A 57,671-nucleotide genomic window follows, 5' to 3' on the forward strand; every position below is an offset into this window, starting at 1 on the left:
AACCGGTCAGCCCGGCACCGATCAAGGCCACGCCAGTGGAGGGTGCAAGCCACAGCAGCGTGAGGCCCACGGTCTCGATGGTCATGCAGGCAATGGCCGCGCGAAAGCCGCCGAAGCGGCTGATCGCCGAGATAAACACCAGCCGCGACAGGATAAAGCACACGCCAAAGACCGTGAGGCAGTACGCCGCGCCGGCCCAACCGCGGTTGAGGTAATACAGGGTAATAAACGTGGTCAGCGTGCCGTAGCCGATCGACGCCAGGCACAGGCTCGCACCAAACGGCGCGATGCGCCCGAACACGGCCCAGAACGGCAGGCGCTCGCCACGCACCACCGGCACCGAAGGCTTGTTGCGGATCAGCACCAGGCCCAACGCCGCGAGTACCGTCAGGGCGATGCCCAGGCTGCTGTAGCCATAGTCGGCGACCATCACCACCCCCAGCGGTGCGCCGATGGCGATGGCGCCGTAGGACGCAATACCATTCCAGGAAATCGAACGCGCGGTGTGTTCGGCGCCCACCGCGCCCATGCACCAACTGATGGTGCCCACGCCGATCAGGCCCTGGGCCACACCCAGCAGCAGCCGGGCAGCAATCAGGATGGCCAGGCTCAAGTTGGGCAGGCTTTCTGCCAGCGTGGCGAAAAACGTCAGCACACCACTGAGCAGAATGCCCGCCAGGCCCAGTACGATCGCGCGCTTGGTGCCGACGTTGTCGGACATGCGCCCGGCCATGGGGCGGCTGAGCAGGGTGGCCAGGTACTGCGAGCCAATGGTCACGCCGGCCACTACTGCGCTGAACCCCAGTTGCTCGTGCACATAGCCAGGAATGACCGCGATCGGCAGGCCGATGCAGATGAACGCGATGAAGGTGTAGAAGACAATCGAGACGATCTGCAGGGTGATCGACAGGGAACTGGGGGCGGCGTCAGACATGATCACTCATTCGCGGGCGGGCGGTGAGGGCATGATGGCAAGGGGCAGGGGGAAAAGGAAGCAGGCTAACTACTTTGTTTGAAGAGGAGTGGGGCTTAGATTTTGGTGAGTCAGCTTATTTGTAGTGTGCAGGCCTATTTGTGGTGAGCAAGCTTATTTGAGGTGGCAGGCTTATTTGAGGTGAGCAAACTTATTTGAGGTCAGCAAGCTTATTGTGGCGAGCAGGCTTGCCCTGCGTTGGGCTGCGAAGCAGCCCCTATAAAAAACACCGCGTTCTGCCAGACAGAGCGCGGTGTTTGAATTTAGGGGCTGCTTCGCAGCCCAACGCAGGGCAAGCCTGCTCACCACAATAAGTCTGTCAGCGACAATAGGCCTGTCAGTCACAGCAGGCTTGCAAGTCACAGCAAGCCTGCTCACCACAACGACGCGATTTAGAACACCACGCCTTGGCTGCGCAGGTAGTCGTCGTAGGTGCCGCTGAAGTCGATCACGCCGGTGGCGCTCAACTCGATGATGCGGGTGGCCAGGGACGATACGAACTCGCGGTCGTGGCTGACGAAGATCAGCGTGCCCGGGTAGTTCTCCAGCGCCAGGTTCAGCGCTTCGATGGATTCCATGTCCAAGTGGTTGGTCGGTTCGTCCATGATCAGCACGTTCGGCTTTTGCAGGATCAGCTTGCCGAACAGCATGCGGCCTTGCTCACCACCGGAAATCACCTTGACCGACTTCTGGATCTCGTCGTTGGAGAACAGCATGCGACCCAAGGTGCCACGGATCATCTGCTCGCCTTGCGTCCACTGGCCCATCCAGTCGAACAGGGTGACGTCGTCTTCGAAGTCATGCGCGTGGTCCTGGGCGTAGTAGCCCAGTTCCGCGGCGTCGGTCCACTTGATGCTACCGGCATCCGGGGTCAGTTCGTTGACCAGGGTGCGCAGCAGGGTGGTTTTGCCGATACCGTTCGGGCCGATGATCGCCACGCGCTCGCCGGCTTCAACCTGGAAGCTGAAGTCCTTGAACAGCGGCTTGCCGTCGAAACCCTTGGCCATGCGCTCGACGATGACCGCCTGGCGGTGCAGTTTTTTGTTCTGCTCGAAACGGATGAACGGGCTCACGCGGCTCGAAGGCTTGACCTCGGCCAGCTGGATCTTGTCGATCGCCTTGGCACGCGAGGTGGCCTGCTTGGCTTTCGAGGCGTTGGCCGAGAAGCGGCTGACGAACGATTGCAGTTCGGAGATCTGCGCTTTCTTCTTGGCGTTGTCCGACAGCAGCTGCTCGCGGGACTGGGTCGCCACGGTCATGTACTCGTCGTAGTTGCCCGGGAACAGGCGCAACTCGCCGTAGTCCAGGTCAGCCATGTGGGTGCACACGCTGTTCAGGAAGTGACGGTCGTGAGAAATGATGATCATCAGGCTGGAGCGCTGGGTCAGGATGTTTTCCAGCCAGCGGATGGTGTTGATGTCCAGGTGGTTGGTCGGTTCGTCGAGCAACAGCACTTCAGGATCGGAAAACAGCGCCTGGGCCAGCAGCACGCGCAGTTTCCAGCCGGGCGACACTTCGCTCATCGGTCCGAAATGCTGTTCCAGGGGAATGCCCAGGCCCAGCAGCAGTTCGCCGGCGCGGGATTCGGCGGTGTAGCCGTCCATCTCGGCGAACTCGGTTTCCAGCTCGGCGACGGCCATGCCGTCTTCTTCGCTCATTTCCGGCAGCGAGTAGATGCGGTCGCGCTCGGCCTTGACCTTCCACAGTTCCTCGTGGCCCATGATCACGGTGTCGAGTACGGTGAATTCTTCGTAGGCGAACTGGTCCTGGCGCAGTTTACCCAGGCGAACATTCGGCTCCAGCATGACCTGGCCGCCCGACGGATCGAGGTCGCCACCGAGGATTTTCATGAAGGTCGACTTGCCGCAACCGTTGGCACCGATCAGACCATACCGGTTGCCGGCGCCGAACTTGACCGAAACGTTCTCGAAGAGCGGCTTGGCGCCGAACTGCATGGTGATGTTAGCTGTGGAGATCAATTACTTTACCTATCAATGGGTTGCGAGCGTGGCGGCAGGAGCCTTCAGGCATGCATCAACAGCGACATCAAGGCGCGAAACCCGGTCGCTGAGCAAAAAATGGGGGATGTGTGTTGGAATTTGGCGCGCATTGTCGCATATGTCAGGCGACAGTTGTATGGCAGGCGAAAGATGCTTTCACCAAGGTCTCCGGCATCGCCAGCCAGACCAGCGCCAAGGCCACCGCAGCCACGCCCGCGAGGGTCAGGAACGCCGCGTTGTAGCCAGCCTGTTGGACTACCAGGCCGGCCAGGCTGCTGCTCAATGCCGCGCCCAGGCCAAAAACAGTCGACAGCGCGCCCAGGCTGACGTTGAAGCGTCCGGTACCCTGGGTCAGGTCCTTGACGATCACCGGGAACAGCGCGCCGAAGACCCCCGCGCCGATGCCATCGAGCATTTGCACTGCCACCAGCCAATAGGGGTCGTTGGACAGCGTATAGAGCATTGCGCGCAAGGGCAGAATCAGGAAACCGGCGAGCAGCAGCGGCTTGCGTCCCCACACATCGGCCTTGAGGCCCACCAGCCAGGCCATCGGCACCATCACCAATTGCGCCGCGACGATGCAGGCCGACGTCAGTGGCGTGGCCATCTGCAGGTTGATTTGCGCCAGCTTCTGGCTGACCAACGGCAGCATGGCGGCATTCGCCAGGTGAAACAGCGCACAGCAAATGGCAAACACCAGCAGGGGGCGGTTGGCCAACAACACGCTAATGCCGGACGGCTGTTCGTGGTCATTGGAGTGGGCCGGGTCGAAACCACGGGCGACCTCATGGTCGATCGCCTTCGCCGAGACGCAACTGACCGCAACGATACTGGCTGCCGCCATAAACCCCATCAGGTAAAACACCACCACCGGACCAAACAGATACGCCAGGCCCCCGGCCAGTAACGCGGCCACGGCATTGCCGGCATGATTGAAGGTCTCGTTGCGCCCGGTGCGGCGAGTAAAGGCGCGCGGCCCGGTGATTCCCAGAGAGATGGCAGAGATGGCGGGGGCGAAGACCGAGGCAGCAATGGCGCTGGCCGCCTGGGTAACGGCCACCAGGCTGAAAGAACTGACAAATGGCAGCAGCAGGCAACTGACCGTCACCAAAATCGCCGCCACTGCAATGACCGCACGCTTACTGCGCGTGCGATCAATCAGTGCGCCCGCCGGACCTTGAGTGATCAGCGCGGCAATCCCCGCCAGCGTCATGACCACGCCGATGCTGGCCGGGTCCCACTTGTGTACCGCCAGCAGATAAATCGCCAGGTACGGACCGAGGCCGTCGCGCACATCTGCCAGAAAGAAATTCAGGCCGTCCAGGGATAGGGTATTACGCAGATCGGAGGGCTTGGCCATGGCGCGGTCTTCGCAGAGGGTGTTCAACGGCTGAACACTGCATGGCGTAGTGACCTGCAAGGTTTGCGTTAAGTTTCGTACGTCTTCCGGGGTTTTAATCCGCAGGCTCTTGGCTTATTTTCAGTCCCTCGCTGTAACAATTATCTGGAGACGCAATGGACATGCCCTCAGCTCAGCAGGCGATCACCTCTAACAAGGATGCCTGGGACCAATCCGCCGGCCTGCACAGGACCACCGACACCTGGAACGCGCTGCTCAGCCGGGTCGGCGCTGCGGATTTTTCCTGCCTGGACCCCACCATCACCGGCTTGCTGCACGACATCGGCGTCGCGGGCAAGGACGTGGTGCAACTGTGCTGCAACAACGGTCGCGAAAGCCTCTCACTGTTCGGCCTCGGCGCGCGTTCGGTGGTGGGAGTCGACCAATCCCGGGCGTTTTTGCAGCAGGCCCATGAGCTGGCTGCGGTTTCTCCGCACAGCCCGGAATTTATCGAAAGCGATATTCACCAGTTGCCGCACCACCTGCACGGGCGATTTGATATTGCCCTGGTGACCATCGGTGTGCTGGGTTGGATGCCGGATGTGGCACTGTTCATGCGCCATGTCGCCGACACCTTGAAGCCCGGCGGCACGCTGGTGATGTATGAAACCCATCCGTTCCTGGAGGTGTTCGACCCCCGCGCGCAAAATCCGCTGCTGCCCGCCCATTCGTACTTCCAGCGTGAGCCGTTTGTGCTGCAGGAGTCGATTGTCTATGAAGGGCAGGGCGAAGTGGCCGGGCCGACCTCCTATTGGTATGTGCATACGCTGGGGGATGTGGTCAGTGCCGCGATTGACGCGCAGCTGCAGATCAGCCACCTGCAGGAATACGGCCACTCCAATCGCGAAGAACTCTACGACCAGTACGAGCACCAGCCTGCGCAATTACCCCTGTGTTTTACCCTCGCCGCGACCAAGCGTGCTCCCTGATTCGGGGCTTTCCGAGCGGCCAAAAAAAGCCCGCGAGGAGAGGCGGGCTAAGGGATTCACTGGAGTAGGTAGGCTTCACCCTATAGACCCGCAAGTGAAGGCTTTGTGAAAATGCTGTCGAAAGTTCGGATGAGCCGGGGTCAAGTACGGCGTACGAAAGTGCGCATGGTTTGACCTGGGCCAGTACTGAACGAGAGGGGCCTGGGCATACTTTCATCTGCGGCAATAAACACAAACTCATCCCCTTCGAGGCGATAACTGGCGGGCAATTGTTTGCCGGCATCCTCTCCCATGGAGTCCACCCAGGTAATGCTCTTGGGAACCGTGGTGCTGTCCAGGGAAAACCGTCCAGCCAGCAACACCTCGCCACTGACGGTCTTCACTTCGAAGTGCTCGCCGGTAATCGTGGTGATTGCGCCTGGAGCGGTGTGGGCGTCGGGGGGATTGAGCACGCCGTTGTCTTCGAGTGAGGTCTGCTCCCAGGCACCTTGCAGGGCTAGAAAATCCGGGTCTGAAATGGATGACATACAAATTCCTTTTTGCTGAAGGACCAATCGCTGATCGTTAGGGACAATGTGGCAGGTTTGCGTACCAGAAGCTTAACCGCGTGTAGGAATTGTCTTATTTTTCAGGTTTAAATGTAATTTTTCCTTTCCCGACAGGCAATTAGCGTTACTTTGCCTGGCCGCCGGGTAACGTCTCGTAACGGACCGTCTATGCTCCGGGTGTCTGCCAGTCATGACACCCGGGTAACTGAAATGAAACGTCACGCCGTCAGGTGTGAAGGTTCAATCAATTGGGTGGTCCCTCTGCCGGCAGAGGGCCATGTGTATCGTGTGCCCGGACGTTGCCCCCTGTTTATTCAGTCGTTATCCAGGTTTGATTTTTTGGGCACTGGATTTCAACTCATCAGGGTGTATGAATCTTGAATAACACTCCCCAGCTTCATCAACATTTACCGTCGGACGAGATTGATCTATTTGAACTGTTTCACGCGATCTGGAAGCAAAAGAAACGGGTCATCAGTTGCACGATTCTGGCGGGCCTTCTGGGAGTAGGCTACGCGTTTCTGGCACCCAGGGTTTACCAGGTGAGCAGTGTGCTTCGGCCTGCAGCGATCAATGAATTGGATGCCCTGAATCGCTCTGACGTCTACCGGCTGCCACCCGCCGAGGCATTGGCCAAGGTGGGCATGCAATTGGACTCTTACGAGGCCCGCCTGGGTTTTTTCCGGGCTAACCCGGCACTGTTCGAAGCGTTCCAGCGTCCAGGGCGAAGCCTGGAGCAGAGCTTTGAAGCGTTCAACCGCAATGCCATCAATCTGAGTTTGCCGGATCCAAAAAAATCCGCCCCCCTCGACAGTTCCATCCGGCTGGAAATGCAGTACCCCACGGGCATTGACGGCGTGGCGATTCTCAACGGATTCGTCGACTACGCGATTGCGCAGGAGCGCAGCCAAGTGGGCGCGGATTTCAAGGTGATCGTCAACAATCGTCTTAATGAGCTCAAGGGCAAAATTGACGCGGCGCGGGGCAATTACGAAACCGCCAAGGCGGCGAAAATCGCCAGGCTTTTGGAGGACGATAAGGTCAAGCGCGCGCGACTGCAGGACGAACTCAGCGCCTTGCACTTGCAACTGAAGATGGAGCGTACCAGCCACCTGGCGGAACTCGACGAGGCGATCTCGATTGCCAGGGCTGTCGGCATCCGGACTCCCACTGCGCCCTCGGCCATGGGCGCTGATGCTTCCGGTAGATCCAGCCAGGTCATGCGCACCGTGGTGACCAACCAGAAGCTGCCGCTGTATTTCATGGGCACGGAAGTCCTGGAAGCTGAGCGCAAGGCACTGCAACGGCGTACCAACGATGATTTCACCAACAGTCGTGTCGCCGAGATCAGCAAGGAACTGCGCATGCTTGATGTGAATCGTGAGGTCGAGGTGCTCAACGATCGCAAGAATGAAGACATATTCCTGCAGAACGTGGAGCCCTTGTGGGCAGAAGAGGCCCGGCTGCGCAGCCTCAACATCGACATGAGTACGTTGAAACTGGTGACGGTGGACCGCCAGGCCCAGGAACCGCTGAACCCGATAAAACCCAAGGGCGCGTTGATTATCGCCCTTAGCGTGGTGGCCGGGCTGCTGCTGGGTATATTGCTGGCATTGATTACCCACTTCGCGCAGGTGCGACGTGAAAACGGGCCTTTTTCGGTGACCGCCGATCGCCGTCTCCCGCTGCGCTAGCGCGGGCCAGAAACCTCGCGGGCGGGCTGTAAAGCCTGCCCGCCGAGGTCGTCGGCCATCACATTCACAAGACAGCTTTTCACAATTCTTAGTTAACTTTTGGTTACAACTTGTGGCTAAATAACTGCCAATGGCCACGAACCAGGTTGTCAACCAGGCTTGGTGCCGATTGTGTGAATTGTGATTTCAGGTGCTGCTATCCATCCTCGGCCGTTGTGGGCGCGCAGGAGCAGCCTGTTCTCTTCTGACTTGTGACGAAATCCCTTGAAACTCATCATTGTTGTTCTCTACGTTGCCTCCATCGCGTATGTACACCTGCGCGGTCGAGTGCGGCACAAGCTGGGCCGTCAGCTCAGCGATCACTCGACCTTCCTTGCACCGATCAACTGCTTTCTCTACCTCTTCTCCAAGCTGCCCAGCCGACCGTACCTGTCGCCGAGTGATTTTCCCGACCTGAGCCCGTTGCAGGAGCACTGGGAGGAAATCCGCCAGGAAGGCCAGAACCTGATGCGGGCCGGCGAAATCAAGCGTTCCGACCAATACAACGACGTCGGCTTCAACTCGTTTTTCAAGTCTGGCTGGAAGCGTTTCTACCTGAAGTGGTATGGCGACAGCCACCCGTCGGCGATGAAGCTGTGCCCGCGCACCACCGAACTGGTGCAGAGCATCGGCTCGATCAAGGCGGCCATGTTCGCCGAGCTGCCACCAGGCTCGAAACTGGTGCGTCACCGTGATCCGTATGCCGGGTCGTACCGCTACCACCTGGGCCTGGAGACGCCGAACGATCCTGGCTGCTACATCAATGTGGATGGCGAGAATTACTACTGGCGCGATGGCGAGCCGGTGATGTTTGACGAGACCTACATTCACTACGCCGAAAACACCACGCAGCAGAACCGCATCATCCTGTTCTGCGACATCGAGCGGCCAATGAAATACCGCTGGGCCGCCGCCTTCAATCGCTGGTTCAGCCGTAACGTGATGGCCGCCGCCGGCTCGCCCAACGACGATGGGGACAAGACCGGCGGGCTGAACCGTGCGTTTACGCGCCTGTACAAGATCCGCCTGCGCGGCAAGGAACTGAAAAAGCGCAACCGTACGCGCTACTACCTGGAAAAGTGGGCGATCTTCGCTGCACTGGCGTTGATCTTCGTGCTGATCTGACACCGGGCAAGGGCACGACTCACTCCGGTGGTGTCGCGCCCAGCTTGTCCCACATCTTGCGGGTGATCTTCTGCCGATTGGCATAGCCCGCCCACGGGTCACTCTTCAGGCTGTTCAAGCGTTCCTGCAGATTGGCCACCGTCCATTGCTGCGCACCGCGCAACCCCTTCAACTCCTCGCGACTCACCGGTACCGATACCGGCAGGCCCGGGCGTGCCCGCACGGAATAGGCCGCCACCGTACTGGCGCCTCGCGCGTTGCGCAGGTAATCGATAAAGATTTTGCCGACACGATTCTTTGGCCCGGAGGTGGCGGTGAAACGCTCTGGCAGTTGTGCGGTCATGAACTGCGCGACAGCCTTGGCGAAGGCTTTCACCGTGTCCCAGCCATCGCGTCGCGCCAGCGGGACGATCAGGTGCAAGCCCTTGCCGCCGCTGGTCTTGACGTAGGCCTCCAGGCCCAGTTCGTCAAGCACCGACAGGGTCAGCTGCGCCGCTTCCAGCATGGTTTTCCACGGCAGTGCGGGGTCCGGGTCGAGGTCCAGCACAAACAGGTCTGGCGTCTCGATCTTGTCCGTGGTGGCGCCCCAGGTATGCAGCTCGATGGTGCCCATTTGCACGGCCCCGAGCAGCGCGCGAGGGCTGTCGATTTCCATCAGGCGGGCGTGGCCTGGGTCCAGTGACGGGTCCAGCTGCTTGATGTTGGGAATGGCCAGGCGCTCCGAGTGCTTCTGGAAGAACTGCTCGCCGTCGACGCCTTCGGGTGCCCTCAGCAATGAGACGGGCCGGTGGCGCAGGAAGGGCAGGACCCACTCGCTGATGCTCTGGTAAAACGCGGCCAGTTGCTGCTTTTGCGTGCCGCTTTGGGTGTCGATGATCCGCTCGGGGTGCGTAATGTTCACCCCGTCGCTGGTTTTTTTCGCACTGGAGGCCTTGGGGGCTTTCAGCGATTTCGCCGTGCGCGGCTGCTCATGGATGATCTGTGCGGCGGGCTTGTCGCTGCGCATCCCGACAAACGCGGCCTGGCGTACCACGCCTTCGCGGGTCCACTCGGCGAATTGCACCTCGCCGACCAATGTCGGCTCCACCCAGTGCACGCCACGCGCCTGAGCACTGGTCAGGGGTTTTGCCAATGGGGAGGCCTTGCGTTCCAGGGGCGTGAGCTGGGCGTAGATGGTTTTCAACGCAGCCTGGTCAAAGCCGGTGCCGACCCGCCCGGCATAGACCAGGCCGCTGTCATCATTGACGGCCAGCAGCAGGGCGCCAAAGCCGCTGCGCGAACCCTGGGGCCGGGTGTAGCCGACGATCACGAACTCCTGGCGTAGCCGGCACTTGAGCTTGATCCAGTCGGCATTGCGGCTGGAGCTATAAGGGCTGCCCGCACGTTTACCGATCACGCCCTCCAGAGCCAGGTCGCAGGCACTCTCGAAAATATCGCGCTGGTTGGCGGCGAACGCTTCGGAGAAACGCAGCAGTTTGCTGCGGCTGCCGGACAACGCAGTCTTGAGGGCGGCCCGGCGCTGCTCCACCGGCGCCTCGCGTTGGTCCGCGCCGTTGAGGAATGGCGCGTCGAACAGGTAGTAGACGATATCCAGGCTGCGGCCGACATCAAAGGCGTTCTGCAACGCCTGGAAGTCTGGCAGGCCGTCGCCATTCAGGCTTACCATTTCGCCGTCGAGCCAGCTGTCCTTGAGCTTGAGTGCTTGCAAGGCCTTGGCCTGGCGCGGCAGGCGCTCGGTCCAGTCGTGGCCGTTGCGTGTAAACAAGCGCACCTCGCCATCGCGGATGCGCGCCAGCATGCGGTAGCCATCGAACTTGATTTCATACAGCCAGTCGCCTTCGGGGGCGCGGTCGACCAATGTCGCCAGCTGCGGGGAAAATTGCTCGGGGAGGGCGGTTGCAGCCTTCTTCGGCTTGGCTTTGGCCTTGGCCTTGGGTTTTGCGGTTGGCTTCGGAGTGCCTAGGGATGCGTCGCTGAGGACGCTGTCAGGCTCGGCCGCAACGATGTCGTACTCGGCGGCAGGGCGTGCCTGCGGGTCTTTTTCCTTGATCAGCAGCCATTGTTCTTTGGCGCCGCTGCCTTTGAGGCGCGTACGCACCAGCGTCCAGTCGCCCGAGAGTTTTTCACCGACCAGGGTGAATTTGAGCTTGCCGGCGGCGTAGGCCTTGCGCGGCTCGTCATGCGGTTGCCACACGCCGCGATCCCATACGATGACATCGCCGGCCCCGTACTGGCCGGCGGGGATGCTGCCCTCGAAGCTGCCGTAGCCGAGCGGGTGATCTTCAACGTGCACCGCCAGGCGTTTCTGGCTCGGGTCCAGGCTCGGGCCCTTGGGGACCGCCCAACTCAGCAGCACACCGTCCAGTTCCAGGCGAAAGTCATAGTGCAGGTTGCGCGCGGCATGTTTCTGGATCACGAAGCTCAGCGCCGAGGCCTTGCGTTTGCCGGTCGGCGTGCTGCCTGACGGTTCAGCGGTGATTTCAAAATCGCGCTTGCAGTTGTATTCGCTCAAAGGCTTTGCCATGGCGTGCTCCAGCGTATGGCAGGCTCAAGAAGCCTTTTTGGTGGATTTTTTCGCGGCCGGCTTTTTCGCCGCCGGTTTGCCGGCCAGGCTGCGCTTGAGCAATTCCGTCAGGTCGATCACGTCGGCAGACTTGCGCTCCTCGCTGCCTTCCTGGGATTCCACATCTTCGATCTTGCCGGCCTTGGCCTTCTTCGCCACCAGTGCCATGATTTTTTCCTGGAAACTGTCGCGGTATTCCTCGGGCTGCCAGTCGGCGCTCATGTCTTCCACCAGGCGCTTGGCCATGTCCAGCTCGCCTTTGGCCAGGCTCGGCTTGGTCACGTCGCTGCCGAGTTCGAGTTCATCCAGGCTGCGCACTTCGGCGGGCCAACGCAGCATCACCAGGACCAGCGCCGACTCCAGGGGCATCAGCGCGGCAAGGTGCTGCTTGGTGTGCAGCACCACATTGGCCAGGGCGACCTTGCGGGTTTTCTTCAGGGTTTCGCGCAGCAGGGCGTAGACCTTGCCGCCGCGTTTGTCCGGGGCCAGGAAGTAGGGCGTATCGATGTTCTGCAGGGGGATCTGGTCACTGTCGACGAAGGCGATGATTTCGATGGTCTGGGTCGACTTGGGGTGGGCCGAGCGGATCTCGTCCTCACTGAGCACCACATAGCGGCCTTTCTCGAAGGCCACCCCTTTGACGATATTCTCCTTGGTGACTTCCTTGCCCGTGGTCTTGTTGATGCGCTTGTAGCCGACCGGGTCCATGCTGCGCTTGTCCAGCCAGTCGAAATCCACACCTTGGGAGGAGGTGGCCGAGACCAGTGACACCGGGATGTGTACCAAGCCGAAGCTGATGGCACCTTTCCAGATAGAGCGTGGCATACGTACGATTCCTTAAGCAGGGGCTGTGTTCTGGTGACTCGAAGGTCGCGGGAAAAGTTTCCCCCGCCAGATACGCGGACAGATCGTGTTACACCTGATGAGAAAGTATTTAGTGTCGAAAGCCGAACCCAAGGCGTAGCGTGTTATCGAAAGCACGTAACCCTCGCCCCAGAGAGGCTTTGTCATGAACAGCTGTGTGCGTCACCTTGCAGTGCTGGCGTTGGGCCTGGCACTGCTGCCGTTGGCCCAGGCGCAAAGCCTGCCCGGCTCAAGCGACTCCAATAACAGCCCGATTCACCGGGCCAACCCCAACAGCATGCAGGGCACCCAGCCCACTGCGCCGTTGACCCGGGGTATCCAGACCGGCCCGACCCAGCGCACCCCGACCCTGGAAAACGGTGGCATCGGCAATCGCTATTCCCAACGCAACGCCGCGCCGAGCCGTCCGGCCACCGAAACCAAAGCCCCCACCTATGATGCCAACGGCAATCGCCGGTAAGGACTCTGCTTATGTTTGTACGTAAAACCCTGTTAGCCGCGCTGTGCGCAACCACTTTGCTGCCACTGGCCGCCGTGTATGCGGCCGATGCCCAGCAGTTCCCCAGTGAACAAGGCAGCATCACCGCCACCCCTATCGCCAAGGGCCTCGACCATCCGTGGGCGGTGGCGTTTCTGCCGGATAAGCAAGGCTTCCTGGTCACCGAACGGCCAGGCCACCTGCGCTTTGTCAGCCCGGACGGCAAGTTGTCGGCACCCTTGACGGGGGTTCCGCAGGTGTGGGCCAAGGGGCAGGGCGGCTTGCTCGATGTGGTGCTGTCGCCGGACTTCAAACAGGACCGACTGGTCTACCTTTCGTACGCTGAAGGCGGCGGCAAGGACGGTAAAGCCGGCACCGCCGTCGGCCGTGGCCGCCTGGCGCCAGACCTCAGCGGCTTGACCGATTTCAAAGTGATCCTGCGCCAGGAGCCGAAGCTCTCCACCGGCAACCATTTCGGTTCGCGCCTGGCGTTTGACCGCGATGGCTACCTGTTCGTGACCCTGGGTGAAAACAACGATCGACCGACCGCCCAGGACCTCGACAAACTGCAGGGCAAGGTCGTGCGCATCTACCCGGACGGCCGCGTGCCGGACGACAACCCCTTTGTCGGCCAAGCCGGGGTACGCCCTGAAATCTGGTCCTACGGCCAGCGCAACCCTCAGGGCCTGGCGCTCAACCCGTGGAGCGGCACGATCTGGGAAAACGAGCACGGGCCGCGCGGCGGGGATGAAATCAATATCATCGAGCGCGGCAAGAACTACGGCTGGCCGCTGGCAACCCACGGCATCAATTACTCGCTGACACCGATCCCCGAGGCCCAGGGCAAGACTGTGGAAGGCACCGTGCCGCCGCATCACGTCTGGGAAAAATCACCGGGCATCAGCGGCATGGCGTTCTATGATGCCGATCGCTTCAAACCATGGCAGCACAACGTGTTTATTGGCGCACTGGTCAGCCAGGAGTTGATCCGGCTGCAGTTCGATGGCGACAAGGTGATCCACGAAGAGCGTTTGCTCGGCGACTTGAAGGCGCGGATTCGCGACGTGCGGCAGGGGCCGGATGGCTACCTGTATGTGCTCACGGATGAAGATAACGGCGTGTTATATCGGGTGGGTCTGAACCAGGACTGACGGGCACTGCAAATACCAATGTGAAAACGGGCTTGCTCGCGAAAGCGCTGCGTCAGTCGCTAAAGATGTTGGTTGAACCATCGCCTTCGCGAGCAAGCCCGCTCCCACAGGTGGGCAGCGTCGGGCCTACAACCCAAGCTCCGATAACCCCGGATGCTCATCCGGGCGCCGGCCCAGCGGCCAGTGGAACTTGCGCTCGCTTGCCTTGATCGGCAGGTCATTGATGCAGGCAAAACGGTTGGCCATCAGGCCGTTTTCGTCGAACTCCCAGTTCTCGTTGCCGTAGGAGCGGAACCAGTTGCCCGAGTTGTCGTGCCATTCATAGGCATAGCGCACGGCGATGCGGTTATCAGTAAAAGCCCACAGTTCCTTGATCAGCCGATACTCCAGCTCCTTGGCCCATTTGCGCGTGAGAAAAGCCTGGGCTTCCTCGCGGTTGTGCACGAACTCGGCGCGGTTACGCCATTGGGTGTCCGGCGTGTAGGCCAGCGACACGCGTTGCGGGTCCCGGGAGTTCCAGCCGTCTTCAGCCAGGCGCACCTTTTCGATGGCCGAGGCATGGGTGAACGGTGGCAACGGTGGGCGTGATTCTGCGGCAGAAGACATGGGGGCAGCTCCTTGGACGGATTGATCGAAAGTGGCGGACCTGGGGGATTAAAGCCCGAGTAACGTTCGCGCCATGCAGCGCGCGTTATCGGCAGCCGTTGAATCGCCCATGACCAATGCCACGGTAATGGCGCCATCGATCAGGATCAGCAAGTGCGCGGCCTGCCGTTCGGGGTCGGGGGTGCCATGTGCTTCACACAGTTCAAGTACGTACTCGAACAGTTTCTGTTTGTGCGCTTTGGCCAGCAGGCGGACCGGGTCTTGCGGGTCGCCGGTTTCGCCACTGGTATTGATAAAGGCGCAACCGCGAAAGTCCGCCGAGCCGAACCAGGTTTCAAGCGCGCTGAACACGGCCAGCAGGCGTTCGCCGCTGCCCTCGGTACGTTCCACTTCAGTGCGCAACCAGTGCATCCAGCGCTCATCGCGGCGGTGCAGGGCGGCAATGACAAGTTCATCTTTATTGGCGAAGTAACGGTAAATACTTTTGCGCGAGACCCCGGCGGTTTTCACCAGCAAGTCCATGCCCGTGGCGGCGATGCCATGGCGATAGATCAACTTCTCGGTGACGTCGAGGATAATATCGCGGGTATCATTGCGCAGTGAGTCGTTCATGTGACGGACAGTAGAACGATCGTTCTTCTTGGTCAATTAAATTTTTTCCATCGGCGACGACGAGACCTGAGCACCCCCATGGTGTAAGCTCGGGGCCTCTTCGGATTCGACCCATTGCGAGCCTTATGCCGTCGTTCTTCAAACGCTCCCTGTTGCCCAAACTGCGCGGTTTTCCTCTCTCTCCCGACGCTATCGACGTGCTGTCCGGCGCGGACGCCTTCCGCCGCTGCCTGCTGGAACAGATCCCCCGGGCCACCCGGCGTATCTACATCGTCGCGCTGTATTTGCAGCAGGACGAAGCGGGGCAGGAAATCTACGACGCCCTGCACGCCGCCAAGGCGGCGCGGCCGGAATTGGACATCGTGGTGGTGGTTGACTGGCTGCGCGCGCAGCGCGGGCTGATCGGCGCCGGCAAACAACCGGGCAACAGCGCCTGGTACCAGGCCATGACCCAAAGCCACAGCAGCGAAGTACCGGTGTACGGCGTGCCGGTGCAAACCCGCGAACTGTTCGGTGTGTTGCACCTCAAGGGCTTTGTGATCGACGACAGCGTGCTGTACAGCGGCGCCAGCCTCAACAACGTGTACCTGCACAAGTTCGACAAATACCGCTTCGACCGCTACCACCTGATCCACAGCCAACCGCTGGCCGACTCCATGCAACATCTGGTGGAGCATGGCTTGGTGGCGTCCAAGGCCGTGCATCGCCTGGACCTGCCGAACCCGCCGACGACGCGCAGCCTGCGCAACGACATCGGCGACCTGCGCAGCCGTCTCAAACACGCGGCCTACGACACCACGGCGGGGCAATTGCCCAATGGCCACCTGTCTGTCAGCCCGCTGTTGGGGGTGGGCAAGAACAACCCACTGAACCGGGTGATTCTCGAGCTGATCGCCAGCGCCCAGCATCAACTGACCATCTGCACGCCGTACTTCAACCTGCCTTTGCCGGTCACCCGGGAAATCAACCGTGCGTTGGCGCGCGGGGTCAAGGTCGACATTATCGTGGGCGACAAGACCGCCAACGATTTCTACATTCCGCCGAGCGAGCCATTCAAGGTGATCTCGGCCCTGCCTTACCTGTATGAAATCAGCCTGCGCCGTTTCGCCAAGCGCCATCAGCCGATGATCGACAGCGGCCAATTGAACCTGCACCTGTGGCGAGACGGCGATAACACCTACCACCTCAAGGGCATGTGGATCGACCAGCGCTACACCTTGCTCACCGGCAACAACCTCAACCCACGGGCCTTCCGTCTCGACCTGGAAAACGCCTTGCTGCTCGACGACCCGCAAGGCCAGTGGCTCGGCCCACGGCGGACCGAACTGGCGCAGATTTTCCAGCACACCACGCGGATCGAGCGTTATCAGGATCTGCAGACACTGGTGGATTATCCGGAAGCGGTGGGCAAGTTTTTGCGTCGCGTCAGCCGCGTGCGGATCGAGCGGTTGTTGTACCGAATCCTGTAGGCCTGCGCTGAAATCATCAGCAATGCACAGGTAAAGGGCATCGGATAGCGCTTACAGTCAGCTAGCGCGTAGCTTCCCTACAGTGGCTCTCACCGTTCACGGATGGGCGGACCTGGTCCTTATGGCCGTATCCGAGAGAGCCCTGTCCTATGCTGATGTCGCTGAGCAATCCTCTTCCCATTCCTCACGCTGCGCTGCCTCCGAGCGCAGTGACTGCTGCACCTGAGCCCGCCTGGGCTCAACCCTCCAGCCCTCGCCGGCGGCGCGCCGCTGTCGCGCAGCCGCCCATACCCGATGACAAGTGGACGCGATTACCCGCCCAGGATCGCGGCCGTGCCGCCGCTGTCGACGCCCAGTTGGCTGAGCGCATCGCTGCCGCTGAAATCAGCGGCCACACCTTGGTCGAGGTGCCGCCGGACAGCCGCCCGGGCCCTGCGCTGCGCGTGTACCAGCAGTTGCTCAATCGCCCACTGTTGCAGCAATGGATGGTCGAGCAGCGCCTTGAACCGGCAACCCTGACGTTCCACCGTGACCATGTCGAGGGCTATGCCGACCATGAGGGCGTGCGCAGCGCAGTCCGCTTCAGCCTGACCGACAACTCCGGTTGGAACGAGGTTTCGCGCACCTTGCGGCCGCTTCGCGAACTGCTCGACCCTACCGACCAGGGGCTGCCTTTTATCGGGAAAGACGACGCGCTATGGCTGCCGCACCCATTGGTCAGCCACGTCAACGCAGGTGCCCTTGAGCAGACGTGGCAGGTGATCGGCGAACTGGAGGAGCGCGATGACCTGGCCGATCGCCTTGAAGCCGAGCTTGAGCATCTGCCGCCGGCAGCGCGCACGGACTGGTCGAGCCATGCCAGCGAAGTCGCACCGGCCTCGGCCTTGCCGCGGAACAGCGAGGCTGCCATGCAGCGCTTGCAGCAGTTCGTCGCGCGCGCAGACATGACCCGCCTGTTTGAGCGCGAAGGTGTCGCCTGGCCGGACGCGCTGTTTCGAGTGTCTGAGGGCCGCCTGGAATGCCTGAGCCCGGTCGGCGGCTGGTTGGACTTGACCCACCACATCGACGCAGAGCGCGCATTGGGCGAGGAACTCAAGGCGCTGACCGCACTCAGCGTGCCGTTGGGCAATAGCGTGTATTCGACGCCCCGTCAGGATATTCGCCAACTGCTGGATATGAAGGGGCTGGGCTCGCCGCGCAACGTGGAAGAAACCCACAATGTGATTGCCTGGCTACGCACTTCTTTGCCGACGCCGCCACCCCTGGGGGACTACGGCGCCTTGCTCACGCAGCCATGGACGCCCGGCGCCCTGACCGAGCAGGACCGGCAAAATGTGAGTGCGATGGCCCGTACCCGCCTGGGCGGCGCGCAGTTTCGTGCACTGTCGAATGTCACGCTGCAAGCGCTGCAGGCGGATCCGCAGGCCCACCTGGACAGGCTGCTCGACAGCCCGGACGCCTTGGCATTCGCCGAACAGCTGGCCAGCGCGCTGCAGTGGCCGGTCGGTCCAGGCGGTGCCGTGGCGTTGCCCAAGGTGTTGCGCCAACAGTTGGTGATTGCCGCGATCAAGCTGCAGGTCGACCCCGCGATGCCCGGCAAGCCTGGCGAGGTCGGCGGTTATTCGATCTACCAGCCCTCGAACATGGGCCGCAGTTTCAGCGCCGTGCGCCGTGATATCGAGCTTCATCTGCAGCACAAAGGTCTGGACCCCAAGCTGGCGGTCGTGGCGACCCAGCTCTGCCTGGCCCAGGCAGCGCCGGAAATGCTGGTGCACGATGTGCCGGAATCGGTGCACCTCGGCACCCCGGCCTGGATGGAATTGCGCCTGGGCTGCGCACTGGCCGATCACCACGCGCCGGGGACGTCGAGAAGGATGAACGAGCAACAGGTCAGTGCCCTGACCACGCTGGCGCCCACCAGCGACGAGCAGGCCACGCTGATGCAACTCAATGCGCTGAAGATCCTCGCGGACTGGGGGTGTTGAACGGCAGCGTCAGGCAGCGCAGTGACGGTGAATACTCGCAGGCGGATATCGAGGACGCCGCGCGGGCATTTTTCCAACAGCGGGAAGAGGCCGCCGGCGCCTTCACGCGTGCGAGCGCGCCGCTGCCGACGCGCAGGGCCCTGGCCGTCAAGGAGCTGCTGCGTGTGTTTCCTGGCACCACCCCGGCCGAGCTGGAAAACCTCAGTGTGCAACTGGCCAGCGCCGAGGACCGGCGCAACCTGCCGATCTCGGAGCCGCGCACCCGCTCGTTGGTCGAAACCTACATGACGGGCGACCTCACGCCGGGCAAATGGGTGCTCGGCGAAGACATGCCCGCATCGCCGCCTGCGGCCAAGACACCTTACCAGCCCGCCAGCACACCGCAGATTCCCGAAGCGGCGCGCACCCGGCTCGACACGCTTATTCGTCGCCTGCCTGAACTCGACGGGGCGCTGAAGACTTCAGTCGGCCAGCATCAGTATCAGCTTCAGCAGGCCTATGCCATCAAGCTCAAGCTGATGCTGGCCGAATTGCCGCTGGATGATCGAAGGTTGCTGGAACTGGGCAAGGTCGAGCTGTTCACCTTGCGTGCCGAAACCGGTGTGACCGAACACAGCGAAACCGCAGCGCTGAGACTCGCGCGCAGGGCGCGACAAGGCACCTTGATGCGTGTGGAGCATGGACCCGAGGTGGTGTATTTCGAGCTGTTCGCCCAGGGCAAGATCATCAAGCGCACGGATTTGCCCAAGACCATCGAGCTGGATGGCGTCATTCGTCGTGAGCGCTATCCATCTCCGCGTGGCTTTGTGTATTTGCCGGTGGTGCGCGGTACGCAGATGTCTCTCGATCTCGAGGCCTATGCCGGCGGCGCTCCGACAGGACCCAATGTGAAGCCCTCGACGGTCATCGTGGAGCGGTTGGGACCTCAGTTTCCTGCGCGCGAATTGCCCGCCAACCATACGGCGCAATCCTACGTGCCGGACACTTATGCCTCACGAAAGACGCAAAGCATTGCCGACAGGATTGCCCAGGACAATTTTTACCAATCCACCGAGTCGATGTTGCAACGCGCAAGCGAACCGCTGCCACTGGAGCGACGCCGCGAAGAGCGGGCCCGCGAGCATGCATTTCTGTTGGGGTTCGTACCCTTCGTGGGCGCGTATCAGGAGTTCAAGCAAGGCAATATCGGTGCCGGCCTGGCTAACCTGGCGCTGGATGTTGTCGGCGTGGCCATTGGCGCGGGCGGGCAAGCGCGTGGGCTGATCCGCTCGGCCAAGGCCCTGGTGCCGAGTCGGCTGGCCACGCGGTTCAAGCCTGCTGCTGTAACGTTGGCGCCGTTAAAGTCTGCAGCAAGCTTCAGCGATCGTGCGTTCGACTTCGTCCGGCAGTCCGCTTTGTTCAGCAGTGCGGCGCTGAATCCGTTGGATGGTTACCCGCAGTTGATCAATGCCGCGATCAAGGGAGTGGTGAAGTTGCCGGTATTGCTGGCCGGGGGCGCGTTGAAGTGGGGCAAGGTGATGCCGCATATGGTCACGGCCGAGGAGAAGTTGCGCGCCTATTTACTCATCGCTGCCGGGCAGGCGAGCAGTACTGAAGCATCTGGCGGCATGCCGACAGCGGGAAGGGCTGGGCGCTATGAGGCGGTGGACGTGCACGCGGCACCCTACAATGGCCGCTGGTAGGTGATTGACCCGCGCAGTGGCAAACCTTTCGGCACACCACTGAACGGGTTCCAGCCGGCCCGTTGAGCCGCCGACCTCCCGCGCCCGGCGCGGGAGGTCAGGTGCGCCTGATCAGTTCAGGCCCAGCTTGCCGCGCAGGGTCGACAGGTCTTCGGCCAGGGTGTTGACCGGGCCAACCAGCGCCTTGCGATCGTTTTCCTTGACCTTGTCATAGGTTTCAAAGCCGCCGTCCTTGGTCTTGTACTTGGCCAGGATCTTGTCCACGGTGGCGAAGTTCTTGTCGACCTTGGCCAGGAACGCCTTGTCCTGCTTCTCGATCTGGCCACGGAACAGGTCGACGATTTTCTTCGCGCCGTCGATGTTGCCCTGGAAGTCGTAGAGGTCGGTGTGGCTGTAGCGGTCTTCTTCGCCGGAGATCTTGGTCGCGGCGACTTCTTCCAGCAGCGCTGCGGCGCCGCCGACGACTTTTTCCGGTGGGAAGGTCAGGCCATCGACGCGGGTCTTGAGATCATTGACGTCGGTGTTGAGCTTGGCGGTCAGCGTCTCCAGGCCCTTGGTGGTGTTCTGCGAGAACAGCACGTACTCGATGCGGTGGAAACCGGTGAAGTCTTCGGCCGTCACGCCTTTCTCGTGGTCGTCGACACGGGAGTCGATCGAGGCATCCAGGTCACTGAACAGCTCGGCGATCGGCTCGATGGACTCATAATGCACACGGGTCGGTGCATAGAGCTTCTTGGCGGTGGCCAGGTCGCCCTTGTTGATGGCGTCGGTGAACGCCTGGGTCTGGGTCACCAGCTCGCCGATTTCTTCGGTGACGTAGATCTTGTAGTCCGAAACCGGGCCTACCAGGTCCAACGGCGCCGTGGCGGCGAAGGCTGCCAGCGGCGAGAGGGTCATAAACAACGACAACGCGAGGGTCGACTTCTTCATGGGACGGTTTCCGCTCTGGGTTTGTTTTAGGTGTTGGCAGTGGTTTGAGGATGCGTTGCAGCGAGCAGCGTGCGCCCAATGAAATCCTTGGGCCCGGTGACGCCTGGCAAGGTGAAGAAATACCCGCCGCCGACCGGCTTGAGGTACTCCTCCAGGGGCTCGCCGTTGAGCCGGGTTTGCACACTGATAAAACCTTTCTCCAGGTCAGCCTGGTAGCAGATGAACAGCAGCCCCATGTCCAGCTGACCGTTTTTATTGACGCCGTTGGAGTAGTTGAACGGCCGACGCAGGATCAGGTTGGCCTGAGTCTGCGGGGTGCGCGGGTTGGCCAGGCGGATGTGGGCATCGAGCTTGGTCAACTTGCCTTCGGGGTCCTTGCTGTAGTCCGGCACCTGGGTTTCCTGATGGCCGTCCATGGGCGCGCCCGTGGTCTTGACGCGGCCGATGATGCTTTCCTGCTCCTGCAGCGGCGTGCGGTCCCAGCGTTCGACGAAGTTGCGGATGATGCGCACGGCCTGGTAGCTGCCATTCACGGCCCAGGCGGGTTCGTCGCTGCCGGGCTGCACCCAGACGATCTGGTTCATCGCCGTGTCGTCGTTGGAGTTCGGGTTGGCCGAGCCGTCACGGAAACCGAGGAAATTGCGCGCGCTCTGCGCGGGCTCTCCGGGTTTGCTCGGTGCCTGGGGCGGCACGCTGCCTTCCTGCTTCCAGCGCACCAGCAGCAGGTCGGGCAGGTTCTTCACGATATCGCGCAGGGCGTGGATATTGGTGTCCGGGGTGTTCGAGCTGAACTGCAGGCTCAGGTCGCCATGGCACTGCGCCGGTTCCAGCGCATCGTTGGGGAAACCGACCATGCGGCTCAGGCGCTTGGGTTTGGCGGCGGTGAGGCCAAAGCGCTCATCGAACAGCGATTCGCCAACGGACACGGTGATGGTCAGGTTGTCCGGGGTGACCACCGGGCCGAGAATCCCGGAATCGGTGGGCGGCAACTTCGGATCGACTTGCGGCACAGTGCCGCCGGTCATCAGGAAGCTGATGCGCTCATTCAAGGTGCGGAACAGGCGCTCCAGGTCCTCGCGGTCGCTGGCCAATACATCGAATGCCACCAGCATCCCGCAGGCCGGGCGCGGGGTGACGATGCCGCTCTGGTGCTTGCCGAAATAATCGTGGTGGTCCTGGGTCTTGTCACTGCGCGGTGCGGTGGTGACTTGCTCGGCGGCGGCCGCCATGGCCGGGCAGGTCAGGGTACTGCCGGCAATCGCGGCGCCGGTCGCGGCCATGCCCAGCAGGACACGGCGGCGCTGTGCGGAAAATTGTTCTGAATCACTCATGGGTACGTTCGTCTTCACTGCAGGCCGGAGAGGCCAAGGGCTGGGTCAATTCCATCGAGTGCAGCGGCCAGAGCCTTGGCCTTGTCGGCGATCTGCTTGCGCTGATCGGCGGTGACGCTGTCATACGTCGCGTAGCTTTTGTCGACCTTGAAGCCTTGCAACTCGGCATCGAAGGCGGCGAGGGCGCTGTCGACTTTCGGCAGCAAGTCAGCGGCGGATTTGGTCAATAGCGGACGCATCAGCTCGACCACTTTGTGCGCGGCTTCGAGGTTGGCGGCAAAGCCATTCAAGTCGATATGGCTGTAGCGCTCTTCCTCACCGCTGAGGGCGCGCACGTCGGCGAGGCTGTTGAGGTTGCGCACCACGATGCCCACCAGTTGCTCCGGCGGCAGCGACTGGGCCAGCAACTGCTGCTTGAGCGTAGTAACGTCGGTCAGCAGGCGCTGCGCAACAGGGGCCAGGCCCTCGACGGTGCGTTGCTGGAACAGGCTGTATTCGAGGCGGTGGAAGCCGCTGAAGGCCGGGTCCTGTTCGCGCTTTTCGAAGTAATCGGCACGCGCGTTGATGGCGTTGTCCAACTCGGCGAGGCGCTGCGAAGCAGGGGCCAGGCGCTGGTAAGCCTCGCGGGCCGGTACATACAGGGCCTGCGCCTGGGCCAGGTCACCGGCGTCGATTGCCTGCTGCAGGGCGGTCACCGCCTTGACCAGCGCGCTGCCCTGGATGCTCAGGTACACGCGAAACTCCGACAGCGGGCCGATAAACGCCACCATCGACGGCTTGGCCTTGGCCTGGGCATCGGACTCCGCCGTTGGCGTCACATGCAAGGTGCCGCGCGGGTTGCTCAGCAAGCCGCAGGTAATCGCGTAATCGCCGGGCAATAGGTTGGCGTTGATCACCTGGCTCAGGCCCGGCGCAATGTTTTCGCGCTCTTCGACCACCAGCACGCCGTCGAGGATTTCCCATTCCACCGCCCGGTCCGAGCGGTTGATGATGCGAAAGCTCGCACGGCCAGCCGGTACGGTCAGCTCGTTCGGCTCGCAGGCGTGGCCATGAATGGTCACGGCGATTTCATTGTGGTTGGCCTGGCGCTTGCTGGCAGCCAGCTGCGAGGCGTAATAGAACAGGCCGCCGGCGGCGATCATCACGACCACCGAGCCCGCCACGGCCCAGCGCAAGGCGCGGGGTGGCGAAGCCGGTTGAGGAGTTGGGTTGGACAAGAGACGGTCCTTAATGGCTGGAAACGGAAGAGGAGGTGGCGGCAGGCTTGGCCGGTGCCGCAGGCAGGAAGAACATCACCAGGGCCACCACCAGGTAAATCAGGTAGGCGCCCAGCGTGCTGATGGTCGGTGCTTCCTGATAGCCGAACATCCCGGCCAGCACCGAGCCCAGCGGGCTGTCCATCGGCAGCACGGCGCTGAAATCGAACAAGACGGTCTGCCAGTGGTTCCACACGCCGGCTTCGTGCAGGGCCTGCACCGAGTTGGCCAGGATGCCAGCAGCCACCACCAGGATGAACAGGCCGGTCCAGCGGAAGAACGCGCCGAGGTTCAGGCGCATGCTGCCGGAGTAGATCAGGAAGCCGACGACAATCGCCAGGATCAGGCCGAGCAGGGCACCAATCGGAGCGCCCGGGCCTTCGCTCTGCTGGAACACCGCCAGCAGGAAAAACACGGTTTCCAGGCCTTCACGGGCCACGGCAAAAAACACCATCAGGATCAGCGCCGTGACCTGGTGCCTGGAGCCGGCCAGCGCGTGGTCGAGAGATTCATGCAGGGCGTGCTTGATCGAGCGCGCGACCTTGCGCATCCAGAACACCATGGAGCTGAGGATGCCCACGGCGACCAGGCCGACGATGCCTTCGAACAATTCCTGCTGTTTTTGCGGGAATTCGGCGCTGACCAGTTCCAGGCCACCACCCACCAGCAACGCGAGCGCGGCGGCGAGGAAGACGCCGATCCAGACGGCGGGCATCCACTGGCCGCGGCCGGTCTGTTGCAGGTAACTGGCGATGATGCCGACGATCAGCGCGGCTTCAATGCCTTCGCGCAGCATGATGAGAAAAGGAACAAGCATTCGGCACCGCATCATAACTAGATAGGAGGCTAAGTTGTAACATAATGATACTCATTACTAAACAAGGAATATTGACGTTTGCTGAACAGCGGCTGAACGGTGGTGGCGAAGCGCAACCGCCCTTATTATGCAGGCCATCTTGTGCGCGATCGGATTGCCCAACCTCCCATGTCGGAAAAAGACACCATTTCCATCCACCTCGTGCGCGAAGCCTTGTTGCAGAGCTGCGCGCCGGGTGCGGCCAGCGTTGAAGTGCTGAACAAAGTCGGCATCGACCCGGCACTGCTTGACCAGCCCGCTGCACGGGTGTCGGCCACCACCTACGCACGTTTGTGGCGCCTGCTCGCGCGTCGCCTGGACGATGAGTTCTTCGGCATGGACCCACGCAAGCTCAAATCCGGCAGCCTGGCGTTCCTGTGTCGCGCAGCCATGGCGCAAACGAGCCTGGACGCCAGCCTGGAAACCGGCCTGGGGTTTTTATCCTTGATGTTCGAGCAACTGCCCGCCCAGTTGGTGCGCCAGCAAAGCCTGGCCGAGATCGTGCTGTTGGAGCCTGAGGTCGAGCCCAAGCGGGCGTTTACCTACTTCACCTACTGGATGATCGTCCACGGCGTGGCCTGCTGGCTGGCGGGGCGACGCATCCCGATCCTGGCCATCGAACTGCGCTGCCCCCGGCCGGATTTCTGCGATGACTACCAGGTGATGTTTTCCGACAACCTACGGTTTGATCGGCCACGCACCCGCATGATCTTTTCCGCCGACTGCCTCGACCTGCCGATCAAGCGCAGCGCAGAGGAACTCAAACGTTTCCTGGCCCATGCGCCGGCCAACATCCTGGTCAAATACCGCGACCCCGACAGCCTGGCCAACCGCATCAAGCACGACCTGCGCCGAATGCCCCCCGACACCTGGCCGGAAACCGAGGGCCTCGCTATCAGCCTGTGTATCTCTGCATCAACCCTGCGCCGGCGCCTGGCGGAAGAGGGGCAGACCTACCAAGGCCTCAAGGACAGCGTGCGCAAGGAGCTGGCGATTGTCTGGCTGGCAGAACCGCAGATCAGCTTCGCGCAGATTGCCGAGCGGCTGGGGTTTGCCGATACCAGTTCGTTTTATAAGGCGTTTCGTAAATGGAGCGGATCGAATCCGGGGCATTATCGGAGTTTGATTTTGAATGAGTTTAAGTAGCACTGCAGAGCTTCATTTGAGGCCTGCGACGGCTTTTCTGTCGCGCAAATAATAGATTGCGAGTGAAATTGATGCTGTGAACGACGCCGCGAAGGCGGCGGTGAAAAAAGGTGCAGGCCGACCGTATGCTGTTATAAGTAGCGTGCCTATAGCGGGCCCAGTAATAACGCATAGCATTTGAACGCTTCTAAAAGAAGTGGATACCCTGCCGATGCTCTCAGGGGGGCAAAGTTGTTGAAGGATGATGCTTGAAGAAATAATTAATAATTCGTAGCCAAGGCCGTTGATAAACCATGTGGCTGGGTAAAGTATTGATTTGCCAGGTATATCAAAAAGCACTATCGCCGAGGTCATGATTAACGCGGATGAGAAAAAAATCAGCGCGTAGGATCGAAGCAGAATTTCGTTAATACTCTTGAATTTGAACTTTACCAGCAGGGCAGCGCAAACAGCCCCTCCGGCAGTTGCTGAGATAACCTGTGAAAACACGATGGGGGGATAACCTTCATGTGCCAGAAAGGATGCCAGGTGAGGATCATAGATGCCTAAAGCGATCGAGGTAAGTAAGGAATATAAAAATCCAATGCGTAGTTGAAATGGCAATGACTTAAATATTGAGAATCCCCTCAGTAGGTCACGGTACAGGGATAGTGTCGAAATTTCTGATCCCGAAGACTCGGCCCTTGTTGGAATTTTCGCAGAGAGGGATATTAGGAAGGGAAGAGTAATAAGTACAGCGGCAGCGGAAAAAAAGAAGCCGTCTTTAGGGTGAAGAACTATAGTGAGCAGTCCGGCCAACAGCGGTACGGTGATTTTTGATACTTGATCAAATAGACTTGTATAACTGAAAAATGACTTGTGTTCTTTCTGATTGACTAGTTTTCGCACTGCTATTGTCATTGAGGGGAAATATATTAAATTCGACATTCCTTTCAGAATCACCAGCACTAAAAACACATCAAAATTTGGCGAGTAGACGAGCGCAGCAGTGGAAGTGGCACGAAGAAAAGATCCCCATAATAATGTTTTTCTAATGTCTTGCCGGTCAATTAGTGTTCCGACTATTGGTCCCAGAAACAGCATAGGAGCACCCAGGCAAAATGCCAATAGTGCTACCGAGGATGGAGCTATACTCCACAGGTAAACGGGCACAGTAAATATGAGAAAAATATCTAACCATAATGCCAGGCTGGATAACGCTTGGACAACAATAAGCTCATCTGAAGCTTTCATTGTGTTGAGCCGGTTTTTAAAAATAGCGTGTCGTTGAATACGAATCCGTCAAGATCATGTTCAATAGCAAACTGAGAAAGGTCGCTTAATCTGTTTATAAAGCCGCGACTGTTGAAATTCAGTGAGGTGTTACAGAGCACTCCTATACCAGAAATTTTCATATACTCAGTCAACAACTGATGCATGCGCGGATTTTGAGATGCGTTGACCGATTGCGGACGTGCTGACTGATCAACGTGTGTGACAGCAGGTATGATATTCGAAACCACCTTTCGGAACTCTAGCATATAGGGAGAGGGGCGGTCAGGTTGGAAATAATCACCCATATTCTCCTCCAGACAGATGGGTGCAATGGGGCGAAACCCCTCTCTGTTCTTGATTCTGTTCAAACGCACTAGGTTTTGCCGTGGATAAGGTGCCGCTAATATTGATCGATTTCCCAATGCTCGGGGGCCCATTTCACACCTCCCTTGTACCCAGCCCAATATGTAACCGTTGTTGAGCAATTCTGCTACATGGCGAGAGTCATATTTTTCTTGAGTGAAGCTGCCCGGATTCTTAATGTCATCACGTGGTGACTCGCCTGCATAGGGGGACCACGTGATCTTTGCAATCCCTTTAGTGTGCAGTAAAGCATCAATCGCGGTACCTATTGCAGACCCGCTATCGTTTGCGCACGGAGGGACAAATACATCAGAGAAGAGCGCTGTTTCGATCCACTTGCTATTCCAGTTGCAGTTCAGCCCGCAACCACCTGCAATCAATAGAGGGATCTTGTCAGGCACTACATTTTTTATTGCAAACTGATGAAATATTTCAAACACCGCATTCGAAAAATGAAAGGCAAGAGAAGCGAATCTGGAGTCTTCAAGTCCTATATTGTAATATGGACTATTTTTAAATTGATCCTTTCTGACTTTTCTAAAGTCTAAATTCTTGTCTAGTAGATATTCAATAATGTATTGCCCTTCTATGTCTATTTCAGTCGCTTCACCGTAAGCAGCAAGTGCCATTAGCTTACCTGCATCGCTCAGGCGGATTTGGCCCGGCCCGAGGTTGAAAGCGGGGTCGGCGAGGCCGTATAAAAATGCAAATCTATCCCCAGGATTGTCGATGACTCGCCCCAGGCAGGTAATGTTTATATCCTCATCTATCCAATAAAACGCTCCAAAATGGCCCTCCCAAAGTAGCGCGTAGCAGGGTTGACCTTGAGGGAATGGAGAGAGGCCGTAAGCGCATAAAAGATGAGAGCGTTCGTGTGAAGACGAGAAGTAAGTTATATCTTGACCCAACAGGCTATGTTGATGAAGTATGATCTTATCAAGTCCAGAGTAACCTGCACCAATTGCATCGCACCCAGCGGCCGTCGCTCTACTCCATCCACTGTGCGCAATAACGTCCGGTGGCCCATCGATCATACTCATGACTTTTAGCAGCATATCAGGGGTTATGCTTGAAAAACGTAGCCCATTGTCTTTTTCTGCCTCAATACAAAACTTTAAACGGTAGCCCTCAATTAAGGCTATTGCTCCATCGTGACCATCTTTGATGCCGAGAATTGCGATGCCTTCACTTTGAGAACCTTTCATCTGTATGCCCCTGTTATCGCGTACCTTCTATCAGCGACCTTGTTTCTTTCGTGTAGGAACTCCCGCTTCCGTGGCCCGCACCCACTAAAAAAATAATGTGTTCTGTGGAGGTGTTCAGTGCGAGGAGTTCATTGATTTCTTTGTCGTGGAAATAGCCAGTTAACCAAGGTTGGAGGCCCAGCGCTGTGATCAATAGGTTTGCCGTTTGCGAGAGGTGTCCGACGTCAAGGAGCATGGGGCGGTAAGCACGAGAATGTGGGTACTTCCACCACAACTTGTCAAACCGGGAGGTGAAAAGCACCGCAAAACCTAGGTTGTTTGCCCAATGCTGGCCACATAAGTAAGAGGCTATGGGTTCTGAAGGAAGGGGGGTTACGTATTCAAGAATGTGTTGTTCGCTTATATAGTGATAAAGACCGGGGGCCAAGCCTTCTACATTTCGCGCCCATACATATCCTTCCGTAGCTTGAAGTCCCCCCGCCGACGGTGACGTTCTTCTGAAACCGAATTTTTGTGCTCCCACAGGTGCGTCATAATCAGTTTCTTTTTTGTAAGCTAACGTCCCGTAAAGTACAGTGGCCAGTGCCAGTAGTGATGAAGGACTGTCATAGAAATCTCTGCAGGTACTACGAGCCAAGAGCGTATCCCAAAGGCTTGCTTTTTGAATCGCATTAATGTCAGGAGGCGGTAACAGCGTTTGCTGGCCTCCTTTTATCGAGCACATTACGGGTTCATCTTTATGGAGCGATTCACAAAATTCCAAGTAACTTCTTGCATATTCTATGTACATTTCTGGCAGGTCAGGGGAGGGCGGATTTGGATGGCATGTACCGAGATGGAATATCTTGGATAGCACATCCCAGCCCCACTCATCGATCGGTTTAGCGTGTAGCAGCACCCCAGACTCTTGGATAGACCTATCGTCGGTCGTATCCATTACGTAATCACCCGCCGAAAATTTTAAAAGTCTCTCGAACTCTCCGGTATTCACTTCATATTGAGCGTGATTTTTATAATCCCATAAAAATGCTGATCCTTCTCTAAAGATCAAAAATATCTCACTGGATAGCCATCTTTTTGTTTTAGTGCGCATAGTGAGTTACCGTTCTTTTTGCCTGTTGATTGATGGATGCCTGGACCGTAGTCCAGGCGATAAATCAACGATTGATGACAGCGTGTCGGCGATCGAGAACCTTAGTTGTACTCGGTGTGGGTGTGAATGAGTAGGTTGGGATAGTGACCATCTTAATGGTGAAGTGTGGGTTGTTGTAGGCATCATTCGATTGATTTTTTAAGGTGGGTTCAATCATTACTCTTTTCATGATTAGTTCCTCAAAGTACCGCCTTCGCAAAATGGCTAGGCGCAAGAAACGGTAAAATTGACTAGCAGTGTTGTCAATGCAAAAGCGTGGAGTTTATGGGGTTTTCGAATAGGTATTCTGTGAAAGTTAAGCTGTATTTGTAGGAAAATGTACGGTGTTTTTTCTTACAGTCTTTTATGCGGTTGCATGCTGGGTGTTTAACAATGAGCCCTATTGATATGCGTTTAGCTGTCCATAACGTGCCAATTAATTCTTATCAAATTGTTTCGGAGCTTAACCAGCCAAAAAAAGCCCCGTGACCGAATGGACCACGGGGCTAAAAATTGGCTGGATGCGACCAACCAAAGGAGCGCTTAAATTACTTGGCGGTTGCTACCACCGTATCCGGCTGCCAGCCACCACCCAATGCTTTGTAGATCGCCACGATGCCGCGATACAGGTCTACTTCGGCCTGGGCCTGGGAGTCTTCGGCGGCCAGGCGTTCACGTTGTGCGTCGAGCAGCACCAGGAAGTCCACGGTGCCTTCGCGGTAGCGGATTGCCGCGAGGTCGGCGGCGGCGCGGCTGGATTCGCTTTGACGGATCAGCGAGACCAGGCGTTGCTGGCGTTTGCCGTAATCGCTGAAGGCGTTTTCGGACTCTTCCAGTGCGAGCAGGACTTGCTGCTCGTAGGTCGCCAGGGCGCCATCGGCCTGTGCATCGGCACCGCGCAAACGTGCGCGCACGCTGCCCAGGTCAAATGCGGCCCAGGTGATGCTCGGGCCAAGGGCCCAGGCGTTGGCGGCCGATGAGCCGATCTGCGAACCCCGCCCGGCGGTAAAGCCGAGGAAACCGCTGAGGCTGACCCGTGGGAACAGGTCGGCCTTGGCCACGCCGATACGCGCGGTGGCGGCGGCCAGTTTGCGTTCGGCGCTGAGGATGTCCGGGCGCCGTTGCAGCAGTTGCCCCGGGTCGCCGATCGGCAACGCCTTGGCAATCGCCGGCAGGTCTTTGGGGCTCAAGTCGACGGTCAGCTTGTCGGGGCGCTGGCCGAGGAGGGTGGCGATGCGGTTGCGCTCGCGCATTTGTTCGGCCTGCAGTTGCGGCACGCTGGCTTCCACCGCCGCGAGGCGTGCGTCGGCACGCTCGACGTCGAGTTGGTCGCCGACCCCGGCATCGCGCAGGCTGACGGTGATGGTGCGCGAATCCTGCTGGTTCTTCAGGTTGTCCAGGGCAATGCGTTCACGCAATTGTGCGCCGCGCAGTTGACCATAGGCGTCCACCAGTTCGGCAATCATGGTGACTTGCAGTTGGTACAGGTCGGCTTCGGCAGCCTGCTGGTCGGCGTCGGTGGCTTCCAGATTGCGCTGGATGCGGCCGAACAGGTCCAGTTCCCAGGCCATGTCCAGGCCCAGGTCGTAACGCTCGCTGTTGACGCGCTTGGTGGTCTGGCCAGGGATCTGCCCTTTGCCCAGGTCACTGCTGGCGCGGCTGGTAATTACCGGCATGGCGTCGTTGCTGGCGTCATCGCGGATCGCACGGGCAGCACGCAGGCGGGCAAAGGCGACGCGCAGGTCCCGGTTACCTTGCAGCGACTGAGTCACCAACTGGTTGAGGGTCGGGTCCTCGAATTGCTGCCACCAGATGCCTTCGAACTTGGCGTGATCGTAGTTCTTGGCGTCCACGGCGGCGGTGATATTGGCCGCCTCCGGGGTCTGGGTCTTGTAGTCCGGGCCCACGGCACAGGCGGCAAGCGCCAGTACCAGGAGGCTCGGCAGGAATATTTTCACGCTCATTGCTGTGTCTCCAGCTTCAAGGCCTTGGCCGCTTTGCGCGCGTCCTGGCGCTCCACATAACGTCGGATCAGTACGTAGAACACTGGTGTCAGCAACAGACCGAAGAAGGTCACCCCGATCATCCCGGAGAACACCGCCACACCCATGGCATGACGCATCTCGGCACCGGCACCGCTGGACAACACCAGGGGCACTACACCCATGATGAAGGCGAACGAGGTCATCAGGATCGGCCGCAGACGCAGACGGCATGCTTCGAGTACCGCCGCCAGTGGGTCGAGACCCTCGGCTTGTTTATCCTTGGCAAACTCGACGATCAGAATCGCGTTCTTACACGCCAGGCCCACCAGTACGATCAGGCCGATCTGGGTGAAGATGTTGTTGTCGCCGCCCGAGATAATCACCCCGGTGATGGCCGACAGCAGCGTCATCGGTACGATCAGGATCACCGCCAACGGCAGGCTCCAGCTTTCGTATTGGGCGGCCAGTACCAGGAACGCCAGCAGTACGCAGAGCGGGAACACGAACAGCGCGGTGTTGCCCGAGAGGATTTGCTGATACGTCAGGTCGGTCCACTCGTAGGTCATGCCGTTGGGCAGTTCATCCTTCAACAGTTTTTCAATCGCTGCCTGGGCCTGGCCGGAGCTGTAGCCCGGTGCGGCGTTGCCGTTGATTTCTGCGGTGATGAAGCCGTTGTAGTGCATCACGCGGTCCGGGCCCGAGGTGTCGCTGACCTTGATAAAGGTCGCCAGCGGGATCATCTCGCCTTTGTTGTTACGCACTTTCAGCTGGCCGATCTGGTCTTCATCCTGGCGGAACTGCTGCTCAGCCTGCACGTTGACCTGGTAAGTGCGGCCAAAGCGGTTGAAGTCGTTGGCATACAACGAACCCAGGTAGATCTGCAGGGTGTCGAAGATGTCGCTGATCGCCACGCCGTGGGTCTTGGCCTTTTCACGGTCGATGGCAGCATCGACCTGGGGCACGTTGACCGTGTAGCTGGTGAACAGGCCGAACAACTCAGGTACGCCACGGCTCTTGGTGATGATGTTCTGTACTTCTTTGTACAGCTCGTCATAACCCAGGTTGCCACGGTCTTCGACCTGCAGGCGGAAGCCGCCAATCGTCCCCAGGCCCTGTACCGGCGGCGGCGGGAAGATCGCCATGTAGGCTTCTTCGATGCTGCTGTACTTGCCGTTCAGTGCACCGGCAATCGCACCTGCGGACAGGCTCGGGTCTTTACGCTCCTCGAATGGCTTCAAGGTCACGAACACGATGCCGTTGTTCGGGCTGTTGGTGAAACCGTTGATCGACAGGCCGGGGAAGGCGATAGCGCTTTCCACGCCGGGCTGTTTCATAGCGATGTCAGACATGCGCTTGATCACGTCTTCGGTGCGGTCCAGGCTCGCGGCGTCCGGCAATTGCGCGAAGGCCACCAGGTATTGCTTGTCCTGGGCCGGAACGAAACCGGTCGGCGTGTGGGCGAAGCCCAGCCAGGTCAGCACCATCAGGCCGGCGTACAGGAACAGCGCAATACCACTGCCGCGAATCACCCGGCGTACGGTGCCGACGTAACCATGGCTGGCTTTGTCGAAGAAGCGGTTGAACGGTTTGAACAACCAGCCGCCGAGCAATTTGTCGAGGAACTTGGAGAAGCGATCCTTCGGTGCGTCGTGACCTTTAAGCAATACCGCTGCCAGCGCGGGCGACAGGGTCAGCGAGTTGAACGCCGAGATCACCGTCGAGATCGCAATGGTCAAGGCGAACTGCTTATAGAACTGTCCGGTCAAGCCGCTGATGAAGGCCGCTGGAACGAACACCGCACACAGTACCAACGCGGTGGCGATGATCGGGCCGGTCACTTCGCTCATGGCCTTTTCAGTGGCCGGGAACGGTTCGAGTCCCAATTCGATGTTCCGCTCGACGTTCTCCACCACCACGATGGCGTCGTCCACCACGATACCGATGGCCAATACCAGGCCGAACAGAGACAGCGCGTTGAGTGAGAAGCCGAACAGGTGCATCACCGCAAACGTACCGATCAACGATACCGGCACCGCCACCAATGGAATGATCGAGGCGCGCCAGGTCTGCAGGAACAGGATCACCACCAGCACCACCAGGATCAGTGCTTCGAACAAGGTGTGGACCACTGCCTCGATGGAGCCGCGCACGAAGACGGTCGGGTCATAGGCGATGCGGTAATCCATGCCTTCCGGGAAGCTCTGCTTGAGCTCCGCCATCTTCGCCCGCACTTCATTGGAGATGTCGATGGCGTTGGAGCCAGGGCGCTGGAAGATCGGAATCGCCACGGCCGGCTGGTTATCGATCAACGAGCGCAGGGCGTATTGGCTGGAGCCCAACTCCACCCGCGCAATGTCTTTGAGGCGGGTGATTTCGCCGTTGGCGCCGGCACGGATGACGATATTCTCGAACTCTTCCTCAGTGACCAGGCGGCCCTGGGTGTTGACCGAGAGTTGGAAGCTGGTGTCATTCGGTGCAGGCTGCGCGCCCAATGCACCGGCGGCCACCTGGCGGTTTTGTTCACGAATGGCCGTCACCACATCGGTAGCGGTCAGGTTGCGCGAAGCGGTCTTGTTCGGGTCCAGCCACACACGCAGGGAGTAATCGCCCATGCCGAACAACTGCACATCGCCCACGCCGCCCAGGCGTGCCAACTCATCCTTGATATTGAGGATGGCGTAGTTGGACAGGTAGAGCATGTTGTAGCGTTGGTCCGGGGAGGTGATGTGCACCACCATGGTCAGGTCGGGAGAGGCCTTGTCCACGGTAATACCGATGCGCGTCACTTCCTCAGGCAGTTTCGGCTGGGTCCGCGTCACCCGGTTCTGTACCTGCACCTGCGCGTTGTCCAGGTCGGTGCCCAGGGCGAAAGTGATGGTCAGGGTCAGCTTGCCGTCGGCGGTCGACTGCGAGGACATGTACAGCATGTTCTCGACGCCGGTGATGGCTTGCTCGAGCGGAGCGGCCACGGTTTCACCGATGACTTTGGGGTTGGCGCCCGGGAAGTTGGCGCGCACCACCACGGTCGGCGGCACGACTTCGGGGTATTCGCTGATCGGCAATTGGAACAGCGAGATCGCGCCGGCGATCAGGATCAACAGCGAGAGCACCGCTGCGAAGATCGGCCGCGAAATGAAGAACTTGGAAAAATTCATCTTGAGTCGTATCCCTTAACCGCGTGGAGTCGCAACGGCTGCGAGCTTGGGCGCGGTTTTTTCCGGCGCCACTTGCTCCAGGTTGCTGGCTTCAAGCGCTTGTCGTTGTTGTGCCAAGGCCGCGAGGGTTTCCTTGCTGGCCATCGGGATGGTTTCCGGAGCGACCGGCGACCCAGGGCGCACGCGCTGCAGGCCCTTGACGATAATGGTGTCGTCCTTGTTCAGGCCGCTGCGTACGATGCGCAAACCTTCAATCTTCGGCCCCAGTTCCACCGAGCGATACGCCGGCTTGTCGCCGTCCATCACCAGCACGAACTTCTTGCCCAGGTCAGTGCCCACGGCCTCGTCGTTGATCAGCACGGCGGAGTAGGTGCCGCTGCCGACCAGTTTCAGGCGCGCATACAGGCCAGGGGTGTATTCGCCCTTGCTGTTGTCGAACACGGCGCGACCCCGGATGGTGCCGGTGGCCGGGTTGACCTGGTTGTCGACGAAGTTCATCTGGCCCAGGTGCGGGTTGCCGGTTTCGTTGGACAGGCCCAGGTAGACAGGGGTGGTAGCACCACGACGGCCTTGGCGAGCCAGCTCGGTGTACTTGAGGAATACGCGCTCATCGGCGTCGAAGTAGGCATAGACCTTGTCGGTGGAGACCACGCTGGTGAGCGCGGTGACGTCGGCGGTCACCAAGTTGCCGGCGGTGATTTCGGCACGGCTGACGCGGCCGCTGATCGGCGAGGTCACGCGGGTGAAGCTCAGGTTCAGCTTGGCCAGGTCCAACTGCGCCTGGATCCCGGCGACGGCGGCGCGCGATTCCTGGGCGGCGGTGGTGCGCGAGTCGGCCAGTTCGGCGGAGATCGCATTGCTCTGGCGCAGGCGTTCGCCGCGCTGGGCTTCATTGTCGCTGCGCGAGGCGGCGGCTTTGGTTTGTGCCAGCTGGGCTTCGAGGCGGCGCACTTCAGCCTGGAACGGGCGCGGGTCGATCTGGAACAGCAGGTCGCCTTTCTTCACCAGGGCGCCTTCGATGAAGGCCACCTGATCGATCTGGCCCGAGACGCGTGGACGAATCTGCACGGTTTCCGGTGCCTCCAGGCGACCGGTGAATTCGTCCCACTCGTTGACCGGTTGCTCCAGCACCTTCGCCACGCTGACTTTTGCAGCTGGCATGGCGGCCGCTTGTTCCGGGGTCTTGCCGCATGCGCTCATCACCACCACGGCCAAAATCGCCAGGGGAAAGCGCAAATGTTTGAGTGACTGTTCCATGAGGTGCATCCGCCAATGTATTTGAGATGGGCGGATCATGCGCGGCGCTGTGCTATGTCACGAATCGAATGAAGCAAAGGTAACTATCATTCGGAATGATATAAGCGCGAGATTAGCCCTCTAGCATGGGGGTTTCGTTAGGGGGCTATCAATGGGCTTGATGACAAAACACTATTGCGTGCGGTGCAACTCAGGATTTCCAGGGGGGTTTAGGTCTCGGTGTTCCGTGCAGCGTGCGCATGGAAGCGCTAAATAGGTGGCCCCACAGCGGCTGGGCGAATAGGCCTGTGATGCCCATTGGAAGTCGAGTGGCACCAGATTGATCGACGCCAAACCCGCCGAGTATGCCGGGAGCGGGCATAGCAGCGGGTGATGAATCGCCCGAGTGAGCGGCCGGCCCTATTGGAAATACACCGGCTTGTAGGAAATTGTCTTGGTCACGTAGCGTGGCTCTTCGCCTAAACCTGCCACATTTAACTCTTGCTTCACGCCATGCGTTTTGGTGACTTTTGGGGTGATCTTGTTAATCAGGTCATTTTTGAGCTTATCGTTCGCCCATCTTTCGGCACCTTCGGCAGAAAGGCCAGGTAACTTATCTTGACGGCCGATTGCCAGCTCGTTTCGCCTCTGGGTCATATAGGTGGAACCATAGTTCATGGTCACCGTGCCCTCGAAAGCCTTGACGGGGCGCTTGATCTCTTGCTGTAGCAATCGAGCAAACGAATGACTTCCGCCCTCACCGGAGTGGCAAATCAACAACCTGATGTTGTCGTAACTCGAGGGGTCAACACCCTTGCTTTTTAATAACGCAACCAACTCTTTAGCGGAGTACTGCGTTTGGTCGATAACCACATGGGTGCCTTGTCTCAGCAACTTGTCAACAAAGTCGCGCCCATGCCCGTGGGCCACAATGTTAAGACGCTGCGGCCCCTTGTAGTTGTCAACATAGGTATGCACTTCGTTGGCGATCATTTTGAGGTCTTGCATGTGATTCGGCTTAATGGCTTTGTCTTTGGTCAGGCTTTTCTGGAAGTTATTGCCCGGGGACGCAGACGCGGAAGCGGTGGCCGAGACCGGGTCATTTGCCTGAGCGGCGAAGTGCTCTATCTTTGCCCCGTAGGCACGGTTCCTGGCAGCGTCGTAGTGAAACCAATCACCGGTTTTCTCATCCTGTATGGCAGTCGTTTTGATCCGTTCAGTGCGCGTGCCAACTTTATAGGTACCTTCAGCAATATCCGCTCTTTTGACGAACTCATTGAACTGCGCATTGTTCATCCCGCTTTGTTGCAACTTGCGCAGAGTGGGGAATTTTCCGGTTGCGGCATTTGGCACTTGGCTGGCTGGCAGGCCGGGTGCCTTCCCCAGTACACCGCGACCAAATGGCCTGCTTGCCGCTCCGGCCCGTCCAACCCCGCGGGCAGCCCCGGCCGGCACACTTCGTCCTGCCCCACGCAGCGCCCCCGCGCCTTTGCCGAATGCCGCACCTGTCATGTACATGACACCATCGAATATCACATCGCTAAGCGCGGCCAGCCAATCACCGTTGACAAGGTTCATGGCGGCGGATCCACCGGGTGCCAGGCCAGTGATGAATTTGAGCCTGGCCTTGTCCTTGGCCGCCTCGTCCTCGAATGTGCTGGTTGTCTTGGTCAACTCGAACAGCTTATCGAAGCTGAAGGAGGGGAGGGAATGGCTGGAAACCCGCTCGGCAATATAGTTGCTGCGCGCGCTGGTGAAGGACGCCGGGATGGTGACGGGTAATGGGCTGGCTGCTTGCCTGGCGGCTTGATCCTTCGAAGGGGTCAGCTCTTGGATCGCCGAGCTTTCCCAGGCTTGGCCAACATCAGTGGGGGTTTCGACCCATTCGCCTTGAAGGCCTTCCTTGAAGTTTTCTTTCAGGTCGTCGCGCTTGGTTATTTGGCCTTTCTGCGATGACATTTCATAGAATTCCGGGTTGCCGTCACGCAGGGTATGGACAATCAGCCTGCGGTTGTCCATGGGTTGCGCCGGCGTGAGATCTTCATCTTCTTGTCTGCCTGCGCGAGTGAACACCGTTGTCTTACTGACTTGGCCTTCGACGAACACTCGAATTTTCCCGAACTCGAGATTTTTTCGATCTTCCAGAGGCAGCCTGGATATCTGGTTTTTTATAACGGTGGCGTGTGCGCCGATGAGGTTGTTTTTGTAGGCAGTAAACTTGTTTTTATGCTCGAGTATTGGGTCGGGTCGGTCTGCCAGTTGAGTGAGCATGCTGGTGGGGAACCGGCGGTCTTCGGAAATCCAGCGTGAAAAGACATTTGACTCAGGATTTGAAAGATAGAAATCCACCAATGAGTATCTGATTGGGGTGAGATAGGCATGAGCACCGTGGGCTCGCCCTGCAGGCCCGTTATCCCGGAAACACTTGAGTTCGTAAGGCAATTCGACACCGAATTTTTTCTTCAGCGCCTCCAAGGCAAGCTCTCGTTGGGTCGGCACCTTGGCGGCAAGGTGTCCGAGGGTTGTTTCCAGCGTCGACGTTTTGTCCTTGAATGCTTGTTTCGTCTGATCGATCTGCGCTTGCGGATAGTCGCCGTCCTCCCGGGGCGGGAGCGTACCGTGCAGTTTCCCCCATTCGATCAACGCCAGGCGGGATGTCCCCTCCTGTATGGCTTGGCCGAAATCGGTAATCGGGTCCTTGGCATCCTGCGCAAACACCTGGGCAAAGGTCATATCTGCGGTGGCGCCAGGGCTGTAGGTTTCAATGCGCGCCACTGCGGCCTTGAACGCGACCCAGGCAGTCGAGCCGTAACTCACGTCATTGGGAATGTTCTGGACCAGCAGCTCAGGCGCCGCCCGCGCCAGCAGCAGGTGCGCGGCCACGGGTGCCAACTCGGGCGATACCCGGTTGAGCTGGACGAGATGGTCGGCGAGGCCCTGTTTGATCGTCACCAGAGGCTTTCCACTGAAACGGTCGTCTGCCAGGTTGTATCCCGCCACATGGTTTGGCTTTGGATGAAACAGGCTTTCCTTGTCCAGGGTGGTCGCAATGGCGGTCAGGACCCAGTCATGGGGCGTGCTGGTTTTCCAGGTGTCGCCCATCTTGGCCTTCAGGGCGGATTCGAGTTCGCGGGCCTTGGGCGTATTGACTATTTTTTCTATGACTTGCAGAGGATTGCGCAATTCGCTGGTGGAAAATTGCATGTTTTTCGCCAGGTAGCCCAGCGCACCGCGTCGATCCGGACGTGACGTCCCATCGTTGCTCAGGGTCGGCAGGTTAAGGTTGTAGTTGAAGTGGCTGTAGACGGTTTTTTGTTCGTAATTCTCCAGCGGCACGGGCCAGGACAAGGCTCCGCCGAGGCTGCCGAGTTTCGAGACCGGCAGCGGTGCGCTGCTGATGACGTTCCTGACGTTCTCGAGTTCTGCCACGGTTTTTGGCAGGATCCAATTGTTCGCAAGCATAAACTGCTCGAGGGTCGGCGCCGTGGTGTCACCCAATTGTCTCTGCTGGCTGAACGACGAGTCGGGATCCACCGCCATCGTGGTGTTCTTCAAGGCCTCTTCGACCTGGCGAGACCCACTGTTCACCAGGTGCGTCAATTTGGCGGACAACCCGTGCATATCGGCGAGATCACCTCGCGCAGTTTTTTCGTCGTCAAGTATGCCCAGGTCGGCTGCAGGTGCCATTTGACTGTCTGGATCGTTAGCCGCGTTTTTCCGGAACACTTGGGTCTGCGCCAACTCATTGGCTCGCGCCGCATTGCCATTGGCGTCTTCTCCATAGAAATTCGCCACGACAAACAGAGGCGCGGATGAGTGACTGCCGGGGGTGACGATCAAGGGGTTGTTGCCTGCCGCCACAACGCCTGCCGCGCGCAGCACGGGGGCAACGAGCGTGTCCCATAACGGGTCTTTATCCGCGGCCCTGAACGTCTCGCGACGGCCACTGGCAGTCGCGGTGAGATGGCCGAAGGAACTGATCGACAGCGGCTTGGACAGATCAATATGTTTGGCGCTCGCCCATTCCACGAACTGGGGGTTTTCAAGCAGTTTGTGCAGGTGGCCCCACCACTGGCCGAATGTCGATTGCGGCGGTATGCCGTTGATAGTGTCCGTACCGTCAAATGAAGGCCCGTTCCGGGCGATGTTCTGCGCGGCCGTGGCAAATAACAGCGCGAGGTCTTTGTCGCCCTTGGCTTCGGGGCGGGCGTCCGGGGCTTGATCGGCGGTGTGTGCCGCGTTGCCGGTGCCGGCTGCCGGGAGAGGGGGGATGGCGGTTGTTGGCGGAAGAGGGCGTGCTGGCGTGACAGTCGGCTGGGTGACGGTCGCTGATAGGCTCATGCAGTGTTATCTCGCGGTCTGGTTCAGGCAGAGTCACCCAGCGCGGGTTTTATCGACTGGGCTCGTAGCGTGAGTGAGTCACCGTGAGGTTTGATTCCAATTTTCCGACAGCGGAATGTTATCAATTGCTACCTGCCGGACTGTGCGAGACGGTCATCCCCCGGCGCGCCTGTTGCCGCAATCAAGTTGGGGGCGCCGTGCGTCATCGTGCGTCACCTGGGCCGTCAGTGCGAAATTGTGGACAGGGCCGTGCAGCCCGGAAAATCGACTCCAGTTGCCAGGTATCTGTCGAGCACGCCCGTGCTTCGAGGCTTGGCTGACGACGCGTACTTAAACTGGAGCAAGACATGATTCAATACCTCAAGACTGCCAAACCGGTGGCTGCACAGGCCGAGATCGCGAGCCAGGTTCGCGATGTGGTGGCTGACATCATTGCCAACGTCGGTCGCCAGGGGGACGCCGCGGTCCGTGAGTATTCCCGGCAGTTCGATCAGTGGGACCCGCTCAGCTTTCGTCTGACCGATGAGGAAATTGCCGCCTGCGTCGCCAGCCTCTCGGCGCAAGAGATCGGCGATATCACCTTTGCCCAGGAGCAGGTGCGCCGCTTTGCGCAGGTGCAAAAGGCTGCGCTGGTGGATGTCGAGGTCGAGACCCTGCCGGGCGTGATCCTGGGGCACAAGAACATTCCGGTGAACTCGGTGGGCTGCTATATCCCCGGCGGCAAATACCCACTGTTGGCGTCGGCGCATATGAGCGTGTTGACTGCCAAGGTCGCCGGCGTCAAGCGCGTGGTGGCCGTGGCGCCGCCGTTCGATGGCCGCCCGCATCCGGCCATCGTCACGGCGATGCACCTGGCGGGCGCTGACGAGATCTACTGCCTCGGCGGGGTGCAGGCCATTGCCGCGCTTGCCTTGGGCACCGACACGTTTGCGCCGGTCGACATGGTCGTCGGCCCCGGTAACGCGTATGTGGCAGAAGCCAAGCGCCAGTTGTACGGCAAGATCGGTATCGACCTGATTGCCGGCCCCACCGAAACCCTGGTTATCGCTGACGAAACCTCCGATGCAGAACTGGTGGTCGCCGACCTGCTGGGGCAAGCAGAGCATGGGGTGAACTCTCCGGCGGTGTTCCTGACCAACTGCCGTGCACTCGCCGAGGCGATTCCAGCCGAGATCGAGCGCCAACTGGCGGTCCTGCCGACGGCCGGGGTGGCTGCCATCGCCTGGCGTGACTACGGTGAAATCATCCTCTGTGACAGTGTTGAGGAACTGGTGGAGGAGGCCGATCGCATCGCCTCCGAGCATGTCCAGGTCATGACCCGTGATCCGTTGTATTTCCTCGAGCACATGACCAATTACGGCGCGCTGTTCCTCGGGGAGCGCACCAACGTCTCGTATGGCGATAAAGTCATCGGCACCAACCACACCCTGCCGACCACCAAAGCTGCGCGGTACACCGGCGGGTTGTGGGTGGGCAAGTTCATCAAGACCTGTACGTACCAGCGCGTGCTGACGGATGAGGCCTCAGTGCTGGTGGGCGAGTACTGCTCGCGACTCTGCGCGATGGAAGGGTTTGCCGGCCACAAGGAGCAGGCGGATATCCGCATCCGTCGCTACAAGACCACCGCTTGAGTCACGCCCTGCTGCCCGCAATGGGCAGCAGGGCGGCGTTGCTTCTAGTCCTGCCCACCCCAGACAATCGCCGCATTGTCTCCCGTCATGTACTCGCGCACCTCCACCGGCAGTGACAGGTCGGCGGGCAGCAGCACTGTTGCCGCGCGCAAGTGCCGTTTGCGAATCAGGCCTTTTTCCACATAGTTCAACGTCAGCCGGGTGGAGAAGGGCTGGCGATAGGACGATGACGCCACCCCGGTGACCAGCCCATGCAGAAAGCGTATGGGCCGCCGGTGCTGCGGCGTGAGGATCGAGAAAGTGATTTCGTTGCGCTGCTTGCCCTCGAAATCCACCATGAACAACCGGTCGCCCAGCAACAGGCAGAAACCGTGATAGGTGAACGAGTAGCCGGTCTTGCCGCTGCCATCCTGCAATGGGAAGCGCTCGACGGTCACGTACTGCACCATCGTGTCCGCGCGGTAGAGGCACGTCACCGAGCGCAGGATCCGGCCTTTATAGATCGACGAGTTGTGGTAGCGGTAATACACGCCCAGGTAGTCGTCCAGCGCGTGCGCCGAAGCCTTGGCCAGTGGCAGGAAATGATTGAACTGCGCGGAGGCACGCAGCCCGATCGGCAGCTCGTTTTCAAACCCTTCGTAGAACTGCTTGAAGTCGGCCGGGGGACGAAACAGGTCCTCGGCTTCCATCATGAAATACCGCGCGATTTTCTGCAGGATCTTCTGCGACGGCACATGCTGGCCGGCCAGGTACTTGTTGAACTGCTGGCGGTTCACATCGATCTTGCGGCACATGTCAGCGACTGACCGGCACGACTCCACCAGCGTGGCGAGGTTTCTCTGCACGTTGCCTTGCAGGTCATTGCGCACTTGATGGCGCTCTCCATGGGAGGGGGCGATTACAACTGACATGGGGGCGTGGATCTCCTCGCAAGCGGCTTTTTTAGTTTTTTTTTCGGGCAGCGGATCAGGCGTGAGCTGCATGCCGAGCATGCTAGATAGTCTGCAACCGAGCGTCCAGCACGCACTTGCCGGACTGTCGCTGCTGCACATGTGCGTCGGTCTGCGTCACACCACAGCCATCTGCGAAATTGAGCCGCGCGCACGATCTCTCGATACTCGAAACGTCCACGTGGCCTGCTCGCCGGCAGTCCATGAGCGCGTGCATGTCAGCCATCAAGAGCGACCTTCCACGTGGGGCACCTTGCAACATCACTGTCTAAATACTGATGGCCAGCGGCCATTAATTCCAATAACGAAGGGGCCTCAGCCCCTCGACAGGTGATCCATGTTATCGAGCAAACGCGACAACTCCCTGGTTACGCCCAGAATCAAGAAAGCGCGAATGGCCACGTTCGCGGGCTTCATGATCATGGGGGCGCTGTTTTACACCTGGTCGGTCGGGGTGAGCGCGTTTCGAAACCATTTAGGCATGGAGGGAAGCCTCGGCGACCTGAACTTCGGCATGGTCGCCCTGGGGATTGCCATCGGCGGCACCTTCGGTGCATTCATCGTCGGGTATTTCGTCGACCGGTTCGGCCCACGGACCGTAATCCGCACCACCTTGCTGGCCTATCCACTCTCGCTCATCGCCCTGGGGTTTGCCTCGCAATACACCTTCGCGCTGATGTTCGGATGCCTGTTGGGCGCCTTGCGCGGGTCGGTCGACACCGCCCTGAATGCGCACGGTGTGCAGGTCGAACGGTTTTATCAACGCTCCATCATGTCGGCGTTTCATGCGTACTTTTCGTTGGGCGGCTTTCTGTTTGGAATCCTGGCCAGCTACCTCGCCGGCTTTTCTTCCGACAGCGCGATTATTCCCTTCACGGTGGCCGGGGTTTCGCTGGCGCTGCTGAGCCTGCTGACCAGTCAGTTCATGCTCGGCAAGGACGAGCTGCTGCCGGTCAACCACGAACCGACTCGCAGCGCCGCCGCGCCCACCGCGCGTAACTGGAAAGTGCTGATGTTGATGGTGGCTTTCGGAGCGCTGCTGATTGCGGGGATGATCAGTGAAAGCTCGGTCAGCGACTGGGGCCAGGAGTTCCTGGTGCGCGAGACCGGCATGACCATCTCGACCGCTGGCCTCGCCATCAGCTTCTTTACCGGCGCCGGGTTTATCGCGCGCATGACCGGTGACTGGCTGGCCGAGCGTATCGGCGCGGCGGCGATGGTGTTCTGCTGCGGCGCGATCTCGATTGTCGGCATCTTCCTGGCAACCCTGAGTCACGCCCCGGTGATGGGCATGGCTGGCTTTGCCCTGCTGGGGCTCGGGCTCGCGTGTATCGCGCCGCTGATGCTGTCGGCGGCGGGGCGCAAGGACCCGGCCAACTCGGGCCGCAATGTCGGCATCGTCAACGGCATCGGATTTGGCGGCATGCTCGGTGGCCCGGCGGTCTATTCGTACCTGGTGAGCACCTACGGCATCGGCGCGCTGTTCTACATGCCGCTGGTGCTCATGAGCCTGATCGCGATCTTCGGCCCGCTGTTGATGCGAGTCAAACCCGGCGCCTCGGCGGCCCATCCGGCTGCATCCGCAGCTGCCAACAACAGCGAGGCGAAGATTTAAATGCAAGCCACTCCTGAAGTCATCGTGATCGGCAGCGGTGTCGGCGGCGCCATGACCGCCCGCCGCCTGGCCGAACACGGGGTGAACGTGCTGATGCTCGAGCGTGGCGACTGGGTGCCGAAGGAAGCGGACAACTGGCGTGTGGCCTCGGTGTTCTTCGACAAGAAATACACCGCCCACGACACCTGGCTGGATGCCCAAGGCAAGCCGTTTCGCCCGAGCATCTACTACAACGTCGGCGGCTGTACCAAGTTCTATGGCGGCTCGATGATCCGCTACCGCGAGCGGGATTTCGAGGTGCTGCAGCACGAGGAGGGCGTGTCGCCGGCGTGGCCGGTCAGTTACGCCGAGTTCGAACCGTATTACACCCAGGCCGAGCAGATTTTCAAAGTGCACGGTGACGACCGCGACGATCCGTCGGCGCCGTGGCGCAGCAAGCCGTATCCGTACCCTGCGGTGGCGTCGGCGCCTATCGTCGAGCACATGTGCAAGGGCATGCGGGCGGCGGGCGCGCGCACCTCGGCGATGCCGTTGGCGGTCGATTATTCGGCTGACGGCCACTGCACCCTGTGCAAGACCTGCGACGGCTTTCCTTGCCGGATTTCGGCAAAAATGGAGGCAGAGACCGCACTGGTGCAGCCTGCGCTGGCAACGGGCAATGTGACCCTGCGTACCAACACCTTGGTCAAGCGGTTGCTGCTCAGCCAGGACGGCAAGCAAGTGACCGGGGTCGTGGTGGAAAGTGACGGCCAGACTGAAGTACTGACCGCCCGGCTCATCGTGGTCTCCTGTGGCGCCGTCAACAGTGCGGCCTTGCTGCTGCGGTCGGCGTGCGAAGCCGCGCCGAATGGCGTCGCGAACAGCTCGGACGTGGTTGGCCGTTACTACATGGCACACAACCAGACCGCATTGATGGGGTTGTCGCCGCGCCCCAACGACACGGTGTTCCAGAAAACCGTGTCGATGAACGAGTTCTACTTCGGCGCGCCGGATTATCCCTTCCCACTGGGCCATGCGCAGATGCTCGGCAAACTCCAGGGCGGGATGCTCTCGGCCAATGTGCCGTTCATGCCCAAGGTGGTCGGCGCCACCATGGCCAAGCACAGCATGGACTGGATTGCCTTCTCGGAAGACCTGCCGGACCCCGACAGCCGCATCCTGATCAAGGACGGCCAGATCCAGATGGCGATCCGTCGCAACAACCTGCGCCCCCACCGTCGGTTCATCAAGAAGATGGTGGCGCTGCTGCGTGCCAGCGGTTACCCGATCGTATTGACCAAGCCGTTGCTCAAGCACTCCACCTCTCACCAGTGCGGCACCGTGCGATTTGGTCGCGACCCGACGACCTCGGCCCTGGACATCTATTGCCGCAGCCATGACCACGCGAACCTGTTCGTGATCGATGCGTCATTCATGCCGTCGTCCGCCGCGGTCAACCCGGCCTTGACCATCGCCGCCCAGGCGCTGCGGGCTGCGGAACATATTCTCGCGACGGAATTCGGCATCACCTCTATCCGGCGGCCTGATGAACAGCAGGCCGCGACACTCTCTCTTTACGCCATAGCAGGAGCGCAGCATGACTGATACGAAAACAAAAAAAATGACCGGTGGGCAAATCGTGGTCGAGTACCTTATCCGCGAGAAAGTGCCCTATGTCTTCGGGATCCCGGGGCATGGCAATACCGCGCTGCTGGACGCCTTTGTCGACCGCAAGGATGAGATCACCCTGGTGCCGGCCATGCACGAGCAAGGTGCGTCACACATGGCTGACGGCTTCTACCGCTCCAGCGGGCAAATCGCGGCTGTCTGCGCCTCCATCGGTCCGGGGGCGACCAATACCCTGACGGGGATCGCCACCGCGTTCGCCGACTCGCTGCCGCAACTGGTGATCAGCGGCGGTGTGCACACCTACATGCTGGGCAAAGGCGTGCTGCAGGAACTCGACCGTCCCCACGGCGATAACTTCCCGCGCATGGCGGAACCCGTGGTGAAGCGCTGGTGGCAACCGGGCACGGTGGCGCAGTTGCCCGGGGTGATGACCCAAGCGTTCAACGTGATGCTCGAAGGGCGCCGTGGCCCTACCTTGATCAACCTGCCGCAGGACTTGCAGGCCGAATGTGCGGAAATCGAGTTGCCAGCGCCGCAGACGCACCGTGGCCACGGCCGCCTGCACGGCGACCCGGCCGACATCGCGCGTGCCGTGCACCTGCTGATGTCGGCGGAACGTCCGGTGATCATGGCGGGCGGCGGCGTGATCGCCGCGAACGCCAGTGACGACCTGGTCGCCATCGCCGAACACCTGGGCGCCGCGGTGACCACCTCCTTCATGGGCAAAGGCTCGATCCCCGAGGACCATCCGCTGTATGCCTGGCCGTGCGGCGACCTCGGCTCGATCCCCGGCAATGCGATGACCCGCGAGGCCGATGTGATCCTCGCCGTCGGTTGCCGCTTCAGTGATCGAATCACGTCCTCCTACCGGCCCGGCGTGACCTTCGATATTCCGAACAAGACCCAACTGATCCAGATCGATATCGATGGCTTCGAGCTGGGCAAGAACTACCCGGTGGAAGTCGGCATCGTCGGCGATGCCGGGCCGATCCTGCAGGCGCTGCTGGCCGCATTGCGTGACAGCGGGGCGGCGCGTGACTACAGCACCTCGCCGATGTTCCAGCGCCTGCAGCACCTGAAGGCCAAGTGGGAGGAACACCTGGCGCCGCTGCGTACCTGCAATCAGTCGCCGATGACGGTGTCCCAGGTGCTGTTCGAAGCGCGCAAGATCCTGCCGCGCAACACCATTGTCGTGACCGACTCCAGCAACCCGCAGAACCAGGTGTTCAACGAGTTTCCGGTGTATGGTCCCAAGCAGCACATCACGCCGGGTGGTTTCTCCGGAATCGGGTTTGCGCTGCCAGCCGCCATTGGCGCGAAGATGGGCGCGCCGAATCAGCCGGTGGTTGCCATTTGCGGGGACGGCGCGTTCCTGCAGACCGGCCAGGAGCTGGCAACGGCGGTGATGATGGGCGTTCCGGCGATTTTCCTGATCATCAACAACGGTGGCTGGGGTGCGATCCGCAACCTGCAACTGAACATGTTCGGCGAGGACCGCGAAATCATCACCGACTTCCGCACCCCGGACGGCGCGTCCTGGTCGGCCAACATTGCCGATTTCGCCAAGTCGCTGGGTGCCGCCGCCGAGCGGGTGACCGACCCGCTGCAGATCGGCGCCGCGGTGGACCGCGCACTCGCGTCCAATCAACCCTACGTGATCGAGGCGATCTGCTCGATCGAGCGCCCCTGGAGCAACATGCACCCCACCGGCTGGTGGGACATCACCGTGCCCGACTACCTGGGCGAGTACCGCGACGAGTATGTGAAGAACCGCGGTTTCTGATGCGCTGATGCCAACTCCCTGCGCTCATGGACGAGCGCGGGGCTTTATTCCAGAACCGATAGGGCCTGCGAAGTGACACTATTCAATCAACAGCGAGCGCTGCAATTCAGTGACCAGTTCGTCGAGTGTTACCTGGTCGAGAACGTAAAAGACTTTACCGTCGAGGCGGGCGTGGTGGTCAACCTCGATCACCGCCCCATGAGCATCGGCGGCCCGGTACCGAGTGTGGTGCCTGCGTGGAAATCCACCGTGCTGTTCAACGCCGTGGTCGCCGAGGCCGCACGCATGGCGGTGTTCCGCGTGCGCAGCGAGGTCGACCTGGGCGGCATTGTGCTGGGGGAGTGGGACTGGTTTGGCAACCGCTTTGCCAAGTTTCCGCGCACCACGCCGTTGTACATCTCGCGCTACGACGAGATTGGCACCGTGCGCCTGGACCCGTTTGCCTTCGCCAACCAGCGCGAGGCGGTGGTGGATGCACGCGAGTACACGATTCGCCTCAACCTGTGGTGGGCGCCGACCAACACCGACTGTTACTTGCACAATGAACACCCGTTTGTGGAAATTCATACCCAGATCCACGGGGCAGGGCGCATCCAGTTATTCCGCGAGCGCGACGCAAGCACGCTGTACCGGCAGATCAGCATGGCACCGGGCTACACGCACGACCCCTTCACCCACGTGGATAGCGAGGGCAGTCCTACCTATCCGTGGCATCGCTACTGGTCGGATTCGGATGCGATCTGGCTGGCAATCGAGTTTCATCCAAAAGGCTGAGGGGATGTCTATGAAACTGGCTGTAGTGACCTGGACACTCGGGCTCAGCGAGCCGCAAGCGGTGCTGGCCAAGGCGCTCGCGCTGGGGCTGGACGGCATCCAGTACTCAGGTGATCACCGCGACGCCTGCCCGGTAGACCTGCGTGAGCAGGCACGCCGGGCGGGCATCACGATTCTCGCGGTCGACCCGATCAATGCCGGGCCGCAGCACAGCGCCGACGCCACGCAGGACCTGGCCGTGGATTACTACCGGAAGGTCATCGATTTCGCAGCCGAGCTGGGCAGCGTGCCCGTGACCTTGCAAGGCCTGTCGCTGTGGACACGTAATTGCCCGGATGCTGCCTCGGCGCACGCGCGACTGCTGGCGTGCTGCAAGGTGATCGACGCCTATGCCCAACGCCGCGGCGTGCCCACCTTGTACGAGCCGTGCAACCATTTTGAACTGCCGTTGATCAATACGGCGCAGCAATGCCGGGAGCTGATCCGCGCGGTCGGCAGTGCCAACCTGCGCATGGTGCTGGACAGCTTCCACATGAACATCAATGAGCCCGACCCGGTGCAGACGCTGCGCGACTGCGCGCACTTCACCGCGATCTATCACATCTCGGATTCCGGACGAGGCGCTATCGGCACCGGGCACATCGACTTCGCCGCCCAGTACCAGGCATTGGTGGCCAACGGTTTCAGCGGCGATGTGTCCATCGAGCTGGTACTGCCGCATCTGCTTCCAGGGCAGCCGCCGGGCAGCGAGTCCGACTGCCAGGCGCTGGATGCGCAGATACGTGCGAGTGCCCGCCAGTGGCGCGCTTACCGACCGGCAGCCGCTCAAGCCGTTACGGCTGGCGGGTGAGGCCACCAGCACTATCGGCATGCTGGCTGCGTCAGCCTATCAACGGTTGGCGCGGGTAAAACCGCGCGTGTTTGGGACTTGAAGGTTTCGGCTGCCGACGGCCCACGGCAAGGAGGCCAGGTCGAGACTGTTTGCGGTGCAGCGCTTTGTGGATTAAAACAGCCCCCCCGGGATGGTTTACTTCAAGGAGATCTGATGTCCGCAGCGACCGCGTCAACGTTCCAGGTATTTTTTCGCAGAGGGTTCAAACACCTGCTTGAGCACTGGACACCGTTTACGGTGACGGTGATTTTTCTGGGCACGGGCTTTGGCATGCTCAGCCTTTACATCTACACCAAGGCGATTGGCCGCGCGGATATTTTCATGTCCACGCTGGATGCCAAGTCGGCCCTGCTGGTGTGGGTGCTCGTCGTGATGTTCATGATGACCCTGCAGTTGGCGGTGCTGATGGTGTCGGCGTGGTTGTATGGCATGTCGGTTTCATTGCTTTATAGCCGCCGCGACAGCACCCGATGCATCGCGTTGTGCCTGTTGGTGCCGTTGGTGGTCGGGTTCTCCACCTTCATGGCGTTGGCGTTTTACTGGAACGAAGACGTCGGCGCCGGGCAGGCCCTGCTGATTGTTTCGGGCATGACCTTGCTGGCGCTGTTCGGCCTGAATCGGATCAGGCGGGTGCGGGTGCTGATCGCGCAAGGGGCGCCCCGTGGTCATCGGAAGTGGGTGTACGTCCCCCTTGCCATCATGCTGCTGTTTACCGTGGTCTCCGGGACATTGCCGACACTGTTGATCCTCGACAGCTATGTCGGCCAGGACGATGCCGCGGCGGTCAGGTTTGTCGCGCTGTTCTCGATTGGTTCCTTTGTGTTCAGCCTGATCCCGGCGCTGTTGTTTTTCGTGGTCAAGGGCAGCCTGTTGCGCCGGGTATCCACAGTGGCCGCATCGGTGGTGATGTTCTTCGTCCTGTTCCTGCTGTCCGCGCGCGGGCCGATGTCGAGCATTACTTACATCGTCGCGGGCACGTTGGAAATCCGCCAGAACCACGCCGCCCGATTCATCCTGGAAGACCAGGTCAAATTGGGCGATCTGGATTCACTGCAATGGCACACACACCTGCGCGACGACGCACGCGTGCAGGTGGACGCGTACCAGCTGTTTGCATTCGGCGACCTGTTGCTGATTTGCCCGGTAGCTGTGCACGCGGCCAAACTTCATGAGCTGCCGCGCTACACCAGACTCTGCTGGTTCACCCGCGCCAGCCGGGTCCATCGCATGCCGCCGCAGATGAGCCTGCATGCGCCGCCGACGGCAAGGTCGATCTGGGCCGGCAAGGCGGCTCAATTCGTCGACTGGCAGCGGGTGCGGATCAACCTCACACCCAGGGTCAGTTTGCTGCGTGAGCGGTCAGGCGGCTGATCACGCCGCCGTCGCCGTGACCTGCCGCCCTGGGATGGCGGCAATCAATTCACGCGTGTAGTCACTGGCCGGCGTGTTGAAAATCTGCTCCACCGAGCCTTGTTCAATCACCCGGCCGTTGCGCAACACCAGCACCTGATGGGCAAAGTTGGCCACCACCGACAGGTCATGGGACACCAGCACGTAGGCAATGCCCATCTCCCGCTGCAGCTCTTCGAGCAGGTCGAGGATATGCGCCTGCACCGACACATCCAGCGCGCTGACCGGCTCATCCAGCAGCAACAGGTCGGGTTTCAGCGCCAGCGACCGCGCGATGGCCACCCGCTGGCACTGGCCGCCGGATAGCTCGCGGGGCAGGCGGTCCAGATAACTGACCGGCAGGTGCACACGGCTGATCAACTCGCGCGCGGCCTGTTCCAGGGCGGGGCCCTTGAGCAGACCGAACGACACCAGCGGCTCGACGATGCTGTCGAACACGGTGAAGCGCGGGTCCAGCGCGGCGAACGGGTTTTGTTGCACCAGCTGCAGGCGCTGGCGCAGCGGGCGGAAGTCGCGCCAACTGAGGTCGGTCACGTCCTGTTGCTCGAACCAGACCCGGCCACGGCTGGGCTTCTCCAGCCCCAGGGCGATGCGCAGCGCGGTGCTCTTGCCCGAGCCCGACTCACCGACGATGGCCAGGGTTTGTCCGGGGTAGACCTGCAGGCTCAGGTCCTCCAGCGCTACAAACGCTGGGTCTTCACCCTTGACCTTGGGCAGCACGAACGTCTTGCCGACGTTTTGCAGGCGCAGGATCGGCTGCCGGGTGGGATCAATGTGGATAGGCGGCTCACGGCGCCTGGCGAACGCCGGCGCTGCGGCGATCAGTGCGCGGGTGTAGTCGTGCTGGGGGGCGACGAGGATCTGCCGGGGTGGGCCTTGCTCGACCACTTCGCCTTGCTGCATCACCAGGATGCGGTCGGCGCGGTCAAGCGCCACGCCCAGGTCATGGGTGATGATCAGCAGCGAAATCCCGCGCTCACTGACCAGGCGCTGCAAGTGGTCGAGGATTTTGCGCTGCACGGTGACGTCGAGGGCGCTGGTCGGCTCGTCGGCGATGATCAGCCGTGGGTTGCCGGCCAGGGCGATGGCGATCAGCACGCGCTGGCGCATGCCGCCGGAAAGCTCATGGGGATACTGGCGTGCGCGCAGCACCGGCTTGTCGATACCGACCTGTTGCAGCAACTCGACGATGTCGGCGTCAACCCCGGGGTAGCGCTTGCCCTTGGCCAACACCAGCGCTTCGCCGATCTGCCGGCCGACGCGCAGGGTCGGGTTGAGGCTGACCATCGGGTCCTGGGGCACCAGGCCGATGGTACGCCCGCGCAGCTGGCGTTTCTGGCGCTCGTTGGCGTGGGTGAGGTCGGTGCCGTCGATCCACAGTTCGCCGGCGCTGATCTGCGCGTTGTCCGGCAACAGGCCGAGGATTGCATTGGCCAGGGTGGTCTTGCCCGAGCCGGACTCGCCGACAATCGCCAGTGTCTCGCCCTTGGCGAGGCTCAGCGACAGGCGATTGACCGCCGTCTGGCCGTGTCGGTAGCTGACACTCAGTTGGCGCACATCGACTAATGGGTGAAGGGCGCTCATCGCTGGATCTCCTCGAAGGTGCGGGCGATATGGTTAAGGCTGAACACCACCGCGACCAGGAACAGGCCGGGCAGCAGCGAGACCCACGGTGCGGTGATCAGGAAGTGCCGGCCGTTGGCGATCAGCGTGCCCCATTCCGCCGCAGGTGGTGCGGCGCCGAAACCGAGAAAGCTCAAGCCGGCGGTGGCCAGGATGGCCGCGCCGAAATCCAGGGTGGCCAACACTGCCACCGGGCCCCAGGCGTTGGGCAGGATGTGCCGCAGCAAGGTCCGTCGCCAACTGGCGCCGCCCAGGCGTGCGGCTTCGACGTAGGGCAGGGTCTTGACCCGCAGCACCTCGGCGCGGGTCGTACGGGCGAAGCCGGGGATAATCCCCACGCCTACCGCGATGGCCACCGGCACCGTGCCGAAGCCGATCGCGGTGACGATCGCCAACGCCAGCAACAGCCCCGGCAGGGCCAGCAGCACGTCGACAAAGCGCATGATCACTGCGTCGATGCGACCACCGGCAAAGCCGGAGACAATCCCCAGGCCCAGCCCGCCCAGCAACGCGATCCCTACCGCGAGGAAGGCCGCCAGCACCGACAGGCTGGAGCCGTAGACCACGCGGGTATACAGGTCACGCCCCAGCTCATCGGTGCCGAACCAGTGCGTCGGGTTTGGCGCGCTGAGCTTGACCGCCGGCGCGGTGGCGTAAGGGTCGAAGTGGGTCAGCCAGTGCGGCGCGACGGCCGCGACCAGGGCGAACAGCACGATCAGCACCGCCAGGCTGAAACCCGGCCGGCGCAACAACGGCAACACGCTGGCTTGTGCACGCTGCAGGCGGCTGCGACGACGCCATACGGGGCTGGCCGCGAGGGTTTTGCGGCCAAGATTCTGCTCGAGGATGGTCATGGTCTACGACACCTTTGGCGTGTGGGAGATTCGCGGGTCAAGCCAGGGGTAGAGCAGGTCGACCAACAGGTTGACCAGTACAAACGCCGCCGCCGAGACAGCGACAATCGCCAGCACCACCGGAATGTCCTGGCGCAGCACGGCTTCCTGGGCCAGGCGGCCGATGCCTGAGCGCGCGAAGATGGTTTCCACCAGCACCGCACCGGACACCGTGTTGCCGACTTGCAGGCCGATCAGGGTGAGGATCGGCAGGGCGGCGTTCTTGAATCCGTGCCGTGCCTGCACCTGGCCACGGGTGAGGCCCTTGGCGTAGGCGGTGACGATGTACGACTGTTGCCACACCCCTTGGAAACTGCGCTGCAGCACCTGGGCGTACACCGCCGCACTCGGAATCGCCAGGGTGATCGCCGGCAGCACCAGGCTTTCAACGCCCCGGCTGCCGGTGGCGGGGAACCAGCCGAGGCCGAACGCGAACACTTGGATCAGCAGCAGGCCCATCCAGAACACCGGCACCGAGAAACCCAGGGACGGCAGGCGCGCCAGGGCTTTTTTCAACGGCTGCCAACGGATGTAGGCGGTCAGGTAGGCCAGGCCCACCCCGCCGATCAGCGACAGCACAATCGCCAGGCCGGCCAGGGACAACGTCTGCGGCAGGCGCTCGGCAAGCAACGCGGCTACCGGGCGGTTGAGCGAAAGGGATTGGCCGAAATCGCCGCGCAGCGCGCCCAGCAGCAGGTCGAAATATTGCTCGAACACGCCCTTGTCGAGCCCGTAGTAGGCGCGCGCCTTGGCCAGGTCCGCCACCGACAGCGAATCGGCTTCCATGCCCGAGGCACTGAGCATGATCGACAGGGTGTCACCCGGCAGCAGGTACAAAATGAAATAGGTGATGCTGTAGGCCCCCCACAGCACCAGCAGGGCCTGGCCGACGCGGCCGATCAGGTAGCGGCTCATGGCGTGCCGACCTCGATATCACCCAGCAGCGCGAAGCCCTCGGCGGTCCAGCGGAAGTTTTTCACCTTGGCCGAGGTCGCCGCTTGCCACACGCGCTCATACACCGGGAACGCCGAGCTTTGATCAATCAGCAGGTCCTGCAGGTCACCGTAGGCCGCGGCGCGCTGGGGGCCTTGGGTCGCGGTGATGCCGGCATCGAACAGGCCCTTGGCCTTTTCCAGGACTGCCGGTTCATAGGTGTTGGTGGCCACGGTCGAGCTGTTGGCGCTGCGCGGGTCGAGGATGGTTTGCAGGATGATCGGGTCGGCGCGGGTCATGTAGTTGATCGTCAGGTCATAGTTGCCTGCGGAGTTGTTGGCGACCCATTCGGCGCGGGTGACCACGCTGAGTTTCAACTCGATGCCGACCTTGCGCAGTTGATCCTGGATCAGCACGTCACCGGCGGTTTCGGCCGGGCTGATGTTGTAGCTCAGGGTCAGGCGCTTGCCGTTTTTCTGCCGGTAGCCATCGGCGCCTTTGGCCCAGCCGGCCTGGTCCAGCAGTTGCTCGGCGCCCTGCGGGTCGTAGGCCAGCTTGTTGCCCTGGCTTTTGAAGTAGGGCGTGGTCACATCGAAGATGCCGTCGACCACCGGGAATTCGGCGTTGTAGACCGTGCTCGCGTAGCTCTTGCGGTCCAGGGACTTCTGCACGGCCAGGCGCACGTGCTGGTCCGCGAGGATGCGTTCGCCACGGGTGTTGGGGTACAGGTTCAGTGCCGGGCCCGGCAGCGAACGGCTCTGGATGGTCGCGCCCTTGGACTGGAACAGCTTCAGGTCGACTTCCGAGAACGGATTACGCGGCCACAGAATATCGGCCTTGCCCTGCAGGAACAGGCCGTTGCGCACGCTCTCTTCGGGGATGTAGCTGATGTCCACGGTCTCCAGGTGCGCCTCGCCGGGGTTTTTCATATTGGCGGACGGCCACGCGTAGCCCTTGCGTTTGGTCAGGTGCGCGCCGACTTCCGGCGTGTAGCTGGCGAGCACGAACGGCCCGGTGCCGATGATTTTGCCCAGGGAGCGCTCCTTGGCCGTCAGCGCGTAGGAGGCGGGCGCGAGGATCGCCAGGTTAGTGGTGGACGTCGCTTGCAGGAACCCTGCGTTGGGCTTGGCGAGCACCAGCTTGACGGTGAAGTCGTCGACCACTTCGGCGTGATCGAACCCGGCGAGGTAGGTGGCGCCGAAGGTGGCCGGCAGCTCGGTGGCCAGCGCCTTGTCGCTGTCGAATGCGGTTTTCACCGCCTTGGCATCGAAGCGCTCGCCGTTGCTGAAGGTCACGTCATTGCGCAGGTGGAAGGTGTAGGTCAGCGCGTCGTCACTGATCTCCCAGCTTTTGGCCAGCCAGGGAATGATCTTGCCGGTTTCCGGATCCTGGTCGGTGAGGGACTCGGCGACATTGCGCAGCAGCACGCGGTGTTCCAGCCAGTAGACCTGGAATGGATCGACGCTGACCAGGGTGGTGTTATCGCCGAAGAACGCAATGTTCAGGGTTTTGCCCGCCTGGGTGTCATTCCCGGGCGAGCAGGCGGCGAGGCTCAGCGCCAGGACGCACGGGGCCAGCAGACGGCTCATCAAGTTGGAGGTATTCAATGGGTTGCCCTCATGTGGCGATGCGTGTGCATGCAAGGTGTGGATCAGAAGTCGTAGGCGAGCTTGGTGTACCAGTAGCCACCGCCGGGGTAGAACGGCGGGTTGCCGTAGGGCGCCAGGCCCAGGTTGCTGTAGACGGCATGCTTGTCCGGGCGCACGTCGAAGATATTGGTGCCGCCGATGCTGACGGTGACGCTGTCGACGAAGGTGTAGCTGACGTCGAGGTCGGTGATCCATTTGGCGCCGAAGCTGCGGTCGCCGGTGGGGTTGACTGCCAGGGTCTTGACCGCGCCATAGCGGGCGGTTTGCAGGTTGACCGCGAGGTCGTCGACCTTCCAGTTGGCGCCCAGGATCCACTTGGTCTTGGGCGTGGCATCGGTGAGGTCGCCCTGGCGATCACGGCCGACCAGGGTCACGCCGGAATTGGCCAGCGCCGCCGGCGTGTCCGGGGTGCCTTCGATGGTGGTCTTGTTCCAGTTGAAGCCCAGGCTCCAGCGCACGTCGCCCCAGGCATCCAGCGGCGTGGTGTGGTCAGCCACCACATCCAGGCCTTTGGTGCGGGTATCGAACGCGTTGGTGTAGTAGTTGACCCAGGTGCCGGTGGGCACACCTTGTGCGGCGAGGATCGCGTTGATCGCGCCGTTGCCACGGTCGTAGATGTTGCTGGTCAGTGCGATGCGGTCATCGATGTCGATCAGGTAGGCGTCGGCGGTAATGCTGGTGCGCGGCGCCGGTTGCCAGGTCAGGCCGAGGCCGAGGTTGCGCGATTTTTCCGGCTTGAGATCATCGCCCCCCAGCGCCTTGGCCAGGTTGCTGCCGGACGGTGTCAGGCGCGTCACGGCGGGCACCACGTTGCCGTTCACATCGGTCGCCACGCGGTTGTCGGCCACGGTATAGCCGATCTGCGTCAGCGACGGCGCGCGGAAACCGGTGCCAACCGTGCCGCGTACCGCCACGGTGTCGGTCAGTTCGTAGCGTGAGTTGACCTTCAGGCCGAAGGTGTTGCCCGAGTCATCGTCGTAGTGCTCGACCCGACCGGCGAGGTCGAGGAACCAGCGCTCGGTCAGGTCAAAACCCAGGTCCAGGTAGCCGGCGTAGTTGTTGCGGATCAGGCTGACTTCATCTTCAGGACGGATCGTCACCGCCGCCTGCGCGCCAGAGGCCGCCGGGTAAGTCCCGGTGATGTAGGCTTCGCGGTCGCCGGCAAAGGTACTGAAATGCTCCCAGCGGTGTTCCAGGCCGGCCGAGACTTGCACCGGCGACGTCAGGTTGAACAGGCTGTCATAGCGGCGCGTGAAGTCGAGGTTGTTGACCCATTGCTCGAAGCGGAAGGTGGCAAGGTTGTCGAATTTGGTCGGCGAGGCGGTGCCCAGCGACGGGTTGATATTGAGGTCGCTGGAATGGTGGACGTTGTTGCGCCCGTAGGTGGTGCTCAGGTCCCAGTTCCAGTCGGCCACCTGGCCCTTGCCGCCGAACAGCAGCTGGTAGTCACGGTCCTTGATGTTGTTGAGTGGGAAATAACCGTCGGGGAACACCTCGGGCACGGCGGCCGTGCCGGTTGGCAGGCGGAAATAGTTGGCAGCCTCGGCATCGCGCTCGCCGTAGGTGGAGAACGAATACAGGGTCAGGTCTTCGAGTGGCAACT

At 60.7% G+C, this 57,671-nt stretch carries 41 protein-coding genes (2 of these 41 running past the window's edge); 16 read left to right on the top strand and 25 right to left on the bottom strand.

Annotated elements, in window-relative coordinates; translation table 11 throughout:
- From JFU04_RS13310 to JFU04_RS13320, 3 genes are all read right to left on the bottom strand, one after another.
- Positions 1 to 934, bottom strand: the 5' portion of a protein-coding gene (locus JFU04_RS13310; protein WP_120448501.1) for an MFS transporter. Its footprint begins 242 nt before the window's first position; the window shows 934 of its 1,176 coding nt (coding positions 1-934); the start codon lies at positions 932 to 934; its stop codon lies off the left edge, out of view.
- A gap of 431 nt (positions 935 to 1,365) precedes the next feature.
- Complete coding sequence (locus tag JFU04_RS13315; RefSeq protein ID WP_010210624.1) at positions 1,366 to 2,952, bottom strand: ABC-F family ATPase; 1,587 nt, start codon at positions 2,950 to 2,952, stop codon at positions 1,366 to 1,368.
- Positions 2,953 to 3,094: 142 nt separating this feature from the next.
- Positions 3,095 to 4,333: an MFS transporter gene (locus JFU04_RS13320; RefSeq protein WP_201144288.1), complete on the bottom strand. Its 1,239-nt coding sequence runs from the start codon at positions 4,331 to 4,333 to the stop codon at positions 3,095 to 3,097.
- 155 nt (positions 4,334 to 4,488) lie between these two features.
- Between JFU04_RS13320 and JFU04_RS13325 the strand changes: the two genes are divergently transcribed.
- A complete protein-coding gene (locus tag JFU04_RS13325) occupies positions 4,489 to 5,301 on the top strand; it encodes a class I SAM-dependent methyltransferase (RefSeq protein ID WP_201144290.1) in 813 nt (270 codons plus the stop codon).
- A 140-nt stretch (positions 5,302 to 5,441) separates the two neighbouring features.
- Here the strand turns inward: JFU04_RS13325 and JFU04_RS13330 are convergent, their stop codons facing one another.
- Positions 5,442 to 5,828, bottom strand: coding sequence for a TIGR03067 domain-containing protein (locus tag JFU04_RS13330; RefSeq protein ID WP_201144292.1), 387 nt, complete (start codon positions 5,826 to 5,828; stop codon positions 5,442 to 5,444).
- A gap of 398 nt (positions 5,829 to 6,226) precedes the next feature.
- Here JFU04_RS13330 and JFU04_RS13335 point away from each other — a divergent pair, with 398 nt between their 5' ends.
- Both JFU04_RS13335 and lpxO read left to right on the top strand, forming a co-directional pair.
- Entirely contained in the window at positions 6,227 to 7,543 is a 1,317-nt protein-coding gene (locus tag JFU04_RS13335; RefSeq protein WP_201144293.1) for a Wzz/FepE/Etk N-terminal domain-containing protein, read from the top strand.
- Between the two features lie 264 nt (positions 7,544 to 7,807).
- Positions 7,808 to 8,707: a lipid A hydroxylase LpxO gene (gene lpxO / locus JFU04_RS13340; protein WP_065905003.1), complete on the top strand. Its 900-nt coding sequence runs from the start codon at positions 7,808 to 7,810 to the stop codon at positions 8,705 to 8,707.
- A 19-nt stretch (positions 8,708 to 8,726) separates the two neighbouring features.
- On the opposite strand, the gene ligD is transcribed toward lpxO, so the two are convergent.
- Together ligD and ku are read right to left on the bottom strand one after the other, a co-directional pair.
- Positions 8,727 to 11,231, bottom strand: a complete 2,505-nt coding sequence (ligD, locus tag JFU04_RS13345; RefSeq protein ID WP_201144294.1) for a DNA ligase D — start codon at positions 11,229 to 11,231, stop codon at positions 8,727 to 8,729.
- 24 nt (positions 11,232 to 11,255) lie between these two features.
- Positions 11,256 to 12,095: a non-homologous end joining protein Ku gene (gene ku / locus JFU04_RS13350; protein ID WP_201144295.1), complete on the bottom strand. Its 840-nt coding sequence runs from the start codon at positions 12,093 to 12,095 to the stop codon at positions 11,256 to 11,258.
- 184 nt (positions 12,096 to 12,279) lie between these two features.
- Between ku and JFU04_RS13355 the strand changes: the two genes are divergently transcribed.
- Together JFU04_RS13355 and JFU04_RS13360 are read left to right on the top strand one after the other, a co-directional pair.
- Positions 12,280 to 12,594 carry a hypothetical protein gene (locus JFU04_RS13355; RefSeq protein WP_201144296.1) on the top strand — a complete coding sequence of 105 codons (315 nt, stop codon included), beginning with the start codon at positions 12,280 to 12,282 and terminating at the stop codon, positions 12,592 to 12,594.
- 11 nt (positions 12,595 to 12,605) lie between these two features.
- Positions 12,606 to 13,763: a PQQ-dependent sugar dehydrogenase gene (locus JFU04_RS13360; protein WP_201144297.1), complete on the top strand. Its 1,158-nt coding sequence runs from the start codon at positions 12,606 to 12,608 to the stop codon at positions 13,761 to 13,763.
- Positions 13,764 to 13,889: 126 nt separating this feature from the next.
- Here the strand turns inward: JFU04_RS13360 and JFU04_RS13365 are convergent, their stop codons facing one another.
- Positions 13,890 to 14,369 (bottom strand): nuclear transport factor 2 family protein, encoded by a 480-nt coding sequence (locus JFU04_RS13365; protein WP_201144298.1) that lies wholly within the window; start codon positions 14,367 to 14,369, stop codon positions 13,890 to 13,892.
- Between the two features lie 48 nt (positions 14,370 to 14,417).
- Positions 14,418 to 14,981 carry a TetR/AcrR family transcriptional regulator gene (locus JFU04_RS13370; protein WP_065905015.1) on the bottom strand — a complete coding sequence of 188 codons (564 nt, stop codon included), beginning with the start codon at positions 14,979 to 14,981 and terminating at the stop codon, positions 14,418 to 14,420.
- 125 nt (positions 14,982 to 15,106) lie between these two features.
- On the opposite strand from JFU04_RS13370, the gene pssA reads away from it, so the two are divergent.
- The 3 genes from pssA to JFU04_RS13385 all read left to right on the top strand — a co-directional run bounded on the left by pssA (position 15,107) and on the right by JFU04_RS13385 (position 20,117).
- Complete coding sequence (pssA, locus tag JFU04_RS13375; RefSeq protein WP_120448508.1) at positions 15,107 to 16,450, top strand: CDP-diacylglycerol--serine O-phosphatidyltransferase; 1,344 nt, start codon at positions 15,107 to 15,109, stop codon at positions 16,448 to 16,450.
- Between the two features lie 209 nt (positions 16,451 to 16,659).
- On the top strand, positions 16,660 to 18,435 hold the full coding sequence (locus JFU04_RS13380; protein WP_201144299.1) for a hypothetical protein: 1,776 nt from the start codon (positions 16,660 to 16,662) through the stop codon (positions 18,433 to 18,435).
- Complete coding sequence (locus JFU04_RS13385) at positions 18,432 to 20,117, top strand: hypothetical protein (RefSeq protein WP_201144301.1); 1,686 nt, start codon at positions 18,432 to 18,434, stop codon at positions 20,115 to 20,117. The genes JFU04_RS13380 and JFU04_RS13385 overlap by 4 nt, the downstream gene beginning before the upstream one ends.
- A gap of 111 nt (positions 20,118 to 20,228) precedes the next feature.
- On the opposite strand, the gene efeO (JFU04_RS13390) is transcribed toward JFU04_RS13385, so the two are convergent.
- Genes efeO (JFU04_RS13390) through efeU form a run of 4 tightly spaced genes read right to left on the bottom strand, consistent with a single transcriptional unit; the run spans position 20,229 to position 24,451 of the window.
- Entirely contained in the window at positions 20,229 to 21,047 is an 819-nt protein-coding gene (gene efeO, locus JFU04_RS13390; RefSeq protein ID WP_106804004.1) for an iron uptake system protein EfeO, read from the bottom strand.
- Between the two features lie 26 nt (positions 21,048 to 21,073).
- Positions 21,074 to 22,378: an iron uptake transporter deferrochelatase/peroxidase subunit gene (efeB, locus tag JFU04_RS13395; RefSeq protein ID WP_106804003.1), complete on the bottom strand. Its 1,305-nt coding sequence runs from the start codon at positions 22,376 to 22,378 to the stop codon at positions 21,074 to 21,076.
- A 14-nt stretch (positions 22,379 to 22,392) separates the two neighbouring features.
- Positions 22,393 to 23,595, bottom strand: a complete 1,203-nt coding sequence (gene efeO / locus JFU04_RS13400) for an iron uptake system protein EfeO (RefSeq protein WP_201144303.1) — start codon at positions 23,593 to 23,595, stop codon at positions 22,393 to 22,395.
- 10 nt (positions 23,596 to 23,605) lie between these two features.
- On the bottom strand, positions 23,606 to 24,451 hold the full coding sequence (gene efeU, locus JFU04_RS13405; RefSeq protein WP_120448511.1) for an iron uptake transporter permease EfeU: 846 nt from the start codon (positions 24,449 to 24,451) through the stop codon (positions 23,606 to 23,608).
- A gap of 168 nt (positions 24,452 to 24,619) precedes the next feature.
- Here efeU and JFU04_RS13410 point away from each other — a divergent pair, with 168 nt between their 5' ends.
- Entirely contained in the window at positions 24,620 to 25,636 is a 1,017-nt protein-coding gene (locus tag JFU04_RS13410) for an AraC family transcriptional regulator (RefSeq protein WP_201144305.1), read from the top strand.
- 12 nt (positions 25,637 to 25,648) lie between these two features.
- Here the strand turns inward: JFU04_RS13410 and JFU04_RS13415 are convergent, their stop codons facing one another.
- The 7 genes from JFU04_RS13415 to JFU04_RS13445 form a co-directional block, all read right to left on the bottom strand.
- Positions 25,649 to 26,869 (bottom strand): MFS transporter, encoded by a 1,221-nt coding sequence (locus JFU04_RS13415; RefSeq protein WP_201144307.1) that lies wholly within the window; start codon positions 26,867 to 26,869, stop codon positions 25,649 to 25,651.
- Positions 26,866 to 28,458 (bottom strand): carbamoyltransferase C-terminal domain-containing protein, encoded by a 1,593-nt coding sequence (locus JFU04_RS13420; protein WP_201144309.1) that lies wholly within the window; start codon positions 28,456 to 28,458, stop codon positions 26,866 to 26,868. The genes JFU04_RS13415 and JFU04_RS13420 overlap by 4 nt, the downstream gene beginning before the upstream one ends.
- 13 nt (positions 28,459 to 28,471) lie before the next feature.
- Positions 28,472 to 29,551, bottom strand: coding sequence for a SagB family peptide dehydrogenase (locus tag JFU04_RS13425; protein ID WP_201144311.1), 1,080 nt, complete (start codon positions 29,549 to 29,551; stop codon positions 28,472 to 28,474).
- 587 nt (positions 29,552 to 30,138) lie between these two features.
- The gene (locus tag JFU04_RS13430; protein ID WP_201144313.1) at positions 30,139 to 31,554 is read right to left on the bottom strand and encodes an efflux transporter outer membrane subunit; all 1,416 of its coding nucleotides are present in this window, start codon (positions 31,552 to 31,554) and stop codon (positions 30,139 to 30,141) included.
- A complete protein-coding gene (locus JFU04_RS13435) occupies positions 31,551 to 34,730 on the bottom strand; it encodes an efflux RND transporter permease subunit (protein WP_120448513.1) in 3,180 nt (1,059 codons plus the stop codon). The genes JFU04_RS13430 and JFU04_RS13435 overlap by 4 nt, the downstream gene beginning before the upstream one ends.
- A gap of 15 nt (positions 34,731 to 34,745) precedes the next feature.
- Positions 34,746 to 35,987 carry a multidrug efflux RND transporter periplasmic adaptor subunit MexE gene (gene mexE, locus JFU04_RS13440; protein ID WP_065905152.1) on the bottom strand — a complete coding sequence of 414 codons (1,242 nt, stop codon included), beginning with the start codon at positions 35,985 to 35,987 and terminating at the stop codon, positions 34,746 to 34,748.
- A gap of 399 nt (positions 35,988 to 36,386) precedes the next feature.
- Positions 36,387 to 40,307: a hypothetical protein gene (locus JFU04_RS13445; protein WP_201144315.1), complete on the bottom strand. Its 3,921-nt coding sequence runs from the start codon at positions 40,305 to 40,307 to the stop codon at positions 36,387 to 36,389.
- 347 nt (positions 40,308 to 40,654) lie between these two features.
- Here JFU04_RS13445 and hisD point away from each other — a divergent pair, with 347 nt between their 5' ends.
- Entirely contained in the window at positions 40,655 to 41,938 is a 1,284-nt protein-coding gene (gene hisD, locus JFU04_RS13450; RefSeq protein WP_065905032.1) for a histidinol dehydrogenase, read from the top strand.
- A 44-nt stretch (positions 41,939 to 41,982) separates the two neighbouring features.
- On the opposite strand, the gene JFU04_RS13455 is transcribed toward hisD, so the two are convergent.
- A complete protein-coding gene (locus tag JFU04_RS13455) occupies positions 41,983 to 42,849 on the bottom strand; it encodes a helix-turn-helix transcriptional regulator (RefSeq protein ID WP_065905153.1) in 867 nt (288 codons plus the stop codon).
- A 433-nt stretch (positions 42,850 to 43,282) separates the two neighbouring features.
- Between JFU04_RS13455 and JFU04_RS13460 the strand changes: the two genes are divergently transcribed.
- The 6 genes from JFU04_RS13460 (at position 43,283) to JFU04_RS13485 (ending at position 50,931) form a co-directional block, all read left to right on the top strand.
- Positions 43,283 to 44,503: an MFS transporter gene (locus JFU04_RS13460; RefSeq protein WP_240435302.1), complete on the top strand. Its 1,221-nt coding sequence runs from the start codon at positions 43,283 to 43,285 to the stop codon at positions 44,501 to 44,503.
- Positions 44,504 to 46,087 carry a GMC family oxidoreductase gene (locus JFU04_RS13465; protein ID WP_106803996.1) on the top strand — a complete coding sequence of 528 codons (1,584 nt, stop codon included), beginning with the start codon at positions 44,504 to 44,506 and terminating at the stop codon, positions 46,085 to 46,087.
- Positions 46,080 to 47,894, top strand: a complete 1,815-nt coding sequence (locus JFU04_RS13470; protein ID WP_162946080.1) for a thiamine pyrophosphate-binding protein — start codon at positions 46,080 to 46,082, stop codon at positions 47,892 to 47,894. The genes JFU04_RS13465 and JFU04_RS13470 overlap by 8 nt, the downstream gene beginning before the upstream one ends.
- A gap of 72 nt (positions 47,895 to 47,966) precedes the next feature.
- Positions 47,967 to 48,668, top strand: a complete 702-nt coding sequence (locus tag JFU04_RS13475; RefSeq protein ID WP_201144317.1) for a hypothetical protein — start codon at positions 47,967 to 47,969, stop codon at positions 48,666 to 48,668.
- Between the two features lie 10 nt (positions 48,669 to 48,678).
- Positions 48,679 to 49,518, top strand: coding sequence for a sugar phosphate isomerase/epimerase family protein (locus JFU04_RS13480; protein ID WP_201144319.1), 840 nt, complete (start codon positions 48,679 to 48,681; stop codon positions 49,516 to 49,518).
- 195 nt (positions 49,519 to 49,713) lie between these two features.
- Entirely contained in the window at positions 49,714 to 50,931 is a 1,218-nt protein-coding gene (locus JFU04_RS13485; protein ID WP_201144321.1) for a hypothetical protein, read from the top strand.
- On the opposite strand, the gene JFU04_RS13490 is transcribed toward JFU04_RS13485, so the two are convergent.
- From JFU04_RS13490 to JFU04_RS13510, 5 genes are all read right to left on the bottom strand, one after another.
- The gene (locus JFU04_RS13490) at positions 50,932 to 52,554 is read right to left on the bottom strand and encodes a dipeptide ABC transporter ATP-binding protein (protein ID WP_201144323.1); all 1,623 of its coding nucleotides are present in this window, start codon (positions 52,552 to 52,554) and stop codon (positions 50,932 to 50,934) included.
- Positions 52,551 to 53,447, bottom strand: coding sequence for an ABC transporter permease (locus JFU04_RS13495; protein ID WP_065905050.1), 897 nt, complete (start codon positions 53,445 to 53,447; stop codon positions 52,551 to 52,553). Before JFU04_RS13495 ends, JFU04_RS13490 begins: the two co-directional genes overlap by 4 nt.
- A 3-nt stretch (positions 53,448 to 53,450) precedes the next feature.
- Positions 53,451 to 54,401, bottom strand: coding sequence for an ABC transporter permease (locus JFU04_RS13500; RefSeq protein WP_201144324.1), 951 nt, complete (start codon positions 54,399 to 54,401; stop codon positions 53,451 to 53,453).
- A complete protein-coding gene (locus JFU04_RS13505; RefSeq protein ID WP_201146387.1) occupies positions 54,398 to 56,008 on the bottom strand; it encodes an ABC transporter substrate-binding protein in 1,611 nt (536 codons plus the stop codon). Before JFU04_RS13505 ends, JFU04_RS13500 begins: the two co-directional genes overlap by 4 nt.
- A 62-nt stretch (positions 56,009 to 56,070) precedes the next feature.
- Positions 56,071 to 57,671 carry the 3' portion of a TonB-dependent receptor plug domain-containing protein gene (locus JFU04_RS13510; RefSeq protein WP_201144326.1) on the bottom strand. The gene runs 832 nt beyond the window's last position, so 1,601 of the gene's 2,433 nt are visible here — the last part of the coding sequence; the start codon falls outside the window, past its right edge; its stop codon occupies positions 56,071 to 56,073.

This window comes from Pseudomonas sp. TH21 (assembly GCF_016651025.1).
Taxonomy (GTDB): domain Bacteria; phylum Pseudomonadota; class Gammaproteobacteria; order Pseudomonadales; family Pseudomonadaceae; genus Aquipseudomonas; species Aquipseudomonas aylmerensis.

Bases quoted from the DNA above. Each gene is read 5' to 3' on its own strand.
- JFU04_RS13320 (WP_201144288.1), bottom strand. From the start codon at position 4,333: ATGGCCAAGCCCTCCGATCTGCGTAATACCCTATCCCTGGACGGCCTG.
- JFU04_RS13325 (WP_201144290.1), top strand. From the start codon at position 4,489: ATGGACATGCCCTCAGCTCAGCAGGCGATCACCTCTAACAAGGATGCC.
- JFU04_RS13330 (WP_201144292.1), bottom strand. From the start codon at position 5,828: ATGTCATCCATTTCAGACCCGGATTTTCTAGCCCTGCAAGGTGCCTGG.
- ligD (WP_201144294.1), bottom strand. From the start codon at position 11,231: ATGGCAAAGCCTTTGAGCGAATACAACTGCAAGCGCGATTTTGAAATC.
- ku (WP_201144295.1), bottom strand. From the start codon at position 12,095: ATGCCACGCTCTATCTGGAAAGGTGCCATCAGCTTCGGCTTGGTACAC.
- JFU04_RS13355 (WP_201144296.1), top strand. From the start codon at position 12,280: ATGAACAGCTGTGTGCGTCACCTTGCAGTGCTGGCGTTGGGCCTGGCA.
- JFU04_RS13360 (WP_201144297.1), top strand. From the start codon at position 12,606: ATGTTTGTACGTAAAACCCTGTTAGCCGCGCTGTGCGCAACCACTTTG.
- JFU04_RS13365 (WP_201144298.1), bottom strand. From the start codon at position 14,369: ATGTCTTCTGCCGCAGAATCACGCCCACCGTTGCCACCGTTCACCCAT.
- JFU04_RS13370 (WP_065905015.1), bottom strand. From the start codon at position 14,981: ATGAACGACTCACTGCGCAATGATACCCGCGATATTATCCTCGACGTC.
- pssA (WP_120448508.1), top strand. From the start codon at position 15,107: ATGCCGTCGTTCTTCAAACGCTCCCTGTTGCCCAAACTGCGCGGTTTT.
- efeO (WP_106804004.1), bottom strand. From the start codon at position 21,047: ATGAAGAAGTCGACCCTCGCGTTGTCGTTGTTTATGACCCTCTCGCCG.
- efeB (WP_106804003.1), bottom strand. From the start codon at position 22,378: ATGAGTGATTCAGAACAATTTTCCGCACAGCGCCGCCGTGTCCTGCTG.
- efeU (WP_120448511.1), bottom strand. From the start codon at position 24,451: ATGCTTGTTCCTTTTCTCATCATGCTGCGCGAAGGCATTGAAGCCGCG.
- JFU04_RS13410 (WP_201144305.1), top strand. From the start codon at position 24,620: ATGTCGGAAAAAGACACCATTTCCATCCACCTCGTGCGCGAAGCCTTG.
- JFU04_RS13415 (WP_201144307.1), bottom strand. From the start codon at position 26,869: ATGAAAGCTTCAGATGAGCTTATTGTTGTCCAAGCGTTATCCAGCCTG.
- JFU04_RS13420 (WP_201144309.1), bottom strand. From the start codon at position 28,458: ATGAAAGGTTCTCAAAGTGAAGGCATCGCAATTCTCGGCATCAAAGAT.
- JFU04_RS13425 (WP_201144311.1), bottom strand. From the start codon at position 29,551: ATGCGCACTAAAACAAAAAGATGGCTATCCAGTGAGATATTTTTGATC.
- JFU04_RS13430 (WP_201144313.1), bottom strand. From the start codon at position 31,554: ATGAGCGTGAAAATATTCCTGCCGAGCCTCCTGGTACTGGCGCTTGCC.
- JFU04_RS13435 (WP_120448513.1), bottom strand. From the start codon at position 34,730: ATGAATTTTTCCAAGTTCTTCATTTCGCGGCCGATCTTCGCAGCGGTG.
- mexE (WP_065905152.1), bottom strand. From the start codon at position 35,987: ATGGAACAGTCACTCAAACATTTGCGCTTTCCCCTGGCGATTTTGGCC.
- JFU04_RS13445 (WP_201144315.1), bottom strand. From the start codon at position 40,307: ATGAGCCTATCAGCGACCGTCACCCAGCCGACTGTCACGCCAGCACGC.
- hisD (WP_065905032.1), top strand. From the start codon at position 40,655: ATGATTCAATACCTCAAGACTGCCAAACCGGTGGCTGCACAGGCCGAG.
- JFU04_RS13455 (WP_065905153.1), bottom strand. From the start codon at position 42,849: ATGTCAGTTGTAATCGCCCCCTCCCATGGAGAGCGCCATCAAGTGCGC.
- JFU04_RS13460 (WP_240435302.1), top strand. From the start codon at position 43,283: ATGGCCACGTTCGCGGGCTTCATGATCATGGGGGCGCTGTTTTACACC.
- JFU04_RS13465 (WP_106803996.1), top strand. From the start codon at position 44,504: ATGCAAGCCACTCCTGAAGTCATCGTGATCGGCAGCGGTGTCGGCGGC.
- JFU04_RS13470 (WP_162946080.1), top strand. From the start codon at position 46,080: ATGACTGATACGAAAACAAAAAAAATGACCGGTGGGCAAATCGTGGTC.
- JFU04_RS13480 (WP_201144319.1), top strand. From the start codon at position 48,679: ATGAAACTGGCTGTAGTGACCTGGACACTCGGGCTCAGCGAGCCGCAA.
- JFU04_RS13485 (WP_201144321.1), top strand. From the start codon at position 49,714: ATGTCCGCAGCGACCGCGTCAACGTTCCAGGTATTTTTTCGCAGAGGG.
- JFU04_RS13490 (WP_201144323.1), bottom strand. From the start codon at position 52,554: ATGAGCGCCCTTCACCCATTAGTCGATGTGCGCCAACTGAGTGTCAGC.
- JFU04_RS13495 (WP_065905050.1), bottom strand. From the start codon at position 53,447: ATGACCATCCTCGAGCAGAATCTTGGCCGCAAAACCCTCGCGGCCAGC.
- JFU04_RS13500 (WP_201144324.1), bottom strand. From the start codon at position 54,401: ATGAGCCGCTACCTGATCGGCCGCGTCGGCCAGGCCCTGCTGGTGCTG.
- JFU04_RS13505 (WP_201146387.1), bottom strand. From the start codon at position 56,008: ATGAGCCGTCTGCTGGCCCCGTGCGTCCTGGCGCTGAGCCTCGCCGCC.